The following is a 55,263-nucleotide window of genomic DNA, read 5'->3' as shown; positions in this document are numbered from 1 at the left end:
AACGTCTCGGGGCGCAAGACATAGTCGGTCGTGTCAGGCCCATCTATGATCCCGGCCAATCGGTAGTGCATGAACATCCGCAGCACCCGGTTGATCCGGGGCTGATACCCCTCCCCCATCGCCTTAAAGAATTTCACCACATCAGCATCCAGACGCATCGTCACCCGCTGCCGTTTCGGGTCGCGCCTGTCGTCGTCTTTCCAAATTTCATCCCAGCGTGGCGGCAGCATCTTTTCCTTGGCGACAAACGTATGCAAATCCCATTCGATCATCGCCTGCGCATCAACCGCATAGCTCCAATTGATCCGCTGAGTCTTGGTCATTTTCTTGGGGTCGATCATCGTGGTCTCCTTTGCCGTCAAACTGCCCGCCAAAGGTAAAAACGCCGCTGCATGACCGTGCGCACGCGGTGTGTACGCTGTCTGCACGCAATGCAGCCGATGTTCCCCTAGGTCACAAACCCGCCGCTGTGGACAAATGTTAGCGCTGCACAATAAGGTGGCACAACGCAAAATGGGGGTTGTCATGCATAAAGTCGCCATCACCGGGACCGGGCTTTTCACGCCCTCTCAGGTCATCACAAACGACGAGTTGGTCGAAGCTTTTAACGCCTACGCCGATCTGTGGAACGCTGAAAACGCCGCCGCGATTGAAGCAGGCACCGTTAAGGCAAAGCCCCACTCCTCATCCGAATTCATCGTGGCTGCATCCGGCATCGAAAACCGTTATGTGCTTGATAAAGAAGGCCCTCTTGACCCCGCACGCATGTTCCCACGCCTGGCCCAAAGGTCAGATGACGAACCCGGCTACATGGCCGAAATCGGCGTAGATGCGGCCCAAAAAGCGATCTCGGCCGCAGGCCGTACCGCCGCTGATGTTGATCTTGTGATCTGTGCGGCCTCCAACATGGAACGCGCCTATCCAGCCGTTGGCGTCGAAATCCAACAGCTGCTGGGCGCCGGTGGTTTTGCTTTTGATATGAACGTCGCATGTTCCAGCGCGACCTTCGGCATCCAAACCGCCGCCGACATGATCCGCGCCGGCTCCATCCGTTCCGCAATTGTCGTGAACCCCGAAATCTGCAGCGCCCACCTCGAATGGCGTGACCGCGATTGTCACTTCATCTTTGGGGACGTGGCTACTGCCACATACCTTGAACGTGACGAGGGCCTTGATCGCCCGCATTTCAAGGTGCTTTCGACCCGTTGCGCGACACAGTTCAGCAATAACATCCGCAACAACAGCGGCTTCTTGCGCCGTACCCATGACGCCATGGATGACCGCCGCGACATGCAATTCATGCAAAACGGCCGCAAGGTTTTCAAAGAAGTCCTGCCGCTTGTCAGCCAGCACATCGCCGACCACCTGTCCGACACTGGTGTCGAAGCATCAGACCTACGCCGCCTATGGCTCCATCAAGCGAACAAGTCGATGAACGACTACATCGGCAAAAAGGTCCTAGGCCGCCCACCCGAACCACACGAGCAGCCAAACGTCTTGCAAGACTATGCCAACACGTCGTCTGCAGGCTCTATCATTGCCTTCACCAAATACTCTGACGATTTTGAGACCGGCGACAAAGGGTTGATCTGTTCGTTCGGCGCGGGTTATTCCGTGGGTTCCGTCGTGGTTGAACGCGGCTAACCTAAGGAAGAATAAGAAATGAAAAAACTAATGATTGCCGCCGCACTTTGCAGCCTTGCAGCATGCGGCGTACCGTTTGTTCCGCTGGTCTAAGAACTGACCCTCTTGTGCACGTCTTCCAACGTCTCAACCCGCTCGGAATAACGGTCGGTTAGCATTGCAGACCGGCCGCGCGTCATGACGGTGAACCGCGCAAGTTCCTCCATCACATCAACGATGCGATTATAAAGCGATGATGGCTTCATGCGTCCATCTTCAAACTGTTTCCACGCCATAGGTACGGAGGATTGGTTTGGGATTGTGATCAGCCGCATCCAACGACCAAGGATGCGCATTTGATTAACTGTGTTAAACGACTGTGACCCGCCAGATACCTGCATCAACGCCAATGTTTTGCCTTGTGTAGGACGTATACCACCGATTGGTGACAACGGTATCCAGTCAATAATCGTCTTCATAACGCCGGTCATTGCGCCATGAAGTTCGGGACTGGACCAAACCATTCCTTCGCACCACATGACCAAATCACGTAATTCAACTACTTTAGGATGACTTTCCCCCGCATCCCCGTGCAACGGTAAACCCGATGGATCGAAAAAGCGTGTTTCACAACCTAACGCGTTAAGCACACATGCTCCTTCTTCTGCGCAGCGTCGCGAATAGCTAACGTCGCGCAATGATCCGTAAAGCAATAGGATACGTGGCGCATGAGCATCATCAGCATGCAGAGCAAGCGAAGCAAAATCCAACGGTTGCAAAGCGTCCGAAACGATATTTGGCAGGTCCGTCGTATCCATAGCGACTAGTTATTTTCCTCAAGATGCAACTTCATATCGATCAATACTTTTTGCAGTGCGGTCGTTTCGCGCAACAAACGTTTTGCTTCGTTTACCGTGATGATGCCATCTTCGATAGAAATATTATACTCCGCCATCAACTGAGCAAAGCGTTGGCTGAGCTTGATAACATCGTTGTTCACGCCACCTTCGCTGTTGGAACGTTCCACGTCGTATGAAAGCGTGATCCCGCGCATCTCAGCCAGCGCAGAAGTAACATGCGGGTAAGACGCAGCTGCCTCAAGCTGGGCAACTGCATCAACTGGCATATAGCGGTCTGCATGTTCTGGGTTGTCGGAATAGTAGCGCCCCAGCGTCGCCTTCGATTTCCCGGTCAACTCACAGGCACTTTCAATACCCACGTCTTTTACCAACGCTTCCGTGTGCCGTTTGAGATAATTGCTCATGCCTGTACTCCATCTCGTGTGCCCCTGCACATAGGGGGAAAACTACCGTTCTATTCCCATTAATTGTTAACTGCAGCTATGTCATTGATAAATTGTCCCGTGTTCGGGGATTATTTAACCAGTTTTGATGCCGACGGACATCCGATGTTAAGGATCAAGATCCCTTGAGGTCATCCTGCCGGGCCCGGCAGATGCCTCGCCTCCTTGCTATTGCCAAGCGAACGGCCACGGCGTTAATGACACACCATGGCTAAACTATACTTTAATTACTCTACGATGAACGCTGGTAAATCTACAGTGCTTCTTCAAGCGTCCCACAACTACATCGAACGTGGGATGGAAACCTATCTGATGATTGCGCAGCTTGATAACCGCGCTGGCGAAGGCCGAGTGGGAAGCCGCATTGGCATTGGCGCCGAGGCAGATACATTCGCCCCATCAGAAAACCTGTATGACAAAATCAAAGCGCGCCTTGATTCTGGCCCATGCGCTTGCGTCTTTGTGGACGAGGCCCAGTTCCTAGAACCTGAACAGGTCTGGCAGCTTGCCCGTGCTGTTGACGACCTACGCGTACCAATCATGGCTTATGGCCTACGCGTCGATTTCCTAGGAGAACTGTTTCCCGGTTCCGCAGCACTTTTGGCATTAGCCGATGAAATGCGTGAAGTCCGCACAATTTGTCACTGCGGAAAAAAAGCCACGATGGTTGTCCGCAAAGACGAAAATGGGCAAGTTTCACGATCGGGCGACCAGATCGTTATTGGCGGCAACGATCGCTACGTGTCGCTATGCCGTCGTCACTGGCGTGAAGAAATGGGCGACACTGCGCAGCCTTAATAAAAACTTTGCGGGTCGATATCGATTGTGAGCCGTAGGTTATTTGGCAATCGAAACTGGCCCGCCCACTGCGCCAACGCCTGTTGTAGTGGCGCAGTTTTTTCAGCCTTCACCAATAGCCTGACGCGGTGCCGCCCACGGACCCGCGCAATCGGCGCTGGAGCGGGCCCAAAAACCTGCGCCCCAATCCGCCGCAATGGTTCGTCCCGACGCGCCATTTCAGCACCAAGATCGAAAACCTCTTGGACATTCGGACTACTCAGAACAATGCCGGCCATTCGGCCATAGGGCGGAACACCCGCAGCTTTTCGTTCTGCCGCCTCGGCTGCCCAGAACGCCTCTTCGTCGCCAGCCAGAATAGAACGGATCACCGCATGTTCAGGTTGGTAGGTTTGCAGCATCGCCTCACCCGGGGCCTCTGCCCGACCTGCCCGCCCGGCAACCTGCCGCATCAATTGAAACGTCCGCTCGGCCGCGCGCAAGTCCGACCCTTGCAGGCCAAGATCCGCGTCAATGACACCAACAAGCGTCAACTTTGGAAAGTTGTGCCCCTTTGCAACCAGCTGCGTCCCGATGATGATATCGGTCCCGCCTTGCGCGATTTCTTCGATATGTGCCTTCATCGCGCGGGCAGAGCCATACAGATCGGACGAAAGCACCGCGATCCGCGCATCAGGGAACAGTTCGGCCACTTCTTCGCCCATACGCTCAACCCCAGGACCAACCGCGCTTAGACGATCCTCGGCCTCGCAATGGGGGCAAACGGTGGGCATCGGTTTAGTTTCACCGCATTGGTGGCACATCAAACGCTTGAGGAATCGGTGTTCAACCATACGTGCGTCGCATTGATCACATGCAATCTGATGACCACATGCACGACAAATCGTGACCGGCGCGTAACCACGGCGGTTCAAAAACACGAGCGATTGTTCACCCTTTTCTAACCGCTGGGCAATGGCACCGCGCAACGTCGGCGAAACCCACTTACCGCCGGGTAGATCTTCGGCACGCATATCGATCGCAGACATTTTCGGCAGAACAGACGCCCCGAAACGCGATTTCAGCTCAAGGCGCTGATATTTCCCTGCCTCAACATTAGCCCAGCTTTCAAGGCTAGGCGTGGCCGACGCCAAAACCACCTGCGCACCATTAATCGCTGCCCGCAAAACAGTCATATCGCGGGCGTTATACAGCACGCCGTCTTCTTGTTTGTACGACGTGTCGTGTTCTTCATCGACGACCACCAGCCCAAGGTTCTGAAACGGCAAAAACAACGCCGAACGCGCACCGACAACCATCTGCGCGTCACCCTGCCCAACCATGCGCCAACAACGGCGGCGTTCGGTCATCGTTACACCCGAATGCCATTCTGCCGGTTTCATTCCAAACCGCGCCTCAACGCGGTTAATAAACTCACCAGACAGGGCGATCTCTGGCAGCAACACCAGTGCCTGTCGGCCCATCCGCAGACATTCAGCAACAGCTTCGAGGTAAACCTCCGTCTTACCCGACCCGGTCACCCCCTTCAGCAAAGTCGTCCCGTATTTGTCGCTGCGCAACGCGTCACGCAATGCTTCGGCACCTGCCGCCTGATCGGCGCTTAATTCTTTGCCACCGCAATCTGGATCCAGCCTCGGATAGGGCGTATCGCGCGGGGCTTCTTCCTCGCGCACGGCACCGTGCTTGACCAAGCCTTTAACGACCGATGTCCCAACACCCGCCATTTCTGCCAGCTCGCCAAGAGTAAACGATAGCCCACCGTAATCACGCAGCACCGCCAGCACCTTTTCGCGCGCATCGGTCATGCGATCAGGCACACCGTCGGCAAGGCGATAGACTTTGCGCATCGACTGCGCATCACCAAGACCGGGCGCTCGGGTGGCCAAACGCAACATCGCATGCAACGGGGTCAGCGTGTAATCAGCAGCACGCGTTAGAAACACCCGCATTTCATCACGCATCGGGGCGACATCCAGAACGCGGATGACCGACCGGATTTTACTGCGGTCGTAATCACCCTTACCCGCACCCCAAACAACGCCCAACACTTTGCGCGGCCCCAAAGGCACCTCGACAAAGGCCCCCAAGTGACATCCACCTTCAGGGGCTTTATAATCCAATAAGCGATCAAGCGGTTGTGCGGTCAAAACCCCAACCAAATCGCCCTCGTGGAAATAGCTATCTGTCATATCAGCCTTTTGCGGGTTCACGCTGTGCCTGACATCAGGTAAACGCTGACACAACAAACACCAACCCATACTCGGAGTGAAGACATGAAGTTTTTCGTAGATACCGCTGAGATCGACCAGATCAAAGAGCTCAACGACCTGGGGATGGTCGATGGTGTCACAACCAACCCATCGCTGATCGCTAAATCTGGCCGTGACATCTTGGAAGTCACCAAAGAAATCTGTGACATGGTCGATGGCCCAGTTTCCGCCGAAGTTGTGGCATTGGACGCCGAAGGCATGCTGGCCGAAGGCCGTAAACTGGCCAAAATCGCCAAAAACATCGCTGTAAAAGTTCCACTGACATGGGCTGGCCTACAGACATGTAAGGCGCTGTCCGACGAAGGTACCATGGTCAACGTGACCCTGTGCTTCTCAGCGAACCAAGCACTGTTGGCCGCCAAAGCAGGCGCGACATTCATCAGCCCGTTCATCGGTCGTTTGGATGACATCAACATCGACGGTCTGGAACTGATCGAAGACATCCGCACCATCTATGACAACTACGGCTTCGACACACAGATCCTTGCCGCATCGATCCGTTCTGCCAACCACATGTCAGAATGCGCAAAAATCGGCGCCGATGTTGCAACCGCACCACCCGCAGTGATCAAAGCGATGGCCAACCACGTGCTGACCGACAAAGGTCTGGCTGGCTTCATGGCTGACATCGAAAAAGCAGGTATCAAAATCCTGTAAGCGACGATTGCCGCCAAGTTGCCCGTGGGTGACTTGGCGGCAATCATATCGAAATTTGAATAACTGCGGCATGTCTAACAGGTGCCAACACGTTCCGAGTTTTGTATTCCATTGTCTGCTTGACGTTACAAAGGCCGCAATGACCCATGGATGAGTACTACTTCGACGATAAGATCTACATAGACTGGTCTACATGGTCACCTGCCTGCGATAAGCGTGTGGCATTGGTTTCCAACCAGCTAAGAATTGAAGTAGGTTCAAATCATGTGCTATTTCCATTCCTTAGAAATCTACATTTTATTGCGCAAGATGACGCATCGGACAGCATACTCGTTTCTAACCCGACCGACCCCGAAACAGCATTTTTTGTACACCCGACATTTTCGAAGAGAACCGAGAGCAATAGCGCGTTTCCCTCGACACATATCATTCCTGCTGATTGCATACCAAAGCACCTTCGCTAGAGCGGACCTTCGCTGAAGGTTCAACGAGGACATAGTAGAGCGCTCATGCGCACTTCAAGTCGCGCTCCGGAAAGCCACCGCTCAGTAGTCTTCTTAGCAGTAAACTGCGCCCCAAAAGTCACCCTGCATCATCGCGCAAAAATAGTTGCAGAACCTTGCGTCTCAGTCTGTTACAGTTCGAAAAAACGATAGAGCAGACTTATGAGTAAACCCGAGATGGACGAAAAGACCCGCGAGCAGATCATCGCTAACCCGAACCTTTTGCTAGAGGATCACGACGTCATGCGTGCCCTTGTGGGTGGTGATGATGACAACAAGGGTGGGAATATTGTTGACCTGCGCGGCATCGCGATGGAACGGCTAGAGGCGCGTTTTGATCGTCTTGAAGACACCCATCGCAACGTCATCGCCGCCGCCTATGACAATCTGGCTGGCACCAATCAGGTGCACCGCGCGATCCTACGCATGATGGACGCCGATACGTTCACTGCGTTTCTTGATGATCTAACGGGCGATGTCGCAAACACCTTGCGCGTCGATGCAATCCGGTTGGTTCTGGAAAGCGCTGAACCCGAGGCTGACAATGACATGGGCCCCGCCGTCGCCGTGGTCCCCGAAGGGTTTATTGACGATTACATCACCCTTGGTCGTAACATGCCCGTCCGTCAGATCACCCTGCGCAAATTCGATAACGCAGGCGCGAGCCTGTATGGCGAACGCGCCGGCTATATTCAGTCAGAGGCTTGTCTGAAGCTTGATCTTGGCGAAGGTAACCGCCCCGGAATGCTGATCATGGGCTCCGAAGACCCGCAGCAATTCACTGCGCAGCAAGGCACTGATTTGCTCACGTTCTTTACGGGCGTCTTTGAACGGGTCATGCGCCGCTGGCTGGGATAAACCGATGATTTCGCCAGCACTCACAGATGTTTTGGGCAAATGGCTGGATCACCAGCGCGCCTTGTCAGGTGCTGCCGAAAATACGCTAAAGGCCTATCAAACCGACGTATTGGGCTTTTTGTCATTCATGACGCAACATAATGGCGGCGCGCAGGGGTTAGCCCCAATCGCAAAGATTGGCGTGCGCGACATGCGGTCTTGGATGGCACACGAGCGCGGTCGCGGTGTTGGTGCGCGGTCGCTTGCGCGGTCATTGTCTGCGGTAAAATCTTTCTATCGTTGGCTGGCTGAACGCGAAGGCTTTGAACCTACCGCCGTCCTGTCGACACGGTCGCCAAAGTTTCAGAAAAAGCTCCCTCGGCCATTGGCCGAAGACGCGGCCACGGCGATGATCGAAACGGTCGAACTGCAGGCCCGCGAGCCATGGGTTGCCGCCCGCGACAGTGCGGTCGTTACGCTGTTATACGGATGTGGCCTGCGGATTTCAGAGGCATTGGGCCTAAAGGGTGCCGATGCCCCCCTGCCCGCCGTGCTGCGGATCACCGGTAAGGGCGACAAAGAACGGATCGTGCCAGTGATTGACACAGCACGTGACGCTGTAGATGCCTATCTACGCATGTGCCCCTACCCCAAAGAACCGGACGAGCCGCTGTTCAGGGCGGTCCGCGGCGGCCCACTTTCCCCGCGTGCAATCCAGAAGGTCATGGCGCAAACGCGCATGCAGCTTGGTCTGCCGGCAACGGCGACCCCACATGCGATGCGACATTCCTTTGCAACCCATCTGCTTGCCGCGGGCGGCGACCTTCGTGCGATCCAAGAACTGCTTGGCCATGCATCACTATCGACAACCCAAGCTTATACCGCCGTTGACGCCGCAAGATTGATGGAAGTCTACGACAAGGCACACCCAAAGGCGTGACTAACCGATTGCCCCCTGCCGTTTTTTCCCTCATGAAGTCTTCATGACATTACGTTCCAAAGCCCTCGCCGTTCATCTTCTTACCGCCACAGGTGCCGTTTTCGCGATGCTAGCTATGCTTGCTGCGGTTGATGAAAAGTGGAACATGATGTTCCTATGGTTGGTTATTGCGTTCTTTGTCGACGGAATAGATGGGCCGCTTGCACGGCGCTATGACGTCAAAACAAATGCGCCGATTTTCGATGGCGTGCTGCTGGACCTTATCATTGACTACCTGACCTATGTCTTTGTGCCCGCCTATGCCCTGTTCAAATCAGGGCTATTGCCCGGCTGGACTGGATGGTTCGCGATCATCATCATTACATTCACATCGGCGATGTACTTTGCAGACACGCGGATGAAGACCAAAGACAACTCATTTTCAGGTTTTCCGGGCTGTTGGAACATGCTGGTGTTGGTCATCTTCGCGCTCGCGCCCAATTTCTGGGTTTCGCTGTTCTTGGTTGCGAGCCTTGCCGTCGCGATGTTCTTGCCGCTCAAATTTGTACACCCTGTCCGGACAGAGCGTTGGCGGGGGGTAACGCTGCCCATGGCGCTAGCATGGACATTCTTTGCTGGCTGGGCCGCTTGGGTCAATTTCCACCCTGAAAGCCTTGCGCATTGGGGGCTGGTCATTACCTCGATCTATCTGCTTCTGGCGGGGGTCGCGCAGCAAATCATTCCCGAAAAGTCGACTACTTAAATCAGCAACCCTGCAGCGCCTTCTAAACGTAGCAAGGCGACCTTTGCCTCGACCCCGCCTTCACCGGAATACCCACCTAACCCGCTTGCGCCTAATACCCTGTGACATGGGATCAAGATCGCGATTGGGTTTGCGCCGCAGGCTTGCCCTATGGCTTGGGCCGAGACACGTAGTAATCTAGCCAAGTCTCCGTAGGTGCGGGTTTCACTGTATGGAATCGCGCAAAGCGCGCCGTAGAAATCTGATTGGAATGCGTTGGCGCGTGGTGCGAGCGGCACGGTGAACTCCGTAAGGCTACCGTCAAAATATGCTGTCATCTCGGCCTGAAGCTGTTCAAACAGTGGCCCGTCAGTCAATGTCCCTGACTGCCCCCAAATCAATCGCGTGATCGCCCCGTCGGTGGCATCTGCCCCAAGCGCCCCCACCGGGGATGAATTACATATCAATCCTGTCATCATACAAATCCTACGTCAGTTAATACCGCCACGCAAAGCACGATGTGCACCTTGGATTGCTGTTCCCGCGACACTAGGTACACAGCTAAGGAGCCCAAGATGCAGCATTTTTCACTACTCGATCTTTCCCCCATCCCCGAAGGCAAAACCGCAGCCGACGCGCTTGCGAACACTGTGGACCTTGCCCGCGCTGCCGAAACGCAGGGCTATCACCGATTTTGGCTGGCAGAGCACCACAATATGCCCGGAATTGCGTCAGCAGCGACATCCGTCGTGATCGGTCATGTCGCCGCCGCGACCAAGACCATGCGCATCGGCGCAGGTGGGATCATGCTGCCGAACCACGCGCCACTAATGGTCGCAGAGCAATTCGGCACGCTTGCAACGCTTTACCCGGATCGTATCGATTTAGGCCTAGGGCGCGCGCCCGGTACGGACATGCAGACGGCCCGCGCTTTGCGCAGGCACATGGCGCCCGAGGATAGCTTTCCACAAGATGTGCAGGAACTGATCGCCTATCTTGGGGATGATCCGACGCCTGTCCAGGCGATCCCAGGCGCAGGAACTAACGTGCCCGTTTGGATTTTGGGTTCAAGCCTTTACGGTGCTCAACTAGCTGCGCATTTGGGGCTACCCTATGCATTTGCATCGCACTTTGCCCCCACAATGCTGGAACAGGCAATTGAGGTTTATCGCGGCACATTCCGCCCATCAGAGTGGCTGGCAAAGCCATACGTCATGATGGCGGCGGGCGTGTGCGCCGCAGACACCGATGAACGGGCGGCATATCTGCGCACGTCGCAACAGTTGGCCTTTGCCCGGCTGCGTATGGGCAAGCCCGGCAAACTGCCGCTTCCAGTGAATGACATTGCGACCGAAGTACCTGCCCAAGTCCTCACGCAGGTCAATGCCGCGCTTGGGTGTTCTGCAACCGGGTCAGCGCAGACAATCAAAACCCAACTGCAAAGCCTGTTGGATAGCTTTCAACCAGACGAGCTGATGGTGACGGGTATGATCCACGAACACAGCGAACGACTGCGTTCATTTGAAATCGCAGCAGAGGTTTTACGCGATCTTCAGGCCGATTAACGAAAAATCCCCGCCCTCTATGGGGCGGGGATCAAAGTCTTAGCTTAATGCTGCGTCACAACGTCCGCACACACCTTCGTGTGTGTGCGTGCCAACGTCGGGCAGGATTTTCCAGCAGCGCTGACATTTGTCGCCCTCTGCACGGGCAAAGACGACGGCAACATCTGCGACTTCATCCAGTGCAAACGCATCCGCTGGCGCTGCGTCTGTCGACACGTTGATGCCAGAGGTAATGCACAGATCATCAAAGCTGACGGTCTCAAGTACTTTGGCGACGTCGGCAGTCACAAACACAGTCGGCGCGGCCTCAAGCGATGCACCGATAACCTTGTTTGTACGCTCTACCTCGAGCGCACCGGTCACCACACGGCGTACCTGACGCACAACAGCCCATTTCGCGGCCAATGCGTCGTCGCGCCATGCGGCAGGTGTCTCGGCAAAGTCTTCAAGGTGGACAGAGCTGTCATCACCCGGGAAGCGTTCCAGCCAGACTTCTTCCATTGTGAAGGTTAGCATTGGGGCCAACCATTTCGTCAGGCGGTGGAACAAGATGTCCAGAACCGTACGCGATGCACGGCGGCGTGCTGTATCGCCGTCGCAGTACAGCGCATCCTTGCGGATATCAAAGTAGAACGCGGACAGTTCAAGCGTCGCAAAGGTAAATACCGCTTGGAACACACCTTGGAAGTCGTATTTCGCATAGCCTTCCCGCACCTGTTCATCCAGCTCGGACAAACGGTGTAGCAACCAACGCTCTAGCTCTGGCATATCGGCAGGCTCAACGCGGTCAGCTTCGGTAAAGTCCGCAAGCGAACCCAGCATAAAGCGTAGCGTGTTGCGCAAACGGCGATAGCTGTCTGCCACACCTTTGAGGATCTCGTCGCCTATGCGATGATCGTGTTTATAGTCGGTCGTCGCCACCCACAGGCGCAGGATGTCTGCACCGTATTGTTTTACGACCTGCTCAGGAACGATTGTGTTGCCCAAGGATTTGGACATCTTTTCGCCCTTGGCATCCAGCGTAAACGCATGTGTCACAACCGCACGGTACGGCGCGTGGCCGATCGTGCCGCATGCCTGCAACATCGACGAATGGAACCAACCGCGGTGCTGATCCGTACCCTCAAGGTAGACATCTGCCATCCCGTCTTCGGACCCATCTGGACGGTCACGCAGAACAAACGCGTGGGTCGAGCCAGAGTCGAACCAAACATCCAGAATGTCGAACACTTGATCATAGGCATCATGATCAACGTCATTACCCAAGAACCGCGCCTTAGCACCATCCGCATACCAAGCATCCGCACCGTCAGCATCGAACGCCTCGAGCACGCGGGCGTTGACTGCCTCATTGCGCAGCAAGAAATCCGGATCAGTAGGCAGCGCACCCTTTTTGGTGAAGCAAGTCAGTGGCACACCCCACGCACGCTGGCGTGACAGCACCCAATCAGGGCGCGCTTCGATCATGGAGTACAGACGGTTGCGGCCCGTTTGCGGGGTCCAAGTGACCAGTTCATCGATGGAACGCAACGCACGTTCACGGATTGTCGTGCCGTATTGGTCTTTGCCATCACCAACAGCCTTATCCACCGCAGCAAACCATTGCGGCGTGTTGCGATAGATTACGGGCGCTTTGGAACGCCAAGAATGCGGATAGCTGTGTTTGATCACGCCGCGCGCAAATAGCCCATCAACCTCGGCCAGTTTCGACATGACGGCGGTGTTCGCGTCGCCTTCCCAAGGGTTGTTCTTGTTCTTTTTGTTTGGTTTGTCGCGCAGGATTTTCGCTCCACCAAAGAATGGCAGATCGGCACGCAGTGAACCATCTTCCATCACGTTGTAAGTGATCACCTGTTCCAACATACCCAGATCGCGGTACAGCTCGAATTCGTCCATACCGTGGGACGGTGCACAGTGCACGAAACCTGTACCTTCATCTTCGGTCACAAAAGGCGCTGCGCGGAAATCGCGGGCATCATCCCATTCGCCATCACTGCCTTCAGCACCCGCAAGCGGGTGGGACAACGACGTACCAGACATATCGCCAGCGTCGCTTACGCGAGTGAACTGCTCAATGCGTGCCTTTGCGAAAACTGCTTCGGCTTGCTTATCGGCAAGGATGTAACGTTCGCCTTTGCGCACCCAGTTATCTTCTGGGGCGTCAGAGACTTCGTAGACACCGTAAGAAATGGTTTCAGAATAGACGACCGCCTTGTTCGACGGGATGGTCCAAGGCGTCGTTGTCCAGATCACAACGCTTGCGCCTTCAAGGGCTGCGTTATTCGTTTCGCGCACAGGGAACTTCACCCAGATCGCAAAGCTTTCCTTATCAGCGTACTCCACTTCGGCCTCGGCCAATGCGGTTTGTTCAACTGGCGACCACATCACGGGCTTGGAGCCCTGATACAATGTGCCGTTCATCAAGAATTTTTGGAATTCCTCAGCGATGACTTTTTCCGCGTGGAAATTCATCGTCAGATAGGGCTCATCCCAATTGCCAGTGATCCCGAGACGTTTGAATTCATCGCGTTGGATATCAACCCAGCCTTGGGCGAACTTGCGACATTCCTGACGGAAATCCACAACATCAACGTCGTCTTTATTTTGACCTTTGTTGCGGTACTGTTCTTCGATCTTCCATTCGATCGGCAGCCCGTGACAATCCCACCCTGGGATATAACGTGCGTCACGGCCCATCATCTGGTGCGAACGTACTACCATATCTTTCAGGATTTTGTTCAGCGCATGACCGATGTGCAGGTGACCGTTCGCATAAGGCGGGCCATCGTGCAGTGTGAACGGTTTACGTCCATCTGCCTTTGCACGCAGCTTTTCATACACGCCGATCTGCGCCCAACGGGCCAGCCAATCGGGTTCACGTTTTGGCAATCCAGCCCGCATCGGGAAATCAGTGCGTGGCAGGTTCAATGTGTCTTTATAGTCTGTGGTCTCGGCGCACATGTGGAGCGTCCTTCGAAATTCAGGAAATCATAGAGTAAGGAGCGGTGCGCATACGCCGACACCATTTTCCCGGCTGGCTTGAGGCAATCAAACCGCCGGGCAGATAATGCGTATGATCATCATGCTCAACTTCATGAAGCTGCTTATAGGCAGGGTCGCAATGGTGGTAAAGGGTCGTGTTTGCAGACGTCTGTGTCACCTACAAAGTTTCAATTCATTGTGGCATCTTCGAAAACCTGCGACGGTTTCACCATTGGCTCTTAGGGAAATTTTCAATGCCACTAGATGACAAGACGTTTATTTGGGCCGTGAAGTGCCTGATCGGCGAAATCTCGCGAGACATGAGAATGGTCGTGTTGCGTCTGGATGGCCTATCCGCCAAGTTCAGATACTATCTTGACCGCGAACCCAATGATTTCACGCGTGAAAGAGCCGAAATCATAGCGGTAAACTTTGACTCAGGTCTAAGTTATGCCCTCGATCATCTTGATATAGAATTGGTGTATTCGACTGAGCCTTTGGGGCGGCTTGATAATCTTGATGTGGTTCTGTTCCGTAGATGGGAGAACGATGCTGGTGATACGACACCTGATGAATAATTGGATCACCTTGAATTCATGCGGACAAGCATCTTGTACACATCCCTTGCCAGCCGTGATTTGAGCTGCTACCCACGCCGCCATGACTAACATGATGACGACAACCATGACCAAGATGACCACCGCTCTCGCGGGGGAATGTTTGGTATGGGCGCATCTCAGCTAACCTAAGCCAAACAAAAAACCCCGCCGGACTGGACGGGGTTTTGTTTTAGTTAGCCCCGTCTTCCAAAACACTAAAGGAAGACTACACCATGAATGCCCATAATCGCCCCGCCCCCGAAAGCGATGCCCCTGTTGTTGCAATTGTTGGCGCAACAGGCGCTGTTGGCCTTGCGCTGATCCACAGCCTTGAACAACGTAACTTTCCGGTGGGCGAATTGCGTCTACTGGCCTCAGCCAGGTCAGCGGGGCGAAGCATGTCGTTTCGCGGAAACAAGGTTCCTGTGCAGGAACTGACAGAAGACAGCTTTGCAGGCGTCAATATCGCGTTCTTTTCTGCCGGTGCTTCGATTTCACGCAAATTCGCGCCACTTGCCGTGGATGCGGGCGCACAAGTGATCGACAACTCTTCAGCATTCCGGATGCAAGATGACGTTCCCCTGATTGTGCCAGAGGCAAATGGCAAAGAACTGGACGCCGCCCCGCGTATTATCGCGAACCCCAACTGTATCGCGGCGATCCTAACAACTGCGCTTGCCCCGCTACATGAACGCTGGTCCATTACACGCCTGTCCATGTCCACATATCAGGCAGCATCTGGTGGTGGTGCCGAAATGATGGAAGAACTACGCGAAGGCACGCGCGCGCATCTTAACGGCGAAGAGTTCGAGCCTAAAATTCTTCCCCATTCATATGCATTTAATATCTTTAGTCATAACTCTGATGTGGACCCGGAAACCGGATATAATGGCGAAGAACTCAAGGTTATCGCCGAGACACGCCGTATTCTTGGCCAACCGGTTCTTCCGATTAGCGTGACCTGTATTCGTGTTCCGATCTTGCGTGCGCATGGGATTTCATTGTCGATCCGATTTGACGAACATGTAAACACAGCCAGTATTCGCAACGCCCTGAACAGCGCACCGGGTATTCGTGTCGTCGATGATCGCGAGGCGAACCATTTCCCAATGCCATCCGAGGCTTCAGGCGAACAGGATGTGTTGGTCGGTCGTATCCGCGACGATCTGGGTGACCCATCAGGCCGCACTTCAACCATGTTTATTGTAGGCGATCAGTTGTTGAAAGGTGCGGCCCAGAACGCTGTGCAAATCGCCGAGGCTTTGCGCGCCAAAGCTGCCGCCTAGCGACAATAAGAACCGCTTCGATACCGCGCGGTGTCGAAGTGGAAATGATCGAGATGAAATCGGTTTGCTTCGGGGCCAAGAACGGTCCCGAAGGGACCACATGCTGCCCGCCACATCTGGCGCAACTGGCGACCATCGCTAGAACTGCCCCAGCCAGACAGCACCGTAATTTCGCTGCCGTCTTGTAGACCAATGCCTGCGATATCGATTGCACGCCCGTTTGCATGTTCCGATAGCCGACCATTCGCGGCATTATTCCGGTTGCGACACGCATAATGCGAAACGACGCGCAGGCTAGCAATACCGCCACCTTCGTTGCCCACTGAGGGGATTGCACCGCGATTAATCCAGCGTTTCAATGCAGCGGCCGTGCGGCAATCCATAGTCGCCGCAGGACGCAAGGCGACCCCGGCAACCGACCGAACCCTTACCGCGTTGGAAACGCCGCAGGCACCCGGCCCTTCGACCCGCCCAAGTGATTGCCCTTGAATCGCAATGTCGTTGCAGACCTGACCACGCAGCCGCGCCAATCGGCGTTCGGTCGCGGCTCTTTCAATTGAGCCGGGGCGTTTTGCGGGGCGCAACGATCCGAAAACAGCGTACGGGCTAATTGCAAACATCCCGCGCTCTGCACGCGCTTCTGCTTTGGTATGGGCGCCGTGCGCCATAGCTCGCCGATCATATGGCCGCGCAACCGGGCGCATGATTGGCGGCGGAACTAAAGTACCCCGTGCCACGGGGCGCAATACAGGCGCGTCATCTTGGGCGGCAGCCACGCCAGTCCAAAGGACCAGCATCGCTATCGCTAAGCGCATCACTTTGACTTTACCGCGCTGCGGCCAAAATCCGGCGCATCGGTATCTTGACCGGCTTCAATAATCGAACGCCGGATTGCCCGTGTGTGCGTAAAGTAATCGAACAGATGATCACCGTCGCCTTGGCGAATAGCCCGCTGAAGCGCGAACAGTTCCTCGGTGAAACGACCCAGAATTTCAAGCGTCGCTTCTTTGTTGTTCAGGAACACATCGCGCCACATTGTCGGATCCGACGCCGCAATACGGGTAAAGTCCCGGAAACCAGCTGCCGAGTATTTGATTACTTCGCTGTCTGTAACGCGGCTAAGATCATCGGCGACACCGACCATCGTATAGGCGATCAGGTGCGGGGTATGGCTAGTGACGGCCAAGACCAGATCATGGTGATCCGGGTCCATCTCATCAACATTGCTGCCTATACCACGCCACAGATCAGCCACGCGATCAACCGCTGCACGATCAGAACCTTCGACAGGCACGATAATACAAAAGCGGTTGTCGAACAGTTCTGCAAACCCCGACCGAGGACCAGAATGCTCCGTCCCTGCCAGCGGGTGTGCAGGAATAAAGTGAACCCCTGCGGGGATATGCGGTGCCACAGCATCAATCACGGTACGCTTCACAGAGCCCACATCACTGACTGTAGCGCCCGGTTTTAATACCGGGCCAATTTCAGCAGCAACGGCGCCCATCGCACCAACAGGCACACACAGCACCACAAGATCGGCGCCTTCTACGGCCTCTGCAGCACTATCGCAAACACGATCACACAGCTTAATCTCGCGGGCGATATCGCGCGTTTCTTCGGACCGTGCGTAGCCGACGATTTCACCAGCGAGTCCAGCGCGGCGCATCGCATGACACATAGACGAAGCAATGAGGCCCAATCCGATAAGGGCTACTCGACCATAAACTTGGGTCACTTCACGGCCCCCTTAAATTGTGCAACAGCGTGAACAACCCGGCGACATGCGCTTTCGTCGCCAACAGTAATGCGTAAGCAATGTGGTAATTTATATCCGGCGACCTTGCGCACGATGATGCCAGCCTTACGCAATGCGTCGTCGCATGCATCTGCCTCTGTCTCATCCGCGAAACGGGCCAGAACAAAGTTAGCCGTAGAGGTATCAGACGGCACACCCAATTCAGCAAGGGCCGTCGCCATCCATTCACGCATACGCGCATTATCAACACGGCATTTTTCTGTATAGTCGGTGTCGCGGACTGCAGCCTCTGCCGCCGCAAGCGCAGCAGACGACATGTTAAACGGCCCACGAATGCGATTCATCACCTCGATGATTTCGCGCGGACCATAGCCCCAGCCAACACGCATTCCGCCAAGACCGTAAATTTTTGAAAACGTACGCGTCATGATGACGTTATTGCGTGCTTCGACCAATGCGAGGCCAGCATCGTAAGCGTCAACATATTCGGCGTAGGCACCATCAAGCACCAAAATCGCCTGCGAAGGCAGTCCTTCGGCAAGACGCGCCAATTCAGACTGACCAATCATCGTGCCAGTCGGGTTATTCGGGTTCGCGATAAAGACCAATTTGGTCCGGTCGTTACATGCCTCTAAGATCGCATCAACGTCAGTCACGCGTTCTCGTTCGCGCACCTCAACCGGCGTACCACCCGCGGCCAGCGTCGCAATCCGGTAGATCGCAAACCCGTGTTCAGTGTGGATCACCTCGTCGCCGGGGCCAACGTAGCATTGGCACATAAAGTGCAAAATTTCGTCCGATCCGACGCCGCAAATGACCCGGTCAGGATCAACACCCCAAACATCGCCAATGGCGGTCCGTAGACCAGCGTGATCAGTGGATGGATAACGGTGCAACTGGTGAACAGCCCGCGAAAACGCTTCTTTGGCCGCATCGCTGGGCCCAAGTGGGTTTTCGTTTGATGAAAGCTTTAGAACATTACTTACGCCATCAAGATGCGAAACGCCGCCTTCGTAAAGAGCAATGTCCATTATACCCGGTTGCGGTTTAATACCGTCAGCCATTTTACCCTACCTTTGTCATGTCGCATGTTTCTAGCGCCCTGATCGCGGGCTGACCAGAGACAAGGCGCATACAGGGGCATTCCCGGCAAAATTTCCACATGCGCCGCAACAGTTTTTTAGATTTCAAGACACCGGACAAACGGCAAACACAAAAGGCCGCACCAAATGGCGCGGCCTTTCGTATTGAAGTGCAAGAACTGATTAGTTCTTAGCGTAGAATTCGACGACCAGGTTTGGTTCCATTGTGACAGGGTATGGCACGTCGCCCAGTGTTGGGGTGCGTACGAATGTCGCTGTCATTTTGGAGTGGTCAACGTCAATGTAGTCAGGAACGTCGCGCTCTGGCAGTTGTGAAGCAACCAGAACCAATTCCATTTGCTTAGATTTCTGACGAACTTCGATCACGTCGCCTTCTTTTACGCGGTAAGAAGGAATGTTCACTTTCTTGCCGTTCACAGTCACGTGGCCGTGGTTCACGAACTGACGTGCAGCAAAGACAGTTGGTACGAATTTGGCACGGTAAACAACTGCGTCCAAGCGGCGCTCAAGCAGACCGATCAGGTTTTCACCTGTGTCGCCTTTTACACGCTCGGCTTCGCCGTAGATGCGACGGAACTGTTTCTCAGTCAGGTCGCCGTAGTAACCCTTCAGCTTTTGCTTTGCGCGCAGCTGTGTACCGAAGTCGGACAGTTTGCCCTTACGACGCTGACCGTGCTGGCCGGGGCCGTATTCACGACGGTTTACTGGGGACTTAGGACGACCCCAGATGTTTTCGCCCATCCGGCGGTCAATTTTGTACTTGGCAGCGGTACGTTTAGTCATACGCTGATCTCCTTCTTTGTATTGCGAAGGGCGTTGTCCTTTTTTCCGGATTTTGCCGGAACGACAGGGTTCCTCTTGCGAGGTCCACCAACACCAATGAATGGGCGGCTTATAGAGGCTGCTCAGGCACTGTCAACGCCAAAGTATCAACGTCTAAATGTGGCACACAACGGCCCTATGAAAGCACATTTTGTGTCCCATTCTAAACATATCAAAATGGTAATGTGTTCTTAAGGCAGTGATGAGGATCGCATGCCGTGTGTCACGAGTGGTTTGTTAACTTCACGAGTTAAATCCTGTTAAAGAGTATGGCAAGCATGTGGCGACAATGTTATCCCACATGCTCGCTCTTCCCCATTGCACCACAACACAAAATTGGTGATGCATGTCTCATGGAAAACACATCTCTTTCACCAAAGCCTTTTCATTTTGCAGCTGCCTTTGGCGCGGGCGGTTTGCTGACGCTGATGATATTGTGCAATGGCACCCTTGCCGCATACGGATCGCTGTTTTTTGCATCCTGGGTGCCGCATCTGGCTGGCAGCATTGTCGCGCTGATTCTTCTGATGGCTTTGCAACCAGGTAGGGCCACAAAGGCCCGACCGCCGATATGGGCATATCTAGGGGGCGTGTCCGGTGGCATAACCGTCATGTTGACATCAGCGACCATGAATACAGCGCTTGCATTGTCAGGGACCATCGCCCTTGGACTTGCAGGCCAAGTCCTGTTCAGCCTGTTTGCTGATATGCGTGGTTTGTTTGGATTGCCCCAGCGAATGCCATCTCAACGTGATTACATATCGCTCACCCTGATCATCGCGGGCAGCCTTGTGTTAATCTTTTTCGGAGGCGAAGCATGATTGTCTACGCCGCGCTTGCAGTCATTGCCGGGTTACTGGTCGGGCTAAGTCGCCAAATCAACGGAAGATTGGCGCTTTCGACCTCTGCGATGGAATCGTCTTTCTGGAACCACTTTGTTGGGTTCGTATTTATCACATGTGTCGCGCTGATTATCGGTGGCTTATTCGCAGGAGAGCCACAAGAATCGCCTTGGTGGGCGTATCTAGGTGGACCGATCGGCGTGATCTTTATCGCGGCTGGCAGCTGGTTGATCCCACGCATTGGGGCTGCACAAACCGCGATGCTGATTATCGCAGGACAAATGATTTCAGGTGTTGTGCTAGATATTGTGATGGGCGCAGCGGGCAGCCCGTGGGCCCGGACGCTTGGCGTTGCGCTGATTCTTTTGGGGATGTGGACATCACGATCAAAACGGCCAAACACCATAACAAAACACACTCATAGCGACAACTGAAAAGAACAGCTCAACCCAATATGGGTCATTCCCAGTTGGCAATATTTGGCGCAGTGCTGCGCATTTTGCCGCCATACGTATTCACCGCAGATGGACGTTATTTTTGCGACATGGCAGTTGGTCCTTGTTTGAAAACAAAACTGGAAAATTCAAAATGAACAACACACTAAAGCTGTCTGCAATTATCGCATTCGCATCATTCGCAACAACTGCAGCTGCTGAATGCACAGAAGCTTCGGTTCAAGAAAAAACAATGGAAATTTCCACTGGGATGCAGGCGCTTGCCGCGACGAACCCTGAAAAGATGATGGAAATCTCTAACGAGCTGCAGGCCGCTATGACAGAAGCCGCTGCTGCGGAAGACATCGAAGCTGTTTGTACTTCTTTGGACGCTATTTTGGCTGACATGAACGGCTAAGCGTATCCGTGACACCCCGGGAATGACCCGGGGTGTCACATCTTAGATCTCTTTGCGATCGTCAACGACACCAAGTGCGGCAACACCAGAATTACCTAATTCAACTGTCGCGAATGGCCCGCCCAAACACATGTTCGCCGGGTCTTTGTTATCTAGCGGTGGCGTGTCCGCCAAAATCTCTTTGGCAAAGACCTCGGCGTTGTCTTTGGGACGATAGCCCAGATGCGCGGCTTTGCTGTTGTCGGCAACGATCCGGTCGTTGTTGGACAGCCCCCAGACCTTTGTGAAACCGACGACAGGCGTATCAATTGAACGCTCAACAAGGTGGATCAGGTCATCATAAGAAAGCCATGTCCCAAGGGCACGCGCATTATTGACCTGCGCCGCAGAGAATATCCGCATGCAAACAGCTTCAACGCCGCGCTTATCCCAATACAGGCTTGCCAAATCTTCGCAGAAGCATTTCGCCAGACCATAGTAAGTGTCCGGCTTGTGAGGTGCATCCAGATCAATCACGTCGGTTTTTACGTGCATCCCAACCGCATGAACAGAACTCGCGTAAACAACGCGACGCACGCCTTTGCGATATGCTGCTTCCCAAACATTGTACGCTCCAATGATGTTGGATTGCAGGATGTCATCCCATGGTGCCTCATCCCCGATTGCACCAAAATGCACGACCATATCGGCGCCCTCGAGGATCGTTTCCATCGCGGCCAAATCGGTTAGGTCGGCCTGAACGTATGTTTCACCGGGGTAGGTTTTGCCAATCGCTTCGGCGCGGTCTGTAGATACCAGCTCATCGCACATCTTTGTCAGCGGCTCGCGCAGGTATGATCCCAATCTGCCTGCGGCCCCGGTTAGTACGAGTTTTTTCATGTCTTTTCCTTATCAATCGATTGACGCATCTGCGCCAGCAAGCTGTCTGTCGCTTTTGCCAAAAGCCCCACATCGGTGCCACAGGCAACAAACGAAAAACCGTCATTTAATAAATCTGCGGCCATCGCTGGATCAGTGACCAAGGTCCCCACCGGCACGCCCATATCCATCAGCTTGCGTGCAGCAGGCATAATCCGCGCCCAAACATCAGGGTGGAGCGGCTGGCCAATCATTCCCATGTCGGCCGAAATGTCAGCCGGCCCAAAGAACACGCCGTCCACACCTTTAACGCCGCTGATTTCCTCTGCCTGATCAAGCGCGGAAGATGTTTCGATCTGGATCAGCACACACGTCTGGGATTCAACTTGTTCATAGTAATCCGTAACGCGACCAAAGCGGTTTCCACGTGCGGCCCCTGCGACACCACGAATGCCGTGCGGCGGATAGCGGGTTGCTTCAATCGCGGCACGTGCTTCATCCGCGTTTTGAATCATAGGGAAAAGTATCCCTTCTGGTCCCAAATCAAGCAGCCTTTTGACAATGACTGGGTCATTCACCGGGGTCCGTACGATCGCGGTTGAATGGTATGGCGCGATAGCCTGCAACTGACCTAGCACCGTCTGCATGTCGCCGGGCGTGTGTTCCAGATCAACCACCAGCCAATCAAATTCAGCGGCAGCGACGACTTCGGCAGAATAAGGGCTGGCAAGGCTCACCCAAAACCCGACCTGTTTTTCGCCCGCCTTTAGACCGGCAAGAAAGCGGTTGGTTTTCATCTTCATATCACGGCCTTTTCGACAAACCTGGTGCCGTTCACGATGCGATCGAAATGGAACGGCGTCAGGTCCAGCGTACGGTATTCACCATGCGCGATCCACTCTGCTGTGCCGCGCCCCATTGCCGGAGACTGTTGAAAGCCGTGGCCAGAAAACCCGTTCACGAAAAGGAAGTTCGAGACTTCAGCATGGGGCCCGACAATCGCGTTCTGATCGAAGGTATTATAAGCGTAATGCCCAGCCCAAGAATTGCGCAGCTTGATCGCCTCGAACTGGGGAATACGATTAGCGAGGATTGGCCAGACCTTGTTTTCCCAAAGACTGTGGTCTTGAGTGAAATCGTTATAATCGACGGCAGGGTCTTCGCCCGGCGGGCAGCCTGCAAGGTAATAGGTGCCGTCTGTCCGCATATGAACACCAGACGGATCAATCGTCAGTGGCAAGTCACGATCGAGCGGCTTTTCAGCCTCGAATATATAGGTGTATCGCTTGCGCGGCTCGACCGGAATTTCGATACCAGCCATTCGCGATGTCAGAACGGCACGTGGGCCGCTGGCATTCACAATAGTCCCGCAGCCGATAACCTCGCCTGATTTTAGCGTCACTGATTCAACGCGGGTACCTGTGGCGTTCTTGGTCATCGCCACCACTTCGTTCGTTACGTATTCAACACCGCGTTCGCGTGCGGATCGTTTCCACCAATCAAACAGCGTATTTCCGTCGAAATACCCTTCGTCGATCAGATTGTGGTTACCCGCGATGATGTCATCAAGATTGTAGAACGGATATGCCGCCGCGATCTCGTCCCGGGTCATATGTTTTGTGCCAGCCCCACATGCAGCCTGCAATTGTTGGCTTTCGTGCAAAGTCGCCGCGAATTCGGCGTTATCCGCAAGATACATATAGCCGTAGCTTTGGATCGGGATGTTCGGCACGCGTTCATCGCCGCCCATGTAGCTGCGGAAGTTTTTCACGAAATCTGCAGCGAACTGTGAAATGCGCACGTTGATCTCACGACTGAATTGCTGACGCATGCATGAATTGGTGTGCGATGTCGAAGTGAATTCATATGTCGGATCACGTTCCACCACGAGGACCGAACCGTCGAAATCGGGATTATCCGATAGGAACCACGCCACCGACGAACCCAGCATCGCGCCTCCGACGATTACGACATCATATGTTTTCTTCACAGGTGTTTGCGTCATGCGGTTTCTCCCCGTGCAACGGTTTCCAAGATGTCTGTGACGGTTTGCGGGTCAAACCCATAATCTCTGACTGCGGACTCGGCTGAAATATATCCCCGGATCAAATCGCGCTTAACCAGTTCCGGATCACGCGCCGCTGCGGGACCATAGCCCGCGCCGCCCGGCAGCCCCAGCACAACACGTGTACCATCTGAAACGAACTGTTTTCCCTTGCCCTGCATTGGGGTGCCATCATCACGCGCAATTGTCGTTGGTGCACCGCTAGCGCCGCCTTGCCGACCACGTGCGGGGTGATCCACTCTGTCGAACATTGCCGAAAAATCAAACTCGTGACCATTGGACGCGCCGACCTCCATATATTGGCCAAGCCCACCGCGATATTGCCCAGCGCCACCGCTGTCAGCGCGTAATTCTTTGCGCCAGATAATCACGGGGCCTGTGTGCTCAGTCGCTTCAATCGGCATGGTCATCACCCCAGAAGGAAACGCCGTGGCGTTTAGCCCATCAACGGTTGGCCGTGCGCCTGCCCCACCAGAGTTAAAGGTCAGTACCTCAGACCGTGTTCCGTTGTGACCCGGCGCCGGGCGCAGGCTGACTTGGAAATTACACAGACACCCTGCCCCTTCGGAGGGAACAGTAGCAGGCAAGATTTTATCAAGTGCATCATAAACTGTGTCAGGGATCATATGGCCAATGATATGGCGCAACGCGACCGGTGCCGGATGCACCGCGTTTACGATACTGTTCACTGGGGCCGTGACCTCAAACGGGGCAAGAGATGCCGCGTTGTTTGGGATTTCAGGCGCTATCGCACATTTTAAGGCATAGCAGGCGTAGGCCTTGGTATAGACCAGCGGAACGTTGATACCCTTTTTATCCAGCCCAGACGTACCCGCAAAATCGCAAATCATCCGATCCTTTTCGATTGTCAGCTTGACGCGCAGATCAATCGGCGCATCAAAGCCATCAATGGTCATCCCACCGTCAGCCGAAGCCTGAGGTAGCCCCGCGATCCGTTCAAGCGTAGCCCGCCGAGAGTTGTCGAGGATAAAGTCACCGATACCGCCCAAATGAGACAGGTCAAATTCATCCATCATCTCAGCGAGGCGGCGCTGGCCGATCTCGTTACAGGTAGCAAGCGCATACATATCGCCAACTAGTTGATCGGGTTCACGCACATTGCCGCGCACGATGCGGATCAAGGTTTCATCGACCGTACCACGTTCCACGAACTTCATGATCGGGATATAGATCCCTTCTTCGTACACGCTAGCCGCGTCGGCACCAAAGCCGCGTCCGCCAATGTCCACCACATGCGCCGTGCACGCAAAGAACCCGACGTGGTTACCGTTATGAAACGAAGGTGTCACGACCGTGATGTCGTGCAAATGCCCGGTCCCTTCCCAAGGATCATTGGTGATATAGACGTCACCTTCAAAGATATTTTCGCGACCAATACGCCGAATGAAATGCGCCACGGCGTCGGCCATTGCGTTCACATGACCCGGTGTTCCCGTTACCGCTTGGGCCAGCATCAGACCTTCGGCGTTATACACGCCCGCCGAAAGATCACCGGCTTCTCGTACGGACGTTGAAAACGCGGTGCGCACCAGCGCCTGCGCCTGTTCTTCAACGATTGAGATCAGGCGGTTCCACATAACTTGGTAGGCGACATTGCTCATGACTGCACCTCTGTGATGTCGATGGTTCCATCAGGACGCGCGATGGCACTTCGGCTGGTGGGGACCACGATGGTCGTTTCGTCTTCGGTTATCAAAGCAGGTCCCTGAACGACCGCCCCCGGCACGAGGCTATCGCGCAAAACGACGACTGCTTTGGCAACCTTACCCAATGCAGGATCAAACAGATCGCGCTGCCCCGACACCGCAGCGTTGCTGTCGTCCGGCGTCGCGGTCAACGCATCGGCAACGGCTGCGTCAGTCGTGGCGTTCACGGCCCAAACAGTAATTTCGATATCCATCCCTGCAACGGTCCGCCCAAACAGCGCTTCGTATTCGGCCTCAAACAATGCTTGGAATGTCGCGGGATCAGGGTTCATTGCTTGGTCAGCGGTCAAGCTAATCGGGATTTCCCATCCTTGACCCGTGTAGCGCATATAGACCTTAAATTCAGAATGGATCGGTGCAGTGGCATCGCATGTACGCACAAAGCCTGTCGCCTCGCTTTCCATGTCAGAAAGCAGGGTTTTGACGATGTCAGGGGCGAAATCCGACAGCTTCATATACACGCTGCGCGTCACTTCAAAGCTGAACGGGGCGCGCAAAAATCCGATCGCCGACCCCACCCCTGCCCCAGTTGGCACCAGCAGCCGTTTCACACCTAGCTTTTCACACAAGCGCCCAGCATGCAGTGGGGCTGCACCGCCAAAGGCAATCATCGTATAATCGGCAAGGTCTTCGCCATTTTCGACGGCGTGCACTCGGGCAGCATTTGCCATGTTTTCATCAACGACCTCGGCCAACCCATAAGCCGCAGTCAGCGCATCCATGTCGAGAGGCGCGCCCAGTTCATCCAATGCAGCGTTAGACGCGTCCGAATGCAGTTTGATTGACCCACCCGCAAAGTTGTCTGGGTCCAACTTGCCGAGAGTGAGATCAGCATCAGTCACCGCCGGGCGCGTGCCGCCGCGGCCATAACACGCTGGCCCCGGTTCTGATCCGGCGCTTTCTGGACCAACGCGAATTTGGCGCATCGCATCGACATGGGCCAAGCTGCCACCGCCCGCCCCGATCTCGACCATGTCGATCACAGGGATAGAGATCGGCATGCCTGATCCTTTTTTGAAACGATATGTACGCGCAACCTCGAACACTCGTGCCGTTTTGGGGGTTTGGTCTTTGATCAGGCAGATCTTGGCAGTCGTACCGCCCATATCAAAAGACAGCACCTTATTCAGACCATAACGCGCAGCAATATTGGCCGCGAAGACAGCACCACCAGCAGGGCCAGATTCGACCAAACGCACGGGGAATTCTGCTGCGCTTTCAAGGCTGATAATCCCACCACCCGAATGCATCAAAAAGATCGGACATACCGCGCCTTCTTCGGCAAGGCGCCCTTTCAGGCGGCCAAGGTAGGACTTCATCAATGGTTTGATATAGGCATTCGCAACGGTCGTATTAAACCGTTCATATTCACGCAACTGCGGTGACACCTCGGACGAGATCGACACCATCACGCCGGGCAGTTTTTCGGCCAACACATCCCGGATCATCCGTTCATGCGCGTCGTTCAGGTAGGCATGGATCAGTCCAACCGCGATGCTTTCAAACCCCATCGGGGCAAGCTGAGCAGCCAGCGCCTCTACCTCTGCGCGGTCAAGCGGGATCAAAACGTTGCCCTGCGCATCCATGCGTTCGGACAGCGTAAAGCGATGTTGCCGGGGTAACAGCGGTTCTGGCAATGTCAGGTTCAGATCATATTGCTCAAAACGGCTTTCGGTACGCATTTCGATCACATCACGAAAGCCTTGGGTCGTAATCAGCGCTGTCTTTGCGCCACGCCGCTCAATCAGCGCATTCGTGGCAAGCGTTGTGCCATGAATGATTTGTGAAACTGCTTCGGGCGCGATGCCAGCCTTGGCACAGACCTGATGCATCCCATCGATGATCGCGTTTTCAGGGGCGGCATATGTCGTCAAAACCTTGGTCGAAAACTGATCTTTGCCGACTTCCAATACGACATCCGTAAAGGTCCCGCCAATATCAACGCCAAGTCGGATGTGATTTTGCATAAACGCGGTCCCCAAGCTGTTCACAAGGAAAGGTTAGGCCGCGCCACCCATCACCACAAATTGTTTAATTGGATACATATAATAAATTTTTCTGATCATAGTGGCGCGCGACACGAACCGCGGCGTCAGCACAAGCCACAACAGAATGCGCCGCCCGTTCCGCATCGTATCGTGCATAAAAATCAAGCGGCGCTGGCGACCAATCGTACCGGATTTCGCATAGGGCACCCCGTGCCAGTTCACCCGCAACCATCGCCCTAGGCAAAGTAGCGATCCCCATACCATCCAGCGTCATGTGCAAACAGGCTGCAAGGTTGCTGGACGGCACCAACCGCACGTCCAAATCACGTTGCATGGCAAAATGGGCTGAAACCTCTTCGAATAACCGGGTATTTCGCGCGTGCGTCAGGATTGGATGCTGTGCCAAATCTTCGGCAGTGGCGATCCCCCCCGGTGCAATCTCAGGTGCGGCCACCCAGACCATATCATATGACCCTAGTGTAATCTCGCCGCTCGACATTCGGCTGAACGGCCCATTTTGCAGGGCAAGATCAAGCGTCCGTTCTGCCAGACCCTTTTCAAGGTTCACTGACAGATCGACGGTTAGCTCAACCACTAAGTTTGGATAATCGTCTTTCAGAGCACGCAAATAGTCACGCAACCACGTGTGAACGATCATTTCGGTCACCCCAAGGCGCAAGGTCCCCGACAACAGCCCCTTTTGATCAGCCGCAACAACCAACGCCTCAGTCGCATCCAAAACCCGCCGTGCATGCGAAAGCAATTCCTGCCCTTTACGGGTCAAACGAACTGACCCGGCATCGCGGGTCATCAATTGTGTATTCAGTGCGCCCTCAAGGCTCGCAATACGTGCAGATATATTCGGCTGCGTTGTATTCAGTCGCTCTGCCGCGCGGCGAAAGCTTTGCATATCAGCGACCCAAACGAAGGCTTCAAGCTGCTTAAGGTTCAGGCGCAATTTCAGGCTCCGGTTTCAGGGCTAATCAGCGTCGCGAAAAATCGCGTCTTGCCTAAGCATGCACCCGAACAATCGGTGTGTCACCTCTAGAGAAAACCGAAAACTTGCCGCCCCTAAATCGTGGTGCCCCACGACGAGCCTTCCCGGGCTTAGAACCTGAGGCAAACGAAACCTGCGACCCGCGACTTGCACAAAGAAATGGTCGCTTTTGAACAGCAGCGCTTGGGCAGTTGCCTCAACTCGCAAGGCCATACCGATGCCATAACCAATGTATTCTTCTAGACCAGTCGGGCCGGCAAACCGCTTAGAACTATGTACCACCTGCGGAAAGCCACGGGCGCGGCCATACTGCCTGATCCAGAATTGGCCGTCAGTCACACAGTCTTCGGTGACGATCACAACGGCAGGCTGATGCAAAGAACTGCGGTCAAACGGAAATGGTGCACCAACCAGCCGGGCGGCCTGCGCTAATACCCAGCCAGCCAAATTCATCCGCATTGCAGTCACGACACCTTGGTAAGCAACACTATCCCCGCCCTTCAGGCGCTTGCCGAACCGTTTACGAACGGCAACGGGCAATAGCGCCCATGCCTGCGGGCCCAGTAAGTTACGAAATCGGTCATCGGCAAGTGGGGGATCAACCGGTATCGGTGGTGGAGGAGCATTTTCGACATATTGAACAAGCTGCATAGCGCGTTCCTAACTCAGCACCCCACCTGACCGCGGTGGGTTATTTTCCTTTGCCGCCCGCAAATTTGAGCAGCTTAATCACCTTGTCCCCAAGCCCCATCAGCCTGATAAGCTGTGCCTTGGGAACGCCAAGCATCTGGTCGTACCAACGCGTCGTCGTGGACAGGAAATTCTGCATATCCTGCAAGCGCTGCAGTGCAACCGGATCAACATCCCCGTCGACCTCAGCACGCGCGACGCATTGATCAATCGCGGAAACCGCAGGATCAATCTCGCGCTCGCGACGGCCCTGCGCGATGCGCATAGCCATCTCCCAAACGTCCACCTCGGCTTCAAAATGTTCCCGACGATCACCCGCAATCGGAACGCGCCTGATCAAACGCCATGCGACCAACTCCTTAAGTGAGTTCGACACATTAGACCGCGCAATACCCAGAGCCTCTGAAATTTGTTCTGCATTCATCGGCTTGGTCGCAAGATACAACAAAGCATGGATCTGCGCGACCGAACGATTAACACCCCACTGGCTGCCCATATCACCCCAATAAAGGATAAATTGATCAACTGCTTCCGGGCGATTTATTTGTGTAACTTCTGTCATAACAGAAATATACGAAATGAGCACATCAATTGCAAGGATTTCCGCAAAAACCGGCCTCAGTCGGCCTGCGCCAAAAACAGCGCACAAAATCGCAATTTCTGCTTGTGATCCGATCTTCATTGCTGATAGACTGCGCCAGCGGAGACGTGGCCGAGTGGTCGAAGGCGCTCCCCTGCTAAGGCAGCGCACACTCTGGGTAAGCCGCTGAAATTCAGCGGCTTTTTTGTTTCTCTGATTGCCGATTCCCAAATTTTTCCCATCACGGTTTGAACTCCCATCCATGTGCCCGTAGCCGGACCGCGAGATCTGCTGTCGGATACTTGCGATAGCGTCGCGCCATTTCGGCATCGCTCCAGCCACCGCGATCGATCAAGCGGTCCTGATCCCCGACCTGCGCACTGAACCACGTCGCCCACGTGTGTCTGAGGCTGTAGAAGACAAACTTTTCATTGGATGCATCCGTCTCTGGTAGGTCAGCAGCGTCACAGAGCTTGTGAAACTGTCGGATAACCCAAGTCCAAAGCGCTTTCCCTGTAAGGGAAATTGACCAAATGTTTCCCAAACCCAGTGCCATTCTGTGCCACTCAGGGCCATTTCGAGGGTATTTTTGCCCAGGCAAGAAAATTTTAAAACCGGAGGTTTTCGCCTTGTAACCCTTATGTTTTGTTGGCTATACGCGTCGGTGGAGACGTGGCCGAGTGGTCGAAGGCGCTCCCCTGCTAAGGGAGTAGGCGGGAAACCGTCTCGAGGGTTCGAATCCCTTCGTCTCCGCCAGAAACCCCTGTGTTCAATGCATTTTTTGCAAAAAACACGAGGTTTCCACGGTTTTACCTAACGAAGCACAACATCTTGCCTCAATCCACCACAACAAGTTTGTGGGGTAATTTGTGGGATGAAAAAATGGATGGTTCTTACGTAGACACGGGTCGCTTGGGCAAAAAGTCTGGGCCTCACATTGAGAAACGGCTGACTGCGGCGTTTGTGAAGGTGGCCCCTGCGGGGCGACACACTGACGGTGGAGGGCTGTACCTCCAAGTTGATGACTCCGGTGCGAAGCGCTGGCTTCTACGCATCACTGTGAAAAAGCGAAGACGAGACTACGGCTTGGGGTCTGCGACAGTGATTTCGCTGGCAGACGCCCGCGCCAAAGCCTTCGATATGAGGCGTGTTGCTGCATTGGGTGGAAATCCGAAAGCCCACACGCGAGCCGTGGATGGGAAAGACCTTACCTTTGAGGTGATGGCAAAGCGGGTACACCAACGAAAGTTTGGCGACCGTTTGAATAACGGCAAGCATATCGCTCAATGGATAACGAAGAGCGCCGCCTTGTGTATTATGTTCCTTCCGGCAAATACTGGAAGGAAGAAAGCCGTTTTGACCCCGCGGCCATAGATGCGCTGGATGCAGTGTGGCTTAGGTCAGTCCGTGATCCTCAAACAAAGCCTTTAGGTCTGCTTCGGGGCGTGCGCCGATGTGGCTGATGACTTCGGATGCTGCGATGTTGCCCATCTTGCCGCATGTTTGCAGGTCATAACCGTTTGTCAGCGCCCATAGGAACGCGCCTGCGAATAGGTCGCCCGCGCCGGTCGCATCGACGATTTGCGTGGGTACGGCAGGTACGTGCCAGCGGTTGCCGCCTTCTAGGATGTGAACGCCGTTTTCGCTGTCCGTGCAGGCGACGACGGCGACTTCGGCAGCGGCCTTAGTGAGTGCAGATTCAAAATCATCGGTTTGGTACATGGACAGCATTTCCGCACGGTTGCAGAACAGCAGGTCGATGTGATTTTTGATCATATCGCGGAAAGCGTCGCGGTGGCGGTCGATGCAGAATGGATCGGAAAGCGTGATTGAGACCTTGCCCCCTGCCCCTTTGCAAGCGTTGATCGCTTTGGCAAAGGCGGCGTGGCTGTCTGGCCCGTCAAAGCGATAGCCTTCGAGATAGATCCATTCGGCCTCGGCCATCTGTTCTTCGTCGATGTCATCGGGTGATAGAAATTCGGTCACGCCGAGGTAGGTGTTCATTGAGCGTTCACCATCTGGCGTCACGATAACAATGCAGCGTCCTGTTTCAGCTTCTTCCGACTTTGGCGCGAGCGCTGTTTCGTAAACTGCCCCCTGCGCACGTAGGTCGTGTGCAAAGATCGCGCCAAGCTGATCGTCTTTGACTTTACCAACATAGGCAGTGCGCCCGCCCAGATGCGCGATACCCGCGATGGTATTCGCAGCTGATCCACCGCTGATTTCCTTCGCAGGACCAACGCTCGCATATAGCGAAACGGCACGATCCATGTCGATCAGTTGCATAATCCCTTTACCGATCCCGGCCTCTTCTAGGAATGCATCTTCGGCACGGGCCAGAACGTCGACCATCGCATTGCCGATACCGACAACCTGAAACTTTTTCATAGGTTTTTATCCTCAAATAGACAGAGATCGCGGATTAGACAGGCCGCGCATTTGGGTTTTCGGGCGACGCAAGTATAGCGCCCGTGAAGAATCATCCAGTGGTGGGCGTGCTGCTGGAAGTCAGCGGGTATATGGTCTTCGACGGCACGTTCGACAGCATCGACGTCTTTACCGACAGCAACACCACTTCGATTACCAAAGCGAAAGATATGCGTGTCGACCGCCTGCGCAGGCTGGTGCCACCACATGTTTAGAACGACATTCGCTGTTTTGCGCCCTACACCAGGTAGCGACTGCAGTGCCGCCCGAGAGTTCGGGACCTCTCCGTTAAATTCATCAACGAGTATCTGGCTCATTTTAATGACGTTTTTTGCCTTTTGTCGAAACAGCCCGATGGTTTTGATGTGTTCGGTCAGACCTTCCAAACCAAGGTCGAGCATCTTTTGCGGCGTGTCCGCGATCTTGAACAATTCGCGGGTTGCTTTGTTCACGCCCACATCAGTTGCCTGAGCAGATAGTGCAACAGCAACAACCAATGTGTACACGTTCACATGCTCAAGCTCACCTTTCGGCTCGGGCTCAGCGTCGTGGAAACGCGTAAAGATCTCTCGGATCGTGTGATAATCAAGCTGTTTCACCATTCAGCGGGTATGCCTTTTCATGACAAAGGGGGCAAGCCGCAGATGCGCAATATTCGGGTCGCACGTTGGGGCAGTTGTACCTAGATTACACCTATGGAACACACAGAACCCTACCACTATCAGGTCATGCGCCGTGCGATTGATGCCATTGACGCTGCTGGCGATACACAGCTTAGCCTTGCTGATCTTGCCGCTGACATGAACATGAGCCCTGCGCACTTTCAGCGCCTTTTCTCAACGTGGGTGGGTGTTTCGCCCAAACGCTATCAACAGTACCTGACACTGGGCCATGCTAAAACGCTCTTGCGCGACCGTTTCACTACACTTGAGACGGCACATACTGTCGGTTTGTCTGGTAGCGGGCGGCTGCATGATCTGTTCGTTCGGTGGGAAGCCATGAGCCCCGGCGACTATGCCCGCGATGGTGCAGATTTAACCATCCGGTGGGGCTGGTTCGAAAGCCTCTTTGGTCCTGCTTTGGTCATGGGCACGGATCGTGGCATTTGCGGGCTGGCTTTTGCGGCCGAGGCTGGACCAGAGCCAGCAATGGCCGATATGAAATCCCGCTGGCCCAAGGCGGCGTATGTCGAAAACCCAGAACTACTGACCCCGTGGGCGACTGCCGCGTTGGGTATGACTGGTGAAACCCGGCTTCATATGATCGGGGCACCATTTCAGCTGAAGGTATGGGAGGCATTGCTGAGCATCCCATCAGGTCACGTGACGACCTATTCTGAAATCGCCCAATCCATCGGCAATCCTAAAGCCGTTCGCGCGGTTGGCACTGCGGTCGGGCGTAATCCTGTTAGCTTGCTGATCCCCTGCCATCGGGCGTTACGCAAGTCCGGTGCGCTTGGCGGCTATCATTGGGGGCTTCCAGTGAAGCGTGCGATTCTCGCTTGGGAATCTGCCCGCGCTGATGCGACCCCTTAATTTTAGGCGGAACCATTCCTATGACGAATGCGTTATTGGATAACAGTGGCAATGAGATCATAAGCTGCGTTATCCAGAACGCGCAATTTGCGCACCCATATCGAATGGAACCGAAACGATGAAATTTTCAAAACTCCCTCTTGTTGCAGCTGCTGCTTCGCTAACTCTTGTTGCGGCTTGTGAACCTGGCGGACCCAACGAATACCAAAAAACACAGCAAGGTGCCTTGATCGGCGCATTGGGCGGTGCCGCAGTTGGCGCGCTCGCGAATAATGGCGGATCAAACCGTGATCGGAACCAAGCAGCCCTCGTCGGTGCCGCGCTCGGTGCAGGTGTGGGTGCAGGCATTGGTAACAGCCTTGATAAGCAAGCCGAAGAACTGCGCCGCCAACTGCGTAGCGATGTAGGCGTATCAAACAACGGCACCGACCTCCGCGTTGTTCTCTCCCAAGATCTGTTGTTCGCGACTGACAGCACCGCCGTTTCAGGCGTATCACAGAATGAACTGCTGATCGTCGCGCGTTCATTGAACAATCACCCGAACACAACAGTGAACGTCGTTGGGCACACCGACAACACTGGCGCCGCAGCCTACAACTTTGACCTGTCGCAACGCCGCGCCCAAGCGGTTGCATCAGTTCTGCGCAGTGGTGGCGTATCATCGTCACGCATCCGCGCAATCGGCGCCGGTGAAGACCAGCCCGTTGCGTCAAACCTGAACGCATCAGGTCGCGCCGCAAACCGCCGGGTTGAGATCATCATTACACCAAACGGCTAAACGCCCATTGGGATGACTAATCGAAAGGGGTCGCATCATGCGGCCCCTTTTTCGTTGTGAACACGCCAACCTGGTCATATAAATTGACCAATCCAACAAGGCGGACCAAATGCCATTCGAACCAGTTCAACAAGAAAAACTATCGCACGGCGTCATACGCCAGATCGAAGGGCTCATTCTGCGCGGCATTCTACGCCCCGGTGAACGGCTCCCTTCTGAGCGCGAACTGAGCGAACGTATGGGCGTGTCACGGCCATCACTACGAGAGGCCCTTGCTGACTTACAGGAGCGGGGCCTGCTGACCTCTAAGGCAGGTGCCGGTGTCTATGTCGCTGATGTGCTCGGGTCCGCATTTGCCCCTGCCCTTGTGAAACTATTCGCGACGCATGTTGATGCTGTCTTCGACTACATCGCCTTTCGGCGCGATATGGAAGGGCTGGCCGCTGAACGTGCCGCACGGTTGGCAAGCGACACCGACCTAGAGGTGATCAACACCATTTTTCAGAAAATGGAAGCCGCCCATGAAAAACGAAACCCCGCTGACGAGGCATATCTCGACGCGGATTTTCATCTGTCGATTATCGAAGCAAGTCACAACATCATCATGCTGCACATGATGCGTTCGATGTACGAACTGCTGCGCGAAGGCGTTTTCTATAATCGGTCCATCATGTTCAAACAACGGACCACCCGCGACACGTTGCTGGACCAACACCGTGCGATCAATGATGCGCTGCAAGCCCGTGACCCTGCCGGTGCCCGTGCCGCAGTCGAAGCGCATTTGAACTTTGTCGAGGCATCTTTGTCGGATCAACAAAAGTCGGACCGAAACGAAACCTTCGCCCAAAAACGGCTAGACCAAGAAGTATCCCGTTAGCGCTTTGCGCCGATCAACTGCACCCAAAGCCAAATACTGACAAGGGTTTGGATCATAATCCCAATCAGCGCATAGTGGTGCACGACACCAAGCATCTGGCTTGAATAGATCATAAAGTCCCAAGCCGCGTGCCATATAATCAGCGGCCATAAGTTGCCAAGCTTCAGGGCGATTGGGGCTAAGAATACGCCAACGAGAAATGCAAATGCGGCGTGCTGCAAGGTCGCCAACGCAGGTTGCCCGGTAAAAACATTTACGCAGTGCATCAATGAAAACAGTGATGCGCTTAACAACATGGCTTGAAACGCGGGCAGCCGGGCTAATGCTGCACGCAGCAATATACCGCGAAACATAATTTCTTCGGTCAAGCCAACCAACAACGGCACAACAACCAACAGCCCGACCGTCGAAACAGGTAGTGAAAAATCATTACCTGCGGTCACCGTATTTATGACGACAAAGCCCATGACAAGCACCAATGCAACGACTGGCAGCAGCCACAACAATGCACCCCAGTTCAAACTACGAAATCCGATCGTGTGCCAATCAGTGTAGCGTTTTACGTACAAATAGCAAAAAAACAGCAAGATTATTTGCAACGAAAGCGTCCGCCACATGACAGAAACAGTATCAAGAGGCGTGGCAAATACCCGAAATACGAAAACAGTCGCGACACCAACAATGCCGATATAGATCAATGCGGCCAATACGGCGCGACCAAGGTTGGTCATATATTCGTTTTCATAATCGGCATAAGGCGACTGTTGCGACAGCCCAACAGTGTGTCAACGAAAAAGCCCGGATGCTTGGCTGCATCCGGGCTTTAAAATAGTGCGATGTGGTGTTCCACAAATGGACTAGTGCAGCTTGTCACCAACCGTAGCGATTGCGTCGTCGATCAATGAACCAGCGGATTTTGCGTCCATCTGGTTAGAAATCACATCTTTTGCAGCGCCGACAGCAACAACAATTGCTTGGTCGCGCACATCTTTGACAGCGGCAGCTTGTGCACTCGCGATCTGCTCTTCAGCAGCGGCCAGACGGCGCGTGATCGAAGTGGCGATTTCTTCCTTAGCTGTGGCAGCAGCTTTGGTTGCTTCGTCCTTCGCAGATGCAACAATCCGTTCAGCTTGCGCTTGAACTTCTTTTTGCTTGCGCTCGTAAGAAGCCAGCAAAGACTGTGCTTCCTCACGCAATGCCTTGGCTTCGTCCAGTTCAGATTTAATGCTGACTGCACGTTTATCAAGCATGTCACCGATGGCCTTTGGGACCTTCATGTACAGCATAATACCGACAAGGATCAGGAACGCGAGAAGAACAACAAAGTCTGTGTTCTTTAGCGAAAAGAAAGGACCGCTTGCTGCGAATGCAGGTGAAGCGCTCAGGGCGAAGAGTGCGGTGAAAATCAAACGCATGACTTAGCCTTTCATCCGTGCCGTCACCGCAGCGGTGATGGTTTTTGCGTCAGCCTTGCCACCCATCGCAGCAACCAATTCTTTGGCTGTCGCTTTGGCAACGTCGGTGACGGATTTAACAGCGCCATCGCGAATTTCGGCAATTGCCGCTTCGCTTTCGGCTGTCTTAGCAGCGATCTGTTCGTCAGCTTTCGCAAGCTCAACATCTAGGTCTGCCTGAATTTCTGCTTTGGCTTCAGCAACGATCTGCTGGGCCTGTGCACGTGCATCAACAAGCGCCTTGTCATACGCAGCTTCTGCTTCAGATGCTTTATTCTTTAGCTCTTCTGCAGCGGCAAGGTCGTTTGTGATTGTGCCGGAACGCTCTGCCAGAACCGCAGCGATGCGGGGCAGTGCGATGCGTGACATCACAAAGAATGTCGCGGCAAGTGCGACAAGAAGCCAGAATATCTGGTGTGGAATCCATTCACCGCAAAGCTGCGGCATACCGATGGCACCGCCGTGCGAGTCCAAGCATGCGCTTGCTACGGTTTCGTGTGTTTCTGTTGCCATCGTGGCCCCCGAATACCTTGTGATTTTACTGGTTAGCGCAGATTACCGCACCAACCAGACGTAAGGATAACGGCTTGTACTTAAGCGAACTTCAGCAGAAGCGCGACGAGGAACGAGAAGATCCCCAGAGCTTCGGCGAATGCTAGGCCGATAAACAGTGTCGCTGTCTGCGAAGCAGCAGCTGATGGGTTGCGCAGTGCGCCTGCCAGGTAGTTACCAGCAACGTTACCAACGCCGATGGCTGCAATGCCTGAACCGATTGCTGCCAGACCGGCACCGATGCTTGCGATATCGCCTTCCATGAGAATTCTCCTTACGATTGGAAGTTTAGTAAAGGGTGGAATTGCCCACCCTTGTGGTGATTAGTGTGCGGGGTGAAGCGCGTCTTTTAGATAGACACACGTCAAGATCGTGAAAACATAAGCCTGAATACCAGCCACCAAGATCTCAAGACCGTAGATAGCGACGATACCAAGGATCGCTGCGGGGCTAGCCAATGTCAGCGCGGCAAAGCCTGCGAAAACTTTGATCACAACGTGACCAGCAGTGATGTTACCAGCCAAACGAATGGACAGGCTGACCGGGCGCACGAAGTAAGAGATAACTTCGATGATCGCGATAATTGGGCGCAAAAAGCCCGGCGCGTCTTTCATCCAGAACAGACCTAGGAACGCAGCGCCATGCTTAACAAATCCAAGAACAGTGATTGCGATAAAGACACCGAAACCAAGAACCGCAGTAATCGCAATCATAGATGTCGGGCTATAAGACATTGGCAGTAGCGCCAGATAGTTCGCAAATAACACGAACACGAAGAGAGTCATGATGTATGGGAAGTATTTGACAGCATCTTTGCCAGTGACGTCTTCAATCATCTTGTAAACGAAGCCGTACATCAGCTCGCCTACGGATTGGATACGTGATGGTACGATGCCGCGACCGCGGCTACCCAAAACGAACACGCCGATGACGCAAAGAACCAGAATGGCCAGCCATAGGGTCAGATTTGATGGGGTGTACCAATGCACCGCGCCGTCGCCGAACAGCGACTTTGGAATGAATTGATCCAACGGATGAAAAACCAGACCACCTTCGGAAGCTGCTTCTGTCTCAGTCGCCACTTGCGTCACCCTCTTCTTCCGCAGCACTTTGCTGCTTCAATTGCACTTCTTTGGCGGATCGCATCATGGTGAGAACACCAGCCGCGAGGCCAAACAATATGAACAGCACCAGAAAAATCGGCATGGTCCCAAACAAGGTATCCAGCCCGTATCCGATGCCAAAGCCGATCGCGAGACCGGCAACTAGCTCTATCACCATCCGCCAAGCAAGTTGCGCTTGGGAATAATGTTCTTCTGAGTGGTCCTTGTCTGGCTCAGGCGTTTTTAACGCTGCGATCTTCGCTTCTAATGCCTTTAGGCGGTCAGCGTCGTGCGGGTCAGACATGTATTTGGTCCCCTCGGAAGGTTGGGCATGGTTTAGGTTCCACCTCGCTCAGAGTCAAGCAAACGTGAAGTATATGTAATACACTGTATTTTAACGAAAATATTACGGTCACATTTTCAAATTCAGCGCATAAACCCGCAAGCTTAGCGGAATATGACATTCAACCATTTCGTTAACTATCCCGAGGTCGACCGCAACAGTGCACTTTGATCAAGCAACCAATCCCGAAATAATCGCGCTGGCCCGCGCCGCATTACGCCTTCGCCCGCGACAAGATGATAGCTGCCCATTCGGAACCCGATGTCTGAACACTGAACAAGGCGGCCCGCATTGACGTCACCCTCTGTCACGTCTGCCGAGGTAAGCAAGACACCCTGCCCGGCTAAAGCTGCGGCATATGACAACACCGACCGAAGCCGCCAATCGGATTGCGCCACATGCGATAGATCACAGCCGCAGACTGCTGCCCACTTGGCCCAAGTGTCCTCGTACCGGTCGCGTAACAGTGGGAGCTTTAACAAATCTGCCGGCGATAAGGGGTCCGGGACCAATGACGGCGCTGCGAATGGATAGAGCGGCGCATTACTAATAAGTAGCCCATCATCGCTTGGCGGGCCTGCGTGGTAAAACCGGATCGCCACGTCGACCTCGTACCGGGCGATATCCGCAAGCATGGTGCTTGCCTCCAGCCGAAGCTCGATATCTGGGTATTTTTGATAGAAGTCATTCAAGCGGGGAATCAGCCAATTAGCAGCGAAGAGCGGCTCTGCATCTACGGTTACTTGCCCTGCAGGTCGCTGCGCGAATACCTCAGACGCTTCGGCAATACGATCAAATGCAGGGCTAAGCGCCGCCAAATAACGCGCACCTGCCTGCGTTAACGCCACCCCACGCGGAAGGTCGCGAAACAACTGCGCACCAATCCGGTCTTCTAGCCCGCGCACGTGACGGCTAATGGCGGAATGACTGACGCCCAGTTCATTCGCGGCACGCGAAAAGCTCTCGTGACGGCCTGCGGCTTCGAACGCGCGCAACGCATTTAACGATGGTAATGATCTTGCCATGACAAATCGTGACTTTTTCACACATATAATGTCAAGAAATTCACTTTGATATCACAGGTTACATTCTGGCATCATAATTCACGATACACCCCGAAAGATAGACAATGTTATTGAAATCAATGCCTATATGCGTGGGCATATGGCGTCGGTTTATCGATGTCCTGCGCCCGAACTCCGCGAAATGCCCGATGCATATCAGTGATCATATCGCACGCGATGTTGGAATGACGCCCGCTGAACTGGAACGTCATCGTTTTGTCTGGCCTTCAGATTCGAAAGATCGCCCCTTGTTATGAAACGCTGGCCTGCCTGCGATATCATTGTTAGGACGTCAGCCTATGACGCAAAAGCTCGACATCATATTTTCTGCCCTAGCCGACCCGACACGCCGCGCGATCCTTGCGATGTTGTTAGAGGACGACATGGCTGTCACCGACGTCGCTGAACCATTCGAAGTATCGCTGGCCGCAATTTCCAAACACTTAGGTGTCCTGACAACGGCCGGGCTCATCAGTCAGGAAAAACGCGGCCGCGTGAAATGGTGTAAGCTTGAACCAGACGCAATGCGCGAAGCATCAGTTTGGATGCAAGCCTTTGGACAGATGGATGCCATCGACCTAGACGCATTCGAAGCATTCCTCGCCACGCAACTGAAATAGCGACTAATCCCGCAGCAGCATTACCAAAGCGACAACCGTCAATATCAGCCCAAGCAATACCATTGCCGGCGGCGCAGTTCCCCCCAGTGCAATATCCCATACGATCACCCAAGATGGTGTTAGGTAAGTATAAGCCATCACCTTTGAACTTGGCAGGCGCAATGCAGCGAACTGCAATAGCGTAAAGGTGGTCGCGCTTGCGATAACGGCTGTATAAACGATTGTGATCCATACGATATTCGGTAGATGCGCCCAATCAGTCGTGACTAGATCGTTCCAGCCAACGAACGTAAGAATAATTGCGCCCGCAACCAGCGTACCAAAAGTAAACACGAGCGTTGGTTCGCCCCGGTTCAGCTTGCGCACAAGCGGCGTATAGGCGGCGTGGGCGACGCAGCCCCAGAAATATATGACTTCACCCGCACCAATCTGAAACCGTAGAATGGCTGGAATATCGGCACGGAAAATCACCCAAATGGCGCCCAGTGCACCGATGCCGAGGGCGAGCGCCATGCGCCCAGTCAACACTTGACGCAAAAGCAGCCAGCCGAACGCTGCGCTTAGGATCGGGGTCAATGTGAATACCGCCGCCGCACTGACTGGCGCTGCGGTTTTCAGGCCTTCAAACATCAAAACGAAATAGGTTGTAAAGAACCCGGCCAGCACAAGATAACGCCACGGTGCCTGCGCAGCAGATCGTGGGATACCAGTCGTTACCATTGCTGCGGTACCGATAATTGCACAGGCAATCCAAAACCGAACTGAGTTCAGCGCCAATGGGGTAATTTCATTTGCGGCCAGCGCACCAAGCGAGAAAGACCCGGCAATCAACACCGAAAACGAAAGCATCGCGAGATGCCCAGCATGTGAAGGCTTCATTAGCAGCTCATGCCTTTTACTTCGTCTTTCAAGAATCGCAGGAATGCCTGCACCTTGGTCGTGCGGTGCAGATCAACATGGGTCACCAACCATAGGGCTGATTCCCATTCTTCTTGTGGGGGGATCACTTCGGTCAGGCCAAGATCTCGTTTCAGCAAATGGCTTTGAACAAAACCAATGCCCGCCCCGGTCAACACTGCGTCGCGCATGTGGCGGTTTTCACTTGCCAGATAGACGATACGATTGCTTGGAATGTTATCGCGCATCCATTTAGCAAAGGGGGCCCGACTATTATCGTCGTCATGTCCGACAAAGATATGGTCTTTGAATTCCTCAATACCCTTCGGGATACCGTATTTTTCGACATAAGGAGCCGAAGCAACAAGCGCCATGCGCTGTGACATAAACGGCTGAACGACATTGTCGGGTTCTTCGGGCATACGCCCTGCCCGAACGGCAACATGTGCCTCACCATATTCCAAACGGAAAACACGGTCGCCGGTCCGATAACGGACGCGCACCTCTGGGTGGTTTGCTTGGAAACGGGTCAAGATCGGGGTCAGCAAGTCCGACACCATCTCAAGCGATGTGACGACCAGATCGCCGGACACGCCCTCGCCCTGCCCTTTGATGCGGCCAGCCAACTGCGTGAATTGATCATCCGTTGCTTGGGCGACCTGCAACAGGTCCTGCCCCGCCTCGGTCGCCGTGTAACCGCGTGCATGCCGCTGAAACAGCTTAACCCCCAATCGGGTCTCTAACGCATCAATATGGCGAATGACTGTGGCATGATGAACCCCAAGAGCGTCCGCTGCGCCGCTCACTGTTCCTTTACGGGCCACTTGATACGCAGTGCGAATTTCGTCCCAGTTATCCATGTGCCGCCCCTGTGCGTTTATTAACAGCTAAGATAGAAAAAGGGGCGGTATGTTCAAGACCGCAAAGCTAATTCTCTGGAAATTAACGGAATTAGCACCCATATTACACCAATGAAGATCGCGAATAAGACGCCAGAGCAGCTAATTGTACAAAACGTGCCGTGGGCAGCTGGCCTCACGATTTGTGCTGCAATTGTCGCCTTGGTCGGCTGGGCGCTTCATAACTTCACCAATGGCGATACCTTTGCAGGCGTGATGCTAACATTGATAGCGATAGCGGTCGGCGTCATTTTTTGCGCGGCGGTAAAGCGGATCGACGTTCTATTTGACCGTAGCCGAAATCTGTTTGAAATCAGGCGAAGCACTGTCTTTGGGCGCACGCGTGTTCGCCACGAGCTTGCGAATGTGGCACGCGCAGAGGTTCAGACATATTCCTCCCCTCGCGAACCCAATAAAAAATTTCAACACGTGGCAGTGATACTGGATGGTGGAATGGACGAAGGTACGCATCCCCTGACGGCTTCATACGAAAACGGTCGCATCGCGGAACGTAGAGCAAATGACGTTGCCAAAGCCATTAACGACTGGCTAGCGCAGGATGTTGACTCAGACGCCATGCGAGCGTAAACGCGACCCAACACCCGGATAGCACCAGCTTTCCGGTCCCCGAAATCTAGGGGATCGCCCTCCGTCAGCGCGTTGCGCCCACGGGGGCGCTACTGCTTTACGCCGAGCGTTCCTATATACGCAAGGCAACCGAAACGACGCGAGGGGCCAAGGCCTATGTTTGAGAATCTATCCGACCGCCTTTCAGGCGTCTTTGACAAGCTCACCAAACAGGGTGCGCTATCTGACGACGACGTCAAAACCGCGCTACGCGAAGTCCGCGTGGCATTGCTTGAGGCTGACGTCTCGCTGCCGGTGGCGCGTGATTTCATCAAGGCCGTTCAGGATAAAGCAACAGGTCAGGCCGTTACTAAGTCGATCACACCCGGCCAACAGGTCGTTAAGATCGTTCATGACGAACTGCAGCATATCCTAACCGGTGACGAAGACCCAGGCGCGCTGAAAATCGACAACCCGCCTGCCCCGATCCTGATGGTCGGCCTGCAAGGTTCCGGTAAGACAACAACAACTGCGAAACTAGCTAAGCGTTTGAAAGAACGTGAAGGCAAGCGCGTGTTGATGGCGTCACTCGACGTGAACCGCCCAGCGGCGATGGAGCAGCTGCAAATCCTTGGTGGTCAGATTGGCGTGGACACGCTGCCAATCGTCAAAGGCGAAGATCCGGTTGCGATTGCAAAACGCGCCAAGACACAAGCCGGCCTTGGTGGTTATGACGTCTATATGCTCGATACTGCGGGCCGGTTGCATATTGACCAAGAACTGATCGCGCAGGCAGCGGCGGTGCGTGACGCCGTTAGCCCACGCGAGACACTGCTGGTCGTCGACGGCCTGACAGGTCAAGACGCGGTCAACGTCGCCCAAGAATTTGACGACAAAATCGGCGTTTCTGGCGTCGTCCTGACACGTATGGACGGTGACGGTCGCGGTGGTGCGGCGCTTTCGATGCGTGCGATCACTGGCAAACCGATCCGCTTTGTCGGTGTCGGTGAAAAGCTAGACGCGATTGAAACCTTTGAGCCTGACCGGATCGCTGGTCGTATCCTTGGCATGGGTGACATCGTTGCGCTCGTCGAAAAAGCCCAAGAAACCATCGAGGCTGAACAAGCCGAACGCATGATGAAGCGGTTCCAAAAGGGCCGTTTCAACATGAACGACCTGAAAATGCAGCTCGAGCAGATGCTCAAGATGGGCGGCATGGAAGGTATGATGGGCATGATGCCGGGCGCTGCCAAAATGGGTAAACAGATGGCCGCTGCTGGCATGGATGATAGCATCCTGAAACGCCAAATTGCGCTGATCAATTCCATGACGAAAAAGGAACGGGCGAACCCTGACCTACTGGCCGCATCACGCAAAAAGCGGATCGCCAAAGGTGCCGGTCTTGAAGTGTCTGAACTGAACAAGCTGGTCAAACAGCATCGTCAGATGGCTGACATGATGAAGAAGATGGGCAAAGGCGGCATGCTGAAACAAGCCATGAAAGGCATGTTCGGCAAAGGCGGCGGTATGCCAGCTGGAATGCCCGACATGAACGACCCAAAAGCCATGGAAGAAGCGGCTAAAGCCCTGCAAGGCAAAATGCCCGGTGGTCTGCCCGGTCTTGGCGGCGGCATGGGCCTGCCACCCGGTCTGTCTGGTTTCGGGAAGAAAAAGTAACCAATGACTCCCGCTCCCACCCTTTGCACAGCACGTCTGGTCCTTCGCGGCCCAGAAAAGCGCGACCTAGCGGCATTCACCGCTTGGGCAACGCGTTCTGCGCGGATGGAAACAGTGGGTGGCGCGGTAAGTGAACGTGACGCTTGGCGTGGTTTTATCGCAGGCATTGGGCACTGGAATTGGCATGGCTACGGTTTCTTTACCGTGACTGAAAAAGAGACTGGCGTGGCGACTGGCCGCGTTGGTGTCCTGAACCACATCGAATGGCCGCAGCCCGAAATGGCGTGGCATATGTTTGACGGGTTCGAAGGCAAATCCTACGCGTTCGAGGCCGCTTGCGCTGTGCGCGAATGGGCTGGCCGGACACTTGGGCTTGAACCGCTGATCTCGCTCATCGCACCCAGCAACACGCGTTCGCTTTCTTTGGCAACGCGCCTTGGGGCGACCGAAGAACGCCGCGACGTGATCGATGGTGAAAACGTGATCGTCATGCGGCATCTTGCCCACGACAACCCACGCGCCACCGCCCAAGCAGCAGGGGCAATTTCATGATCCCTGTGTTGCAAACTGAACGGCTAACTCTACGCGCACCCGAATGGCGCGACTTTGATGACTATGCCGAATTTCGGGGCTCTGACCGCACAAAACTGCTTGGCGGGCCGTTTACCCGGGCGCAGGCTTTTACCCAGCTTGCAGAAATCGCAGGGCATTGGGTCTTGCGCGGTTTCGGGCGTTGGATCGTTGCAGATCGCGAAACGGATTTGGCATTGGGTGTCGTTGGGCTTTACTACCCCGAAGGCTGGCCAGAACCGGAAATCGCATGGTCTCTTTTCGAAAACGGCGAAGGACGCGGCATCGCCCATGAGGCAGCACTTGCCGCCCGCAACTACGCCTACCAAACTCTTGGCTGGACCACTGCGATCAGCTTGATCGATCCGACCAATAGCCGCTCTGTCGCCCTTGCCAAACGCATGGGCTGCACCGATGGCGAAACCTACCATCACGAAACGCTAGGCAAAATGTACATCTGGCGGCATCCATCCCCTGATGCGGTGGACGCCAACACTACATTTAACCATGATCCCAGCAAAGGAACGTCCCATGTCTGACGCTATTACCCGCGCCGCCGAGGTGCTTAAAGGCCACCGCGATAGCATCGACCGATTGGACGCGATCCTTGTTTATACATTGGGCGAGCGGTTCAAGCACACCCAAGCCGTCGGCAAACTCAAAGCCGAACACGACCTTCCACCGTCCGATCCTGCGCGCGAAGAGCAGCAGATTGCACGGTTGACCGAACTTGCAAGCCAGGCCGATCTAGATCCTGAGTTTGCCAAGAAATTCCTGAACTTCATCATTCAGGAAGTAATCCAACACCACAAACAACACCAATCGTAGGGTGGATTTCAATCCACCACACCCCTGCCATTTATAGGAGAATACACCATGGCTATGAAAATTCGTCTCGCACGCGGCGGTTCTAAAAAACGCCCTCACTACGCAATCGTTGCTGCTGACAGCCGCATGCCACGTGATGGCCGTTTCATCGAAAAGCTGGGCACATATAACCCAATGTTGCCAAAAGACAGCGAAGACCGCGTGAAAATGGACATCGAGCGCGTGAAATACTGGTTGGGCGAAGGCGCACAGCCGACTGACCGTGTTTCCCGTATGCTCGAAGCCGCAGGCGAGCTGCCTAAGAAAGACCGCAGCAACCCGAAAAAAGGTACACCAGGCAAAGCTGCTCAGGCACGTGCTGAAGAAAAAGCAGAAAAAGCGAAAGCTGCTGAAGAAGCTGCAAACGCACCTGCAGAAGAAGCTGCTGCTTCTGAAGAGTAAATTACTCACCGTTGCCCGGCCACTGCGCCGGGCAACACCCCATCCCTTTAGGGAACTTCCATGTTTCGTTTGCTACGCCTTGTGATTTTCACAGCATTTGCTTTCATTGCAGGTATTCTGACTGAACGCAGTAATGCACAGGCAAATTGCGAAGACAGCAACGGACAGTGGACCAAACAAATGTGTGTAAGATCGGATATCCCAAATGACTGACCGCGTAATTGTTGGCACGCTTGGCGGCTCTTTTGGCGTCAAAGGCGAAGTCCGCCTCAAGTCGTTTTGCGCGGATCCCGCAGCAATTGCCGATTACACCCCGCTTTACACCGAAGACGGTCGCAAATTTGGCCAGATCGTTCTGACAGGTCAGCTGAAGAACGGCTTTACCGCCCATGTTGATGGCATCACCACCAAAGAAGAAGCCGACGCGCTACGCAACATCAGCCTTTACGCTGACCGCGACGTGATGCCGTCCCTGCCTGATGACGAATATTACTATGCCGATCTGATCGGGCTAAAGGTGCTTGATACTGGTGGCGCCACTCTTGGCACCGTTAAGAACGTCATGGACCACGGCGCAGGCGATCTGCTTGAGGTTATTGTGCCCGGCCAATCCGAAACCGTCCTACTGCCTTTCACTAAGGCCGCCGTGCCAACTGTTGATCTTTCGTCTGGCCGCGTGATCGCTGATCCGCCAGAGGGTCTATTTATCCAACCGGATCAAGATACTGCTGAATAAGCGCGCGTAGCTTTTCCCGACGTCCGGCGTTGCGCGCGTAGCGCAATAACGATCGATACAAATACCAACCAAAAAAATAGCGCAGCGTGCTACCATATTCGGTACGCGGCAATCCTGCCGATTGCGCAAATGCATCGACCTGCACTGGGCAAATGCCCCATGCCCCAACTGTATCTTTAGATTTCAGCGCGACATGCAGCATGAAATGCGCAAGCTCGCGCGCCAAAGGTACCTTTGCGCCGGTGCCAGTATCAAACCCATAAAGCACGCCAGTATCATATCGAAAATTATGCGGCGCAAAATCACCGTGGCCCGCAACACGAGCGATCTCAAAACCTTTCAACGCACGTGTTTGTACAGCAAGGGCATCTTTCAGAGTATCCGCCAGCGCAAGGTCACCTCCATCAAGCCCATTACATGGGATATCCGCCAACTTCTTATGCCAATGCATCGGCGATAGGTGCCCGATCTCGCGGCGTGATCCCACAAATACGCGATGCCAACGACCTGCCTGTGACAACAACGCGGGATCGTCTGCTTCGAAAAACGGAACACCGGGCACGACCGATACGATCATAAAACCACATTCAGGATCAGTCGCTATAAGCTGGTTAATCTGGCAATCACCTTTGCGCATTGCTGCGCCAACCCGCTCTAGTTCCAGCTGCACCTTCGTGACAACGTCCACCGCATTAGGACGCGCAATATGTCTGAGGATGACTGAACGACCTTGGAACTCCCCAGCGAAAACCGCTGTGTGTAATTTAGCGCTCAGCAATGCACCGCGCGCGACCTGCGTCATCAACGGACTATCCACAGCCACGGCATCCCATCGCGCAATCGCGGCTTCGCGATCTGCCGCATGATCTAGGATTCTATCGAAATCAATGCTCATCCATCTACTCCGACGGTTATGTTGCCCCTTTCGCAGCACAGTGTCATCCCCTAGAACCACCGCATGTCAGAACAAATACCACCAAAGCCCGCCGGCAAAGCCGCAGGACGCATTTCCATCCGGCCCACGCTGAAACCACGCGAGCTGATGACCGACACGCCTGAACTTGCCGGGTCATGGACCGCGCAAATTTTGACCCTATTCCCGCAAGCTTTTCCGGGCGTATTGGGTGAAAGCCTGACGGGTAAAGCCCTGCAAGATGGGCGTTGGCAGATGCAGACCTATGATCTGCGCGAATACGGGATCGGAAAACATCGCAACGTCGATGACACCCCTGCTGGTGGTGGCGCTGGCATGGTTCTACGTGCTGACGTGCTAGAAGCAGCGATCAAAGACGCCCGCGCTGGGGCGCGGGGCATAATGCCAATGGTTTATCTGTCACCACGCGGACAGCGGTTTGATCAGGCCATGGCCCGTAACTGGGCGCGCGCGGATGGTGTCACCATGCTCTGTGGTCGGTTTGAAGGCGTGGACGAGCGGATATTGCAGCACTTTGGTATCCAAGAAGTGTCGCTTGGTGATTTCGTCATGACAGGCGGTGAAATTGCAGCCCAAGCGATGATCGACGCCACTGTCCGCCTTTTGCCTGGTGTTTTGGGCAACGCTGAAAGCGCGGTCGAAGAAAGCCATTCCAACGGGCTGTTAGAGCATCCGCAATACACAAAACCCGCCGAATGGCAGGGGCACGCGATCCCTGAAGTACTGCTATCCGGCAACCACGCCAAAATCGCAGAATGGCGACGTGAAATGTCGGAAAAGATCACGCAAGAGCGGCGGCCTGATTTGTGGAAGAAGTATGGAAAGAAGAGTCAATCAAACTAGATACTTACGCGGCGGGCATTGAGCCTGAGCGTTCGGTTTCATCAGTTGTTTGAAATCAAATATACTTCAGTTCAAACTGATGCTACATTTCTAAAATGAATTTACTTGAGAAATTTACAAAATTTGAAGTAGCAACATATCTCGTAGTTGCGGTATTTCTTGCCTCACTCTACTTGATTTCTCAGATCGCACCTGAGCAATCGAGTTTGTGGCAAGAAATATCTGCGCCAGATAGTCAACTTGCGACATCACTCTCCATCGGCGTACCTGCACTGCTCCTTACCTCAACGATGACCGCTTTTTGCCTGAGACCGCCTTCACGATTGGCGGCGCGCATTCAACCTCCAATCAGAATAATCTCGGACACTGCCATGTCGAGATTTGCATTTGTGCTTTTTTGGATCGCGGTTGCTGGCTTTGGGGTAATTCGGATCGTGATAATTCCCGGCTTAGGCTAGCGAACAACAGAGGAATCACACTTGGACCTTAGATAGCTTCCGTTCACTAAAACCGGCAAAAAGTAGATCACCCACGCGCCCTGCCCCCTTGATCACGCCCCAACATCGGCCTATACGCAGCCATTCCCGGTCGGCTTGCTGATTCCGGGTGTTGGTTTATGGAACCATCTGGGTTTTGAGCGGGTCTGCGTTGATCCTTACTCACCAGTGACGCCGGACAACCACAACAAAGAATGATGACGCATCTCTTGCGGGCGCAACTGCGGACCCGGTAACGACAAAGAGCTCTGAGCCACGCAAACAAACATTGCGGATAACCGCAAGTATATCAAAGGAGCCGTCAGATGGATCTGATTGCACAACTCGAAGCGGAGCAGGTTGCTGCGCTGGGGAAAGAAATCCCCGATTTTAAAGCGGGTGACACCATCCGCGTTGGTTACAAAGTAACCGAAGGCACACGTACTCGTGTGCAGAACTACGAAGGCGTATGCATCGCTCGTAAGAACGGCAAAGGCATTGCTGGCTCGTTCACTGTTCGCAAGATTTCCTTTGGTGAAGGCGTGGAACGTGTGTTCCCACTGCATTCAACAAACATCGAAAGCATCACCGTGGTGCGCCGTGGTCGCGTACGTCGCGCGAAACTGTACTACCTGCGCACCCGTCGCGGTAAGTCCGCACGTATCGCAGAAGTCACCAACTACAAAGCGCCTAAGGGCGCCGAAGCGTAAGGATTGATGTCATGAAAAAAGATATCCACCCAGATTATCACTTCATCGACGTGAAAATGACCGATGGCACAGTGGTTCAGATGAAATCCACATGGGGCAAAGAAGGCGACCAAATGGCGCTGGACATCGACCCATCTGTACACCCAGCATGGAACGGCGGATCAACCCGTCTGATGGATGCTGGCGGTCGTGTTTCTAAGTTCAAAAACAAATACGCTGGTCTGGGCTTCTAAGACCGCTGGTGGATCAAGATCCACCCTACGTAATAAAAACGCCGCTCATGAGAATGGGCGGCGTTTTTTTGTTTGCGGTACTATAAATCGACGACGTGACAACAGCTTTTGTTTGCGATCGTCACCGCATTTATTTAGCGACGATCACGCCGAAGCTGCTGAAAACTAACAGACAGCTTTGCCGAAGCACTACTGGCATGAAGCCTCCTAGAATCCCCCTCATTGCGCCGTACCCAACAATTCATCACGCATTCCATATCAGCGTATGTCGATTTTTTCGTCAGCGTGTGAAACTTTCTAAGACGGCGCAACGTGACTTAGGTGATCTGGCGGACATGGTGTTCATCAGTATGCAAGTGGAGATACCTATGAGAACGATGATTTCAGCCGTTGCCCTAACCCTTACAGCGACGGGTGTGTTTGCCGCGGGACACGCACCATCACCCGCCGTTGAAGCAACCAACCAATCAGTTGAGAACGGTGTCGTCAGTGCCGATACGGTCGTGGCCGCAGAAAATGGCTGGATGGTGGTACATCGTACTGATGCAGAAATGAAGCCAGGTCCAGTGGTTGGCTATGCTCCTCTCCGGATGGGGGACAACATGGATGTTGCGGCGATTCTCACCGAGGAAATCGCGCCCGGTGAAATGTTGATGCTTATGGTGCATTCGGAAGCAGGTGGTATGGTAACAGGTGGTTTTGAGTACACGCTCGGAGCAAAAGAAGACGGTCCCATCCGTGTGGATGGCGAGCTTGTCATGACAGTCATCACTGCCGAATAGTCTTGAAGACGGTCTCGTTACGAGTATTTTATTTTGTTCCTTAGCAAGAGACCAACGACAAGGCATCGCACGCAACTTAATTCGAATTGCGGGCGATGCAGCATTAATAAACCTAAATGCCTATTCAAATGATGGTGCAAACTTATGTTTCGGCTGAATATTTCTGCGAACCATCCATCAAACATGAGACGACACCGTGATTGTTCCGTCGCTACCTTCATCGGGCGATGCCGTCGACTACAATAGAACCACCGAATTCAAAGCAACATCGACGGCAATACCGCGTTTAACAGGTAAAATTGCCAGCCATTAAAAAGAGGCGATGTAGGATACAGTACGCCGCTCCCCCAAGGCTCCCATGACAATATCCTTTTACACAGATAGTAAAGAGCCAGAACCATCTATAAATCGGGTCATGTCCCCCAATTCTGAACAATGAGCACCGCGACATGCACCACCCACTTAGCAGCCTGATTGATCAAATCGTCCAGAACGCGGAAAAGCGTGGTGATTTTGATAATTTACCTGGTGCAGGTAAGCCGCTGACGGGGTTGGATGATCCGCAGAATGCCGTGCTAAATCGGATCATGACCGAAGCAGATGCAAAGTCGCCTGTTGTGATCTTGCGCCAGCAGATCCTTGCGTCGCAAGAACGACTCACATCACTGACGGATGAAACTTCGCGTAAGGATGAGATGCTGGTGTTGTCCGAGCTTCACACAAAACTGGCCATTGAGATGGAAGCGTTTCGTAAATACGGATAGGCACCGCCCCGGATCATACCCGAGGCGGCGTATTTTACTTATGCAGACGCAGCTGCGCGCGAACGACCACCGCCGCCACCGCGACGACGCCCGCCGCCGGGTTTGCCACCGCCACTGGGCTTACCTCCGCCGGGCTTGCCGCCAGACGCGTGACGGCCACCACCGCCTCCACGACGACCGCCGCCACCGCCACCGTTGGGGCGTTTTTTCTGACCGGGTTTGATTTCCCACGGACGCCCAGAGGCGACAGGAATTGTTTCCTTCATCACCTTTTCGATGTCCTGCAATTCGATCATTTCGTCAGGAGCGACCAGCGCAACGGCGCAGCCTTCGGCGCCAGCACGCGCCGTCCGGCCAATCCGGTGAACATAGTTGTCTGCAACGTTTGGCATATCGTAGTTGTACACGTGACGCACATCGGGAATATCGATCCCGCGCGCGGCCACATCTGTTGCGACCAGAACGCGGACCTTACCGGCCTTAAACGCCGTGATCGCACGATCACGTTGGCCTTGGCTTTTGTTGCCGTGGATAGACGCCGCAGCAAAGCCTTTGTTTTCCAGCACTTTATACAGCTTCTCACAGCCATGTTTCGTGCGACCGAACACCAGTGCCAGCTCATCGCGGTGCTTATCAAGCAGTTCGATCAGCAAGTCAGTCTTGGCAGCTTGGGCCACAAAGTGCACCGATTGCGCGATCTTTTTCGCAGCCTGCCCTGGAGGGTTCACTTGAACGCGTACTGCGTCCTTAAGGTATGTGGATGCCAATTCCGCCATCAGCTTTGGCATCGTTGCCGAGAACATCATTGTTTGGCGATCCTTGGCCAACAACGGTGCGATCTGACGCAACGCATGGATAAAGCCCATGTCGAGCATTTGGTCGGCTTCGTCCAATACCAGATAAATTGTTTCGTCCAAACGCACGGCGCGACGATCGATCAAATCAATCAAACGGCCCGGCGTCGCAACCAATAGGTCAACACCGCCTGCTAGACGTTTCGATTGTGCAGAAATCCCGGCACCACCAACCACAAGCGCCACTTTCAGGTGGCTACCTTTGGTATAAGCAGTCAGGTTTTCAGAAATCTGTTTGGCCAACTCGCGTGTTGGCGCAAGGATCAGACCGCGTGCTGTTTTCGGGCTTGGTTTAACGCCAGCCTTCATCAGTGCGTTGATCATCGGCAGACCAAAGGCAGCGGTTTTACCAGTACCAGTTTGGGCAAGCCCCATCACGTCGCGGCCATTCATGGCGTGCGGGATGGCTTGGGTTTGAATTGGGGTGGGATCGGTGATCCCTTGTTCTTTCAGAACGTTCACAAGGCGGGGCGCGAGCCCCAGCATATCAAAATCCATTTATTGGATATCCTGTCTATTTAGCAGGCGATCAGGCCTGCGCATACGGTAAGGCTCACGGCACAGCGCCATGAACCCAAAGCAAGGTTGCGCCATATGCTGACAGCCAGAACCGCATTGTCCGGGCGCCGATTTGGCGCGGGACCCCTGCGTGATGTGGGAACCTGAGAGTTAAGCGATGCCTTGCGATTGACCTTCGGTCACGCTCTGCTCACGCGGCAGCTTGCATCGGTTGGGTTGCACATGCGCCTTTCCGAACAAATTGTCAAGGTGACAGCTACGTCACTCTGCCGGGTGTATCGTCAGTGGCACGCAAATGCGAAATAAACGCAGTATCGACGGGCCGATCACTTCCCCTTGGGGGCACCACACCATATAGTGTGCCAAAGCACATTCTGTAGGGATAGATTGCGTGGCACATATCATTGTTGTGGGTAACGAAAAAGGCGGCGCGGGCAAGTCGACCGTATCAATGCATGTCGCGACAGCGCTTGCACGGATGGGACATCGGGTTGGGACACTTGACCTTGACCTACGGCAAAAGACGCTTGGGCGCTATATCGTAAATCGCGCGAACTTTCTTGCGGAAAAAGGGCTCGACCTTCCCTCGCCCAGCTATCATGAGCTTCCTGAGATCGATCAGACAAGCCTAAAGCCCGGCGAAAACGCCTTTGATCACCGCCTTTCGATGGCCGTGTCAGAGATGGAAGCCGACAACGACTTTATCCTGATCGACTGCCCTGGCTCGCACACCCGGCTTAGCCAAGTCGCACACAGCCTTGCCGACACGCTGATTACGCCGTTGAACGATAGCTTTATCGATTTTGATCTGCTCGCTCATGTCGATAGCGACGGCGAAGAAATCACCGGCCCATCTGTTTATTCAGAAATGGTCTGGAACGCGCGGCAATTGCGGGCGCAGGCAGGACTGAAACCGATTGACTGGGTTGTTGTCCGCAACCGGATGGGTGCGCAGGCGATGGTCAACAAAGAAAAGATGCAGCGCGCGATCACGAAACTGGCCAAGCGCGTCGGTTTCCGGACCGCCCCGGGCTTTAACGAGCGAGTGATTTTCCGCGAACTGTTCCCACGTGGCCTGACCCTGTTGGACCTGCGTGACATTGGCGTCAAAGGCATGAACATTTCTAATGTTGCCGCCCGCCAAGAACTACGCGAACTTATCAAGTCGCTTGAACTGCCGGGCGTGACACCTAATTTTTAACCAGTTGATGCGACCCCCTTTCGCGACGTAGCTTAGCAGCCTAAGCATGTCGCGAAAGCAAAGAGGAGCCATCATGCGGGATTTGTTGTCGTTGGAACGTTACAGTACGTTCTTGTTTGTTACGGTTATGGCGGTTGTCACCCTGCTATTATCCTTCTGGTATACTTGGGTGATCTTTCCATTCTTTGCGTTCGCAATTCTGACAATTGTCG

The 55,263-nt window shown here is 54.2% G+C and carries 63 protein-coding genes and 1 tRNA gene (2 of these 64 cut by a window edge); 32 read left to right on the top strand and 32 right to left on the bottom strand.

Going from position 1 to position 55,263, the window contains the following annotated elements:
* Window positions 1-341, bottom strand: partial view of a BrnA antitoxin family protein gene (locus CLV80_RS03350; protein WP_207766497.1) — the 5' portion only. The gene continues 82 nt to the left of window position 1, outside the view; 341 of the gene's 423 nt are visible here — the first part of the coding sequence; it begins with the start codon at window positions 339-341; its stop codon lies beyond the left edge, outside the window.
* Window positions 342-525: 184 nt separating this feature from the next.
* Here CLV80_RS03350 and CLV80_RS03345 point away from each other — a divergent pair, with 184 nt between their 5' ends.
* Window positions 526-1,644: a beta-ketoacyl-ACP synthase III gene (locus tag CLV80_RS03345; RefSeq protein ID WP_106354811.1), complete on the top strand. Its 1,119-nt coding sequence runs from the start codon at window positions 526-528 to the stop codon at window positions 1,642-1,644.
* An 89-nt stretch (window positions 1,645-1,733) separates the two neighbouring features.
* Here the strand turns inward: CLV80_RS03345 and arsH are convergent, their stop codons facing one another.
* Both arsH and CLV80_RS03335 read right to left on the bottom strand, forming a co-directional pair.
* Window positions 1,734-2,441 carry an arsenical resistance protein ArsH gene (arsH, locus tag CLV80_RS03340; protein WP_106354809.1) on the bottom strand — a complete coding sequence of 236 codons (708 nt, stop codon included), beginning with the start codon at window positions 2,439-2,441 and terminating at the stop codon, window positions 1,734-1,736.
* A gap of 5 nt (window positions 2,442-2,446) precedes the next feature.
* Complete coding sequence (locus CLV80_RS03335) at window positions 2,447-2,887, bottom strand: phage regulatory CII family protein (protein ID WP_106354807.1); 441 nt, start codon at window positions 2,885-2,887, stop codon at window positions 2,447-2,449.
* A gap of 246 nt (window positions 2,888-3,133) precedes the next feature.
* On the opposite strand from CLV80_RS03335, the gene CLV80_RS03330 reads away from it, so the two are divergent.
* Window positions 3,134-3,724, top strand: coding sequence for a thymidine kinase (locus CLV80_RS03330; RefSeq protein WP_106354805.1), 591 nt, complete (start codon window positions 3,134-3,136; stop codon window positions 3,722-3,724).
* On the opposite strand, the gene CLV80_RS03325 is transcribed toward CLV80_RS03330, so the two are convergent.
* The gene (locus CLV80_RS03325; protein WP_106355344.1) at window positions 3,721-5,913 is read right to left on the bottom strand and encodes a primosomal protein N'; all 2,193 of its coding nucleotides are present in this window, start codon (window positions 5,911-5,913) and stop codon (window positions 3,721-3,723) included. The genes CLV80_RS03330 and CLV80_RS03325 overlap by 4 nt on opposite strands.
* Before the next feature lie 84 nt (window positions 5,914-5,997).
* Between CLV80_RS03325 and fsa the strand changes: the two genes are divergently transcribed.
* The 4 genes from fsa to CLV80_RS03305 all read left to right on the top strand — a co-directional run bounded on the left by fsa (window position 5,998) and on the right by CLV80_RS03305 (window position 9,673).
* Complete coding sequence (gene fsa / locus CLV80_RS03320) at window positions 5,998-6,651, top strand: fructose-6-phosphate aldolase (protein ID WP_106354803.1); 654 nt, start codon at window positions 5,998-6,000, stop codon at window positions 6,649-6,651.
* 665 nt (window positions 6,652-7,316) lie between these two features.
* Window positions 7,317-8,012 carry a DUF484 family protein gene (locus tag CLV80_RS03315; RefSeq protein ID WP_106354801.1) on the top strand — a complete coding sequence of 232 codons (696 nt, stop codon included), beginning with the start codon at window positions 7,317-7,319 and terminating at the stop codon, window positions 8,010-8,012.
* A 4-nt stretch (window positions 8,013-8,016) separates the two neighbouring features.
* A complete protein-coding gene (locus CLV80_RS03310; protein WP_106354799.1) occupies window positions 8,017-8,931 on the top strand; it encodes a tyrosine recombinase XerC in 915 nt (304 codons plus the stop codon).
* A 43-nt stretch (window positions 8,932-8,974) separates the two neighbouring features.
* Window positions 8,975-9,673, top strand: coding sequence for a CDP-alcohol phosphatidyltransferase family protein (locus tag CLV80_RS03305; protein ID WP_106354797.1), 699 nt, complete (start codon window positions 8,975-8,977; stop codon window positions 9,671-9,673).
* Here CLV80_RS03305 and CLV80_RS03300 read toward each other — a convergent pair.
* Window positions 9,670-10,128 carry a methylated-DNA--[protein]-cysteine S-methyltransferase gene (locus CLV80_RS03300; protein WP_106354795.1) on the bottom strand — a complete coding sequence of 153 codons (459 nt, stop codon included), beginning with the start codon at window positions 10,126-10,128 and terminating at the stop codon, window positions 9,670-9,672. The two genes, CLV80_RS03305 and CLV80_RS03300, sit on opposite strands and share 4 nt — an antisense overlap.
* Window positions 10,129-10,227: 99 nt before the next feature.
* Between CLV80_RS03300 and CLV80_RS03295 the strand changes: the two genes are divergently transcribed.
* Window positions 10,228-11,217 carry an LLM class flavin-dependent oxidoreductase gene (locus tag CLV80_RS03295; RefSeq protein WP_106354792.1) on the top strand — a complete coding sequence of 330 codons (990 nt, stop codon included), beginning with the start codon at window positions 10,228-10,230 and terminating at the stop codon, window positions 11,215-11,217.
* Window positions 11,218-11,256: 39 nt separating this feature from the next.
* Here the strand turns inward: CLV80_RS03295 and ileS are convergent, their stop codons facing one another.
* Complete coding sequence (ileS, locus tag CLV80_RS03290) at window positions 11,257-14,178, bottom strand: isoleucine--tRNA ligase (protein WP_106354790.1); 2,922 nt, start codon at window positions 14,176-14,178, stop codon at window positions 11,257-11,259.
* 275 nt (window positions 14,179-14,453) lie between these two features.
* On the opposite strand from ileS, the gene CLV80_RS03285 reads away from it, so the two are divergent.
* Both CLV80_RS03285 and CLV80_RS03280 read left to right on the top strand, forming a co-directional pair.
* Window positions 14,454-14,777 (top strand): MafI2 family immunity protein, encoded by a 324-nt coding sequence (locus tag CLV80_RS03285; RefSeq protein WP_106354788.1) that lies wholly within the window; start codon window positions 14,454-14,456, stop codon window positions 14,775-14,777.
* A 254-nt stretch (window positions 14,778-15,031) separates the two neighbouring features.
* A complete protein-coding gene (locus tag CLV80_RS03280) occupies window positions 15,032-16,084 on the top strand; it encodes an aspartate-semialdehyde dehydrogenase (RefSeq protein ID WP_106354786.1) in 1,053 nt (350 codons plus the stop codon).
* Here the strand turns inward: CLV80_RS03280 and CLV80_RS03275 are convergent.
* The 4 genes from CLV80_RS03275 to rpsD all read right to left on the bottom strand — a co-directional run bounded on the left by CLV80_RS03275 (window position 16,081) and on the right by rpsD (window position 19,729).
* Window positions 16,081-16,899: an extensin-like domain-containing protein gene (locus CLV80_RS03275; RefSeq protein ID WP_106354783.1), complete on the bottom strand. Its 819-nt coding sequence runs from the start codon at window positions 16,897-16,899 to the stop codon at window positions 16,081-16,083. The two genes, CLV80_RS03280 and CLV80_RS03275, sit on opposite strands and share 4 nt — an antisense overlap.
* Entirely contained in the window at window positions 16,899-17,822 is a 924-nt protein-coding gene (locus CLV80_RS03270) for a prephenate/arogenate dehydrogenase family protein (RefSeq protein WP_106354780.1), read from the bottom strand. The genes CLV80_RS03275 and CLV80_RS03270 overlap by 1 nt, the downstream gene beginning before the upstream one ends.
* Window positions 17,819-18,907, bottom strand: coding sequence for a histidinol-phosphate transaminase (hisC, locus tag CLV80_RS03265; protein ID WP_106354777.1), 1,089 nt, complete (start codon window positions 18,905-18,907; stop codon window positions 17,819-17,821). Before hisC ends, CLV80_RS03270 begins: the two co-directional genes overlap by 4 nt.
* A 201-nt stretch (window positions 18,908-19,108) precedes the next feature.
* On the bottom strand, window positions 19,109-19,729 hold the full coding sequence (rpsD, locus tag CLV80_RS03260) for a 30S ribosomal protein S4 (protein ID WP_106354775.1): 621 nt from the start codon (window positions 19,727-19,729) through the stop codon (window positions 19,109-19,111).
* A 392-nt stretch (window positions 19,730-20,121) separates the two neighbouring features.
* Here rpsD and CLV80_RS03255 point away from each other — a divergent pair, with 392 nt between their 5' ends.
* From CLV80_RS03255 to CLV80_RS03245, 3 genes are all read left to right on the top strand, one after another.
* Complete coding sequence (locus CLV80_RS03255; RefSeq protein WP_106354773.1) at window positions 20,122-20,589, top strand: DMT family transporter; 468 nt, start codon at window positions 20,122-20,124, stop codon at window positions 20,587-20,589.
* Window positions 20,586-21,044 carry a DMT family transporter gene (locus tag CLV80_RS03250; protein WP_106354770.1) on the top strand — a complete coding sequence of 153 codons (459 nt, stop codon included), beginning with the start codon at window positions 20,586-20,588 and terminating at the stop codon, window positions 21,042-21,044. The genes CLV80_RS03255 and CLV80_RS03250 overlap by 4 nt, the downstream gene beginning before the upstream one ends.
* A gap of 154 nt (window positions 21,045-21,198) precedes the next feature.
* On the top strand, window positions 21,199-21,462 hold the full coding sequence (locus CLV80_RS03245) for a hypothetical protein (RefSeq protein ID WP_133169740.1): 264 nt from the start codon (window positions 21,199-21,201) through the stop codon (window positions 21,460-21,462).
* Window positions 21,463-21,504: 42 nt separating this feature from the next.
* On the opposite strand, the gene CLV80_RS03240 is transcribed toward CLV80_RS03245, so the two are convergent.
* The 9 genes from CLV80_RS03240 to CLV80_RS03200 all read right to left on the bottom strand — a co-directional run bounded on the left by CLV80_RS03240 (window position 21,505) and on the right by CLV80_RS03200 (window position 30,923).
* The gene (locus tag CLV80_RS03240; protein WP_106354766.1) at window positions 21,505-22,341 is read right to left on the bottom strand and encodes an NAD-dependent epimerase/dehydratase family protein; all 837 of its coding nucleotides are present in this window, start codon (window positions 22,339-22,341) and stop codon (window positions 21,505-21,507) included.
* Complete coding sequence (locus tag CLV80_RS03235) at window positions 22,338-23,123, bottom strand: HpcH/HpaI aldolase family protein (RefSeq protein WP_133169739.1); 786 nt, start codon at window positions 23,121-23,123, stop codon at window positions 22,338-22,340. Before CLV80_RS03235 ends, CLV80_RS03240 begins: the two co-directional genes overlap by 4 nt.
* Window positions 23,120-24,325, bottom strand: coding sequence for an NAD(P)/FAD-dependent oxidoreductase (locus CLV80_RS03230; RefSeq protein ID WP_106354764.1), 1,206 nt, complete (start codon window positions 24,323-24,325; stop codon window positions 23,120-23,122). The genes CLV80_RS03235 and CLV80_RS03230 overlap by 4 nt, the downstream gene beginning before the upstream one ends.
* Entirely contained in the window at window positions 24,322-26,007 is a 1,686-nt protein-coding gene (locus CLV80_RS03225; RefSeq protein ID WP_106354762.1) for a hydantoinase B/oxoprolinase family protein, read from the bottom strand. Before CLV80_RS03225 ends, CLV80_RS03230 begins: the two co-directional genes overlap by 4 nt.
* A complete protein-coding gene (locus tag CLV80_RS03220; protein WP_106354760.1) occupies window positions 26,004-28,079 on the bottom strand; it encodes a hydantoinase/oxoprolinase family protein in 2,076 nt (691 codons plus the stop codon). Before CLV80_RS03220 ends, CLV80_RS03225 begins: the two co-directional genes overlap by 4 nt.
* 64 nt (window positions 28,080-28,143) lie before the next feature.
* Window positions 28,144-29,058, bottom strand: a complete 915-nt coding sequence (locus tag CLV80_RS03215; RefSeq protein ID WP_106354758.1) for a LysR family transcriptional regulator — start codon at window positions 29,056-29,058, stop codon at window positions 28,144-28,146.
* 21 nt (window positions 29,059-29,079) lie between these two features.
* Window positions 29,080-29,748: a DUF4166 domain-containing protein gene (locus CLV80_RS03210; protein ID WP_106354756.1), complete on the bottom strand. Its 669-nt coding sequence runs from the start codon at window positions 29,746-29,748 to the stop codon at window positions 29,080-29,082.
* Window positions 29,749-29,788: 40 nt separating this feature from the next.
* Window positions 29,789-30,469: a GbsR/MarR family transcriptional regulator gene (locus tag CLV80_RS03205; RefSeq protein WP_243394390.1), complete on the bottom strand. Its 681-nt coding sequence runs from the start codon at window positions 30,467-30,469 to the stop codon at window positions 29,789-29,791.
* A gap of 139 nt (window positions 30,470-30,608) precedes the next feature.
* A complete protein-coding gene (locus CLV80_RS03200) occupies window positions 30,609-30,923 on the bottom strand; it encodes a tyrosine-type recombinase/integrase (RefSeq protein WP_106354754.1) in 315 nt (104 codons plus the stop codon).
* 110 nt (window positions 30,924-31,033) lie between these two features.
* Here CLV80_RS03200 and CLV80_RS03195 point away from each other — a divergent pair.
* A tRNA-Ser gene (locus CLV80_RS03195) sits at window positions 31,034-31,123 on the top strand.
* A gap of 9 nt (window positions 31,124-31,132) precedes the next feature.
* Window positions 31,133-31,741 (top strand): Arm DNA-binding domain-containing protein, encoded by a 609-nt coding sequence (locus CLV80_RS18275; RefSeq protein ID WP_207766495.1) that lies wholly within the window; start codon window positions 31,133-31,135, stop codon window positions 31,739-31,741.
* Between the two features lie 21 nt (window positions 31,742-31,762).
* On the opposite strand, the gene CLV80_RS03185 is transcribed toward CLV80_RS18275, so the two are convergent.
* Together CLV80_RS03185 and nth are read right to left on the bottom strand one after the other, a co-directional pair.
* Window positions 31,763-32,755 carry an adenosine kinase gene (locus tag CLV80_RS03185; RefSeq protein WP_106354752.1) on the bottom strand — a complete coding sequence of 331 codons (993 nt, stop codon included), beginning with the start codon at window positions 32,753-32,755 and terminating at the stop codon, window positions 31,763-31,765.
* Window positions 32,752-33,396: an endonuclease III gene (nth, locus tag CLV80_RS03180; RefSeq protein ID WP_106354749.1), complete on the bottom strand. Its 645-nt coding sequence runs from the start codon at window positions 33,394-33,396 to the stop codon at window positions 32,752-32,754. The genes CLV80_RS03185 and nth overlap by 4 nt, the downstream gene beginning before the upstream one ends.
* 93 nt (window positions 33,397-33,489) lie before the next feature.
* Between nth and CLV80_RS03175 the strand changes: the two genes are divergently transcribed.
* The 3 genes from CLV80_RS03175 to CLV80_RS03165 all read left to right on the top strand — a co-directional run bounded on the left by CLV80_RS03175 (window position 33,490) and on the right by CLV80_RS03165 (window position 35,984).
* Window positions 33,490-34,329 (top strand): bifunctional helix-turn-helix domain-containing protein/methylated-DNA--[protein]-cysteine S-methyltransferase, encoded by an 840-nt coding sequence (locus tag CLV80_RS03175; RefSeq protein WP_106354747.1) that lies wholly within the window; start codon window positions 33,490-33,492, stop codon window positions 34,327-34,329.
* A gap of 118 nt (window positions 34,330-34,447) precedes the next feature.
* Window positions 34,448-35,107: a YiaD family glycine zipper/OmpA-like lipoprotein gene (locus CLV80_RS03170; protein ID WP_106354745.1), complete on the top strand. Its 660-nt coding sequence runs from the start codon at window positions 34,448-34,450 to the stop codon at window positions 35,105-35,107.
* A gap of 109 nt (window positions 35,108-35,216) precedes the next feature.
* Window positions 35,217-35,984 carry a FadR/GntR family transcriptional regulator gene (locus tag CLV80_RS03165; protein WP_106354743.1) on the top strand — a complete coding sequence of 256 codons (768 nt, stop codon included), beginning with the start codon at window positions 35,217-35,219 and terminating at the stop codon, window positions 35,982-35,984.
* On the opposite strand, the gene CLV80_RS03160 is transcribed toward CLV80_RS03165, so the two are convergent.
* From CLV80_RS03160 to CLV80_RS03130, 7 genes are all read right to left on the bottom strand, one after another.
* A complete protein-coding gene (locus CLV80_RS03160; RefSeq protein ID WP_106354741.1) occupies window positions 35,981-36,715 on the bottom strand; it encodes a CPBP family intramembrane glutamic endopeptidase in 735 nt (244 codons plus the stop codon). The genes CLV80_RS03165 and CLV80_RS03160 overlap by 4 nt on opposite strands.
* A 126-nt stretch (window positions 36,716-36,841) precedes the next feature.
* Window positions 36,842-37,399: a F0F1 ATP synthase subunit B gene (locus CLV80_RS03155; protein WP_106354739.1), complete on the bottom strand. Its 558-nt coding sequence runs from the start codon at window positions 37,397-37,399 to the stop codon at window positions 36,842-36,844.
* 3 nt (window positions 37,400-37,402) lie between these two features.
* The gene (locus CLV80_RS03150) at window positions 37,403-37,951 is read right to left on the bottom strand and encodes a F0F1 ATP synthase subunit B' (RefSeq protein ID WP_106354737.1); all 549 of its coding nucleotides are present in this window, start codon (window positions 37,949-37,951) and stop codon (window positions 37,403-37,405) included.
* An 80-nt stretch (window positions 37,952-38,031) separates the two neighbouring features.
* Window positions 38,032-38,253, bottom strand: a complete 222-nt coding sequence (locus CLV80_RS03145) for a F0F1 ATP synthase subunit C (RefSeq protein WP_045996757.1) — start codon at window positions 38,251-38,253, stop codon at window positions 38,032-38,034.
* A 60-nt stretch (window positions 38,254-38,313) separates the two neighbouring features.
* Entirely contained in the window at window positions 38,314-39,072 is a 759-nt protein-coding gene (locus CLV80_RS03140) for a F0F1 ATP synthase subunit A (protein ID WP_106354735.1), read from the bottom strand.
* Window positions 39,062-39,397 carry an AtpZ/AtpI family protein gene (locus CLV80_RS03135; RefSeq protein ID WP_106354733.1) on the bottom strand — a complete coding sequence of 112 codons (336 nt, stop codon included), beginning with the start codon at window positions 39,395-39,397 and terminating at the stop codon, window positions 39,062-39,064. The genes CLV80_RS03140 and CLV80_RS03135 overlap by 11 nt, the downstream gene beginning before the upstream one ends.
* 176 nt (window positions 39,398-39,573) lie before the next feature.
* Entirely contained in the window at window positions 39,574-40,461 is an 888-nt protein-coding gene (locus CLV80_RS03130; RefSeq protein WP_106354731.1) for a LysR substrate-binding domain-containing protein, read from the bottom strand.
* A gap of 338 nt (window positions 40,462-40,799) precedes the next feature.
* Between CLV80_RS03130 and CLV80_RS03125 the strand changes: the two genes are divergently transcribed.
* On the top strand, window positions 40,800-41,120 hold the full coding sequence (locus CLV80_RS03125; RefSeq protein WP_106354727.1) for an ArsR/SmtB family transcription factor: 321 nt from the start codon (window positions 40,800-40,802) through the stop codon (window positions 41,118-41,120).
* Between the two features lie 3 nt (window positions 41,121-41,123).
* On the opposite strand, the gene CLV80_RS03120 is transcribed toward CLV80_RS03125, so the two are convergent.
* Both CLV80_RS03120 and CLV80_RS03115 read right to left on the bottom strand, forming a co-directional pair.
* Complete coding sequence (locus tag CLV80_RS03120) at window positions 41,124-41,999, bottom strand: DMT family transporter (protein ID WP_106354725.1); 876 nt, start codon at window positions 41,997-41,999, stop codon at window positions 41,124-41,126.
* Entirely contained in the window at window positions 41,999-42,877 is an 879-nt protein-coding gene (locus CLV80_RS03115; RefSeq protein WP_106354723.1) for a LysR family transcriptional regulator, read from the bottom strand. The genes CLV80_RS03120 and CLV80_RS03115 overlap by 1 nt, the downstream gene beginning before the upstream one ends.
* Window positions 42,878-42,988: 111 nt before the next feature.
* On the opposite strand from CLV80_RS03115, the gene CLV80_RS03110 reads away from it, so the two are divergent.
* The 7 genes from CLV80_RS03110 (at window position 42,989) to rimM (ending at window position 47,735) form a co-directional block, all read left to right on the top strand.
* Window positions 42,989-43,504 carry a hypothetical protein gene (locus CLV80_RS03110; protein ID WP_106354721.1) on the top strand — a complete coding sequence of 172 codons (516 nt, stop codon included), beginning with the start codon at window positions 42,989-42,991 and terminating at the stop codon, window positions 43,502-43,504.
* A gap of 156 nt (window positions 43,505-43,660) precedes the next feature.
* Entirely contained in the window at window positions 43,661-45,160 is a 1,500-nt protein-coding gene (ffh, locus tag CLV80_RS03105) for a signal recognition particle protein (protein ID WP_106354719.1), read from the top strand.
* A gap of 3 nt (window positions 45,161-45,163) precedes the next feature.
* Entirely contained in the window at window positions 45,164-45,712 is a 549-nt protein-coding gene (locus CLV80_RS03100) for a GNAT family N-acetyltransferase (protein WP_106354716.1), read from the top strand.
* Window positions 45,709-46,269 carry a GNAT family N-acetyltransferase gene (locus CLV80_RS03095; RefSeq protein WP_106354714.1) on the top strand — a complete coding sequence of 187 codons (561 nt, stop codon included), beginning with the start codon at window positions 45,709-45,711 and terminating at the stop codon, window positions 46,267-46,269. Before CLV80_RS03100 ends, CLV80_RS03095 begins: the two co-directional genes overlap by 4 nt.
* Window positions 46,262-46,558, top strand: a complete 297-nt coding sequence (locus tag CLV80_RS03090) for a chorismate mutase (RefSeq protein WP_106354712.1) — start codon at window positions 46,262-46,264, stop codon at window positions 46,556-46,558. Before CLV80_RS03095 ends, CLV80_RS03090 begins: the two co-directional genes overlap by 8 nt.
* 48 nt (window positions 46,559-46,606) lie before the next feature.
* The gene (gene rpsP, locus CLV80_RS03085) at window positions 46,607-46,999 is read left to right on the top strand and encodes a 30S ribosomal protein S16 (RefSeq protein ID WP_204353921.1); all 393 of its coding nucleotides are present in this window, start codon (window positions 46,607-46,609) and stop codon (window positions 46,997-46,999) included.
* A 205-nt stretch (window positions 47,000-47,204) separates the two neighbouring features.
* Entirely contained in the window at window positions 47,205-47,735 is a 531-nt protein-coding gene (rimM, locus tag CLV80_RS03080; protein ID WP_106354710.1) for a ribosome maturation factor RimM, read from the top strand.
* Here rimM and CLV80_RS03075 read toward each other — a convergent pair.
* Entirely contained in the window at window positions 47,704-48,630 is a 927-nt protein-coding gene (locus CLV80_RS03075) for a hypothetical protein (RefSeq protein WP_106354708.1), read from the bottom strand. The genes rimM and CLV80_RS03075 overlap by 32 nt on opposite strands.
* Before the next feature lie 63 nt (window positions 48,631-48,693).
* Between CLV80_RS03075 and trmD the strand changes: the two genes are divergently transcribed.
* The 5 genes from trmD to CLV80_RS03050 all read left to right on the top strand — a co-directional run bounded on the left by trmD (window position 48,694) and on the right by CLV80_RS03050 (window position 52,477).
* Window positions 48,694-49,512: a tRNA (guanosine(37)-N1)-methyltransferase TrmD gene (gene trmD / locus CLV80_RS03070; RefSeq protein WP_106354706.1), complete on the top strand. Its 819-nt coding sequence runs from the start codon at window positions 48,694-48,696 to the stop codon at window positions 49,510-49,512.
* Window positions 49,513-50,314: 802 nt separating this feature from the next.
* On the top strand, window positions 50,315-50,698 hold the full coding sequence (gene rplS, locus CLV80_RS03065; RefSeq protein WP_106354704.1) for a 50S ribosomal protein L19: 384 nt from the start codon (window positions 50,315-50,317) through the stop codon (window positions 50,696-50,698).
* Between the two features lie 11 nt (window positions 50,699-50,709).
* Window positions 50,710-50,931: a 50S ribosomal protein L31 gene (rpmE, locus tag CLV80_RS03060; RefSeq protein WP_090199856.1), complete on the top strand. Its 222-nt coding sequence runs from the start codon at window positions 50,710-50,712 to the stop codon at window positions 50,929-50,931.
* 368 nt (window positions 50,932-51,299) lie between these two features.
* Window positions 51,300-51,713 carry a DUF7282 domain-containing protein gene (locus CLV80_RS03055; RefSeq protein ID WP_106354701.1) on the top strand — a complete coding sequence of 138 codons (414 nt, stop codon included), beginning with the start codon at window positions 51,300-51,302 and terminating at the stop codon, window positions 51,711-51,713.
* Window positions 51,714-52,162: 449 nt separating this feature from the next.
* On the top strand, window positions 52,163-52,477 hold the full coding sequence (locus CLV80_RS03050; RefSeq protein ID WP_106354699.1) for a DnaJ family domain-containing protein: 315 nt from the start codon (window positions 52,163-52,165) through the stop codon (window positions 52,475-52,477).
* A 38-nt stretch (window positions 52,478-52,515) separates the two neighbouring features.
* Here CLV80_RS03050 and CLV80_RS03045 read toward each other — a convergent pair whose 3' ends face one another.
* On the bottom strand, window positions 52,516-53,829 hold the full coding sequence (locus CLV80_RS03045; RefSeq protein WP_106354697.1) for a DEAD/DEAH box helicase: 1,314 nt from the start codon (window positions 53,827-53,829) through the stop codon (window positions 52,516-52,518).
* A gap of 412 nt (window positions 53,830-54,241) precedes the next feature.
* Here CLV80_RS03045 and CLV80_RS03040 point away from each other — a divergent pair, with 412 nt between their 5' ends.
* Both CLV80_RS03040 and CLV80_RS03035 read left to right on the top strand, forming a co-directional pair.
* Complete coding sequence (locus CLV80_RS03040) at window positions 54,242-55,051, top strand: division plane positioning ATPase MipZ (protein WP_106354695.1); 810 nt, start codon at window positions 54,242-54,244, stop codon at window positions 55,049-55,051.
* 73 nt (window positions 55,052-55,124) lie between these two features.
* Window positions 55,125-55,263 carry the 5' end (the start) of an FMN-binding glutamate synthase family protein gene (locus CLV80_RS03035; RefSeq protein ID WP_106354693.1) on the top strand. Its footprint extends 1,481 nt past the window's final position, so 139 of the gene's 1,620 nt are visible here — the first part of the coding sequence; its start codon is at window positions 55,125-55,127; its stop codon lies off the right edge, out of view.

This window comes from Yoonia maritima, assembly GCF_003003285.1.
GTDB lineage: Bacteria > Pseudomonadota > Alphaproteobacteria > Rhodobacterales > Rhodobacteraceae > Yoonia > Yoonia maritima.
Note: the sequence above shows the minus strand (reverse complement) of the source record. Positions and strands in the feature narration are given on the sequence as shown.

Coding starts and splice junctions, on each gene's coding strand:
- CLV80_RS03115 (WP_106354723.1), bottom strand. CDS start 42,877: ATGGATAACTGGGACGAAATTCGCACTGCGTATCAAGTGGCCCGTAAA.
- rpsP (WP_204353921.1), top strand. CDS start 46,607: ATGGCTATGAAAATTCGTCTCGCACGCGGCGGTTCTAAAAAACGCCCT.
- CLV80_RS03280 (WP_106354786.1), top strand. CDS start 15,032: ATGAATGCCCATAATCGCCCCGCCCCCGAAAGCGATGCCCCTGTTGTT.
- CLV80_RS03110 (WP_106354721.1), top strand. CDS start 42,989: ATGAAGATCGCGAATAAGACGCCAGAGCAGCTAATTGTACAAAACGTG.
- rplS (WP_106354704.1), top strand. CDS start 50,315: ATGGATCTGATTGCACAACTCGAAGCGGAGCAGGTTGCTGCGCTGGGG.
- CLV80_RS03250 (WP_106354770.1), top strand. CDS start 20,586: ATGATTGTCTACGCCGCGCTTGCAGTCATTGCCGGGTTACTGGTCGGG.
- ffh (WP_106354719.1), top strand. CDS start 43,661: ATGTTTGAGAATCTATCCGACCGCCTTTCAGGCGTCTTTGACAAGCTC.
- CLV80_RS03175 (WP_106354747.1), top strand. CDS start 33,490: ATGGAACACACAGAACCCTACCACTATCAGGTCATGCGCCGTGCGATT.
- CLV80_RS03075 (WP_106354708.1), bottom strand. CDS start 48,630: ATGAGCATTGATTTCGATAGAATCCTAGATCATGCGGCAGATCGCGAA.
- CLV80_RS03145 (WP_045996757.1), bottom strand. CDS start 38,253: ATGGAAGGCGATATCGCAAGCATCGGTGCCGGTCTGGCAGCAATCGGT.
- CLV80_RS03330 (WP_106354805.1), top strand. CDS start 3,134: ATGGCTAAACTATACTTTAATTACTCTACGATGAACGCTGGTAAATCT.
- CLV80_RS03210 (WP_106354756.1), bottom strand. CDS start 29,748: ATGCAGCTTGTTCAATATGTCGAAAATGCTCCTCCACCACCGATACCG.
- CLV80_RS03325 (WP_106355344.1), bottom strand. CDS start 5,913: ATGACAGATAGCTATTTCCACGAGGGCGATTTGGTTGGGGTTTTGACC.
- CLV80_RS03155 (WP_106354739.1), bottom strand. CDS start 37,399: ATGCGTTTGATTTTCACCGCACTCTTCGCCCTGAGCGCTTCACCTGCA.
- CLV80_RS03335 (WP_106354807.1), bottom strand. CDS start 2,887: ATGAGCAATTATCTCAAACGGCACACGGAAGCGTTGGTAAAAGACGTG.
- CLV80_RS03185 (WP_106354752.1), bottom strand. CDS start 32,755: ATGAAAAAGTTTCAGGTTGTCGGTATCGGCAATGCGATGGTCGACGTT.
- CLV80_RS03150 (WP_106354737.1), bottom strand. CDS start 37,951: ATGGCAACAGAAACACACGAAACCGTAGCAAGCGCATGCTTGGACTCG.
- CLV80_RS03095 (WP_106354714.1), top strand. CDS start 45,709: ATGATCCCTGTGTTGCAAACTGAACGGCTAACTCTACGCGCACCCGAA.
- arsH (WP_106354809.1), bottom strand. CDS start 2,441: ATGGATACGACGGACCTGCCAAATATCGTTTCGGACGCTTTGCAACCG.
- CLV80_RS03310 (WP_106354799.1), top strand. CDS start 8,017: ATGATTTCGCCAGCACTCACAGATGTTTTGGGCAAATGGCTGGATCAC.
- CLV80_RS03170 (WP_106354745.1), top strand. CDS start 34,448: ATGAAATTTTCAAAACTCCCTCTTGTTGCAGCTGCTGCTTCGCTAACT.
- CLV80_RS03205 (WP_243394390.1), bottom strand. CDS start 30,469: ATGAAGATCGGATCACAAGCAGAAATTGCGATTTTGTGCGCTGTTTTT.
- CLV80_RS03160 (WP_106354741.1), bottom strand. CDS start 36,715: ATGACCAACCTTGGTCGCGCCGTATTGGCCGCATTGATCTATATCGGC.
- CLV80_RS03130 (WP_106354731.1), bottom strand. CDS start 40,461: ATGGCAAGATCATTACCATCGTTAAATGCGTTGCGCGCGTTCGAAGCC.
- CLV80_RS03225 (WP_106354762.1), bottom strand. CDS start 26,007: ATGAGCAATGTCGCCTACCAAGTTATGTGGAACCGCCTGATCTCAATC.
- CLV80_RS03050 (WP_106354699.1), top strand. CDS start 52,163: ATGCACCACCCACTTAGCAGCCTGATTGATCAAATCGTCCAGAACGCG.
- CLV80_RS03055 (WP_106354701.1), top strand. CDS start 51,300: ATGAGAACGATGATTTCAGCCGTTGCCCTAACCCTTACAGCGACGGGT.
- nth (WP_106354749.1), bottom strand. CDS start 33,396: ATGGTGAAACAGCTTGATTATCACACGATCCGAGAGATCTTTACGCGT.
- CLV80_RS03120 (WP_106354725.1), bottom strand. CDS start 41,999: ATGAAGCCTTCACATGCTGGGCATCTCGCGATGCTTTCGTTTTCGGTG.
- CLV80_RS03045 (WP_106354697.1), bottom strand. CDS start 53,829: ATGGATTTTGATATGCTGGGGCTCGCGCCCCGCCTTGTGAACGTTCTG.
- CLV80_RS03220 (WP_106354760.1), bottom strand. CDS start 28,079: ATGCAAAATCACATCCGACTTGGCGTTGATATTGGCGGGACCTTTACG.
- hisC (WP_106354777.1), bottom strand. CDS start 18,907: ATGGCTGACGGTATTAAACCGCAACCGGGTATAATGGACATTGCTCTT.
- CLV80_RS03300 (WP_106354795.1), bottom strand. CDS start 10,128: ATGACAGGATTGATATGTAATTCATCCCCGGTGGGGGCGCTTGGGGCA.
- CLV80_RS03125 (WP_106354727.1), top strand. CDS start 40,800: ATGACGCAAAAGCTCGACATCATATTTTCTGCCCTAGCCGACCCGACA.
- CLV80_RS03345 (WP_106354811.1), top strand. CDS start 526: ATGCATAAAGTCGCCATCACCGGGACCGGGCTTTTCACGCCCTCTCAG.
- rimM (WP_106354710.1), top strand. CDS start 47,205: ATGACTGACCGCGTAATTGTTGGCACGCTTGGCGGCTCTTTTGGCGTC.
- trmD (WP_106354706.1), top strand. CDS start 48,694: ATGTCAGAACAAATACCACCAAAGCCCGCCGGCAAAGCCGCAGGACGC.
- CLV80_RS03100 (WP_106354716.1), top strand. CDS start 45,164: ATGACTCCCGCTCCCACCCTTTGCACAGCACGTCTGGTCCTTCGCGGC.
- CLV80_RS03255 (WP_106354773.1), top strand. CDS start 20,122: ATGGAAAACACATCTCTTTCACCAAAGCCTTTTCATTTTGCAGCTGCC.
- CLV80_RS03285 (WP_106354788.1), top strand. CDS start 14,454: ATGCCACTAGATGACAAGACGTTTATTTGGGCCGTGAAGTGCCTGATC.
- rpmE (WP_090199856.1), top strand. CDS start 50,710: ATGAAAAAAGATATCCACCCAGATTATCACTTCATCGACGTGAAAATG.
- CLV80_RS03295 (WP_106354792.1), top strand. CDS start 10,228: ATGCAGCATTTTTCACTACTCGATCTTTCCCCCATCCCCGAAGGCAAA.
- CLV80_RS03200 (WP_106354754.1), bottom strand. CDS start 30,923: ATGGCACTGGGTTTGGGAAACATTTGGTCAATTTCCCTTACAGGGAAA.
- CLV80_RS03230 (WP_106354764.1), bottom strand. CDS start 24,325: ATGACGCAAACACCTGTGAAGAAAACATATGATGTCGTAATCGTCGGA.
- CLV80_RS03090 (WP_106354712.1), top strand. CDS start 46,262: ATGTCTGACGCTATTACCCGCGCCGCCGAGGTGCTTAAAGGCCACCGC.
- rpsD (WP_106354775.1), bottom strand. CDS start 19,729: ATGACTAAACGTACCGCTGCCAAGTACAAAATTGACCGCCGGATGGGC.
- ileS (WP_106354790.1), bottom strand. CDS start 14,178: ATGTGCGCCGAGACCACAGACTATAAAGACACATTGAACCTGCCACGC.
- CLV80_RS03235 (WP_133169739.1), bottom strand. CDS start 23,123: ATGAAGATGAAAACCAACCGCTTTCTTGCCGGTCTAAAGGCGGGCGAA.
- CLV80_RS03240 (WP_106354766.1), bottom strand. CDS start 22,341: ATGAAAAAACTCGTACTAACCGGGGCCGCAGGCAGATTGGGATCATAC.
- CLV80_RS03135 (WP_106354733.1), bottom strand. CDS start 39,397: ATGTCTGACCCGCACGACGCTGACCGCCTAAAGGCATTAGAAGCGAAG.
- CLV80_RS03165 (WP_106354743.1), top strand. CDS start 35,217: ATGCCATTCGAACCAGTTCAACAAGAAAAACTATCGCACGGCGTCATA.
- CLV80_RS03315 (WP_106354801.1), top strand. CDS start 7,317: ATGAGTAAACCCGAGATGGACGAAAAGACCCGCGAGCAGATCATCGCT.
- CLV80_RS03245 (WP_133169740.1), top strand. CDS start 21,199: ATGAACAACACACTAAAGCTGTCTGCAATTATCGCATTCGCATCATTC.
- CLV80_RS03305 (WP_106354797.1), top strand. CDS start 8,975: ATGACATTACGTTCCAAAGCCCTCGCCGTTCATCTTCTTACCGCCACA.
- CLV80_RS03275 (WP_106354783.1), bottom strand. CDS start 16,899: ATGCGCTTAGCGATAGCGATGCTGGTCCTTTGGACTGGCGTGGCTGCC.
- fsa (WP_106354803.1), top strand. CDS start 5,998: ATGAAGTTTTTCGTAGATACCGCTGAGATCGACCAGATCAAAGAGCTC.